General features: G+C 64.9%; 47 protein-coding genes (2 of these 47 only partly in view). 18 read left to right on the top strand and 29 right to left on the bottom strand.

Features of this window, described 5'->3' with window-relative positions:
* Positions 1 to 602 carry the 3' portion of a hypothetical protein gene (locus JQK15_RS19670; RefSeq protein WP_214867078.1) on the top strand. The gene continues 91 nt to the left of window position 1, outside the view, so the window shows 602 of its 693 coding nt (coding positions 92–693); its start codon lies off the left edge, out of view; it ends in the stop codon at positions 600 to 602.
* Positions 603 to 607: 5 nt separating this feature from the next.
* Positions 608 to 1,153, top strand: coding sequence for a hypothetical protein (locus JQK15_RS19675; protein WP_214867080.1), 546 nt, complete (start codon positions 608 to 610; stop codon positions 1,151 to 1,153).
* Positions 1,154 to 1,176: 23 nt separating this feature from the next.
* Here JQK15_RS19675 and JQK15_RS19680 read toward each other — a convergent pair whose 3' ends face one another.
* The 15 genes from JQK15_RS19680 to JQK15_RS19745 form a co-directional block, all read right to left on the bottom strand.
* Positions 1,177 to 1,845, bottom strand: a complete 669-nt coding sequence (locus JQK15_RS19680; protein ID WP_214867082.1) for a response regulator transcription factor — start codon at positions 1,843 to 1,845, stop codon at positions 1,177 to 1,179.
* Positions 1,846 to 2,734: 889 nt separating this feature from the next.
* Positions 2,735 to 3,976, bottom strand: coding sequence for a TolC family protein (locus tag JQK15_RS19685; protein WP_214867084.1), 1,242 nt, complete (start codon positions 3,974 to 3,976; stop codon positions 2,735 to 2,737).
* Positions 3,973 to 4,272, bottom strand: coding sequence for a DUF3240 family protein (locus JQK15_RS19690; protein WP_004208151.1), 300 nt, complete (start codon positions 4,270 to 4,272; stop codon positions 3,973 to 3,975). Before JQK15_RS19690 ends, JQK15_RS19685 begins: the two co-directional genes overlap by 4 nt.
* A complete protein-coding gene (locus tag JQK15_RS19695; RefSeq protein WP_214867086.1) occupies positions 4,269 to 7,340 on the bottom strand; it encodes an efflux RND transporter permease subunit in 3,072 nt (1,023 codons plus the stop codon). The genes JQK15_RS19690 and JQK15_RS19695 overlap by 4 nt, the downstream gene beginning before the upstream one ends.
* A 6-nt stretch (positions 7,341 to 7,346) precedes the next feature.
* Positions 7,347 to 8,447, bottom strand: a complete 1,101-nt coding sequence (locus JQK15_RS19700; RefSeq protein ID WP_214867088.1) for an efflux RND transporter periplasmic adaptor subunit — start codon at positions 8,445 to 8,447, stop codon at positions 7,347 to 7,349.
* 55 nt (positions 8,448 to 8,502) lie between these two features.
* Positions 8,503 to 9,522, bottom strand: a complete 1,020-nt coding sequence (locus JQK15_RS19705) for a sensor histidine kinase (protein ID WP_214867090.1) — start codon at positions 9,520 to 9,522, stop codon at positions 8,503 to 8,505.
* A complete protein-coding gene (locus JQK15_RS19710) occupies positions 9,519 to 10,196 on the bottom strand; it encodes a winged helix-turn-helix domain-containing protein (protein WP_214867161.1) in 678 nt (225 codons plus the stop codon). The genes JQK15_RS19705 and JQK15_RS19710 overlap by 4 nt, the downstream gene beginning before the upstream one ends.
* Before the next feature lie 18 nt (positions 10,197 to 10,214).
* Positions 10,215 to 10,382, bottom strand: coding sequence for an ArdC-like ssDNA-binding domain-containing protein (locus JQK15_RS27695; RefSeq protein WP_419248230.1), 168 nt, complete (start codon positions 10,380 to 10,382; stop codon positions 10,215 to 10,217).
* Positions 10,328 to 10,597: an ArdC-like ssDNA-binding domain-containing protein gene (locus tag JQK15_RS19715; RefSeq protein WP_412457941.1), complete on the bottom strand. Its 270-nt coding sequence runs from the start codon at positions 10,595 to 10,597 to the stop codon at positions 10,328 to 10,330. Before JQK15_RS19715 ends, JQK15_RS27695 begins: the two co-directional genes overlap by 55 nt.
* Positions 10,598 to 11,141: 544 nt before the next feature.
* On the bottom strand, positions 11,142 to 12,734 hold the full coding sequence (locus tag JQK15_RS19720) for an alpha-N-arabinofuranosidase (RefSeq protein WP_214867092.1): 1,593 nt from the start codon (positions 12,732 to 12,734) through the stop codon (positions 11,142 to 11,144).
* Between the two features lie 26 nt (positions 12,735 to 12,760).
* Positions 12,761 to 13,633, bottom strand: coding sequence for an NAD(P)-dependent oxidoreductase (locus JQK15_RS19725; protein ID WP_081331709.1), 873 nt, complete (start codon positions 13,631 to 13,633; stop codon positions 12,761 to 12,763).
* On the bottom strand, positions 13,630 to 14,808 hold the full coding sequence (locus tag JQK15_RS19730; RefSeq protein WP_214867094.1) for an L-rhamnonate dehydratase: 1,179 nt from the start codon (positions 14,806 to 14,808) through the stop codon (positions 13,630 to 13,632). The genes JQK15_RS19725 and JQK15_RS19730 overlap by 4 nt, the downstream gene beginning before the upstream one ends.
* Positions 14,805 to 16,064, bottom strand: a complete 1,260-nt coding sequence (locus JQK15_RS19735; RefSeq protein ID WP_353047229.1) for an MFS transporter — start codon at positions 16,062 to 16,064, stop codon at positions 14,805 to 14,807. Before JQK15_RS19735 ends, JQK15_RS19730 begins: the two co-directional genes overlap by 4 nt.
* 10 nt (positions 16,065 to 16,074) lie before the next feature.
* The gene (locus JQK15_RS19740) at positions 16,075 to 17,757 is read right to left on the bottom strand and encodes a GH39 family glycosyl hydrolase (protein ID WP_214867096.1); all 1,683 of its coding nucleotides are present in this window, start codon (positions 17,755 to 17,757) and stop codon (positions 16,075 to 16,077) included.
* 26 nt (positions 17,758 to 17,783) lie between these two features.
* Entirely contained in the window at positions 17,784 to 20,456 is a 2,673-nt protein-coding gene (locus tag JQK15_RS19745) for a TonB-dependent receptor (RefSeq protein WP_214867098.1), read from the bottom strand.
* A gap of 195 nt (positions 20,457 to 20,651) precedes the next feature.
* On the opposite strand from JQK15_RS19745, the gene JQK15_RS19750 reads away from it, so the two are divergent.
* Positions 20,652 to 21,380 carry a FadR/GntR family transcriptional regulator gene (locus tag JQK15_RS19750; RefSeq protein WP_017498927.1) on the top strand — a complete coding sequence of 243 codons (729 nt, stop codon included), beginning with the start codon at positions 20,652 to 20,654 and terminating at the stop codon, positions 21,378 to 21,380.
* Between the two features lie 72 nt (positions 21,381 to 21,452).
* Here JQK15_RS19750 and JQK15_RS19755 read toward each other — a convergent pair whose 3' ends face one another.
* The 8 genes from JQK15_RS19755 to ectA form a co-directional block, all read right to left on the bottom strand.
* Positions 21,453 to 22,757: a mechanosensitive ion channel family protein gene (locus JQK15_RS19755; protein ID WP_214867100.1), complete on the bottom strand. Its 1,305-nt coding sequence runs from the start codon at positions 22,755 to 22,757 to the stop codon at positions 21,453 to 21,455.
* Positions 22,754 to 24,088, bottom strand: coding sequence for an MFS transporter (locus JQK15_RS19760; protein ID WP_214867102.1), 1,335 nt, complete (start codon positions 24,086 to 24,088; stop codon positions 22,754 to 22,756). Before JQK15_RS19760 ends, JQK15_RS19755 begins: the two co-directional genes overlap by 4 nt.
* Positions 24,085 to 25,320 carry an MFS transporter gene (locus JQK15_RS19765; protein ID WP_214867105.1) on the bottom strand — a complete coding sequence of 412 codons (1,236 nt, stop codon included), beginning with the start codon at positions 25,318 to 25,320 and terminating at the stop codon, positions 24,085 to 24,087. The genes JQK15_RS19760 and JQK15_RS19765 overlap by 4 nt, the downstream gene beginning before the upstream one ends.
* Before the next feature lie 20 nt (positions 25,321 to 25,340).
* Positions 25,341 to 26,783: an aspartate kinase gene (locus JQK15_RS19770; RefSeq protein WP_214867107.1), complete on the bottom strand. Its 1,443-nt coding sequence runs from the start codon at positions 26,781 to 26,783 to the stop codon at positions 25,341 to 25,343.
* Positions 26,780 to 27,700, bottom strand: a complete 921-nt coding sequence (thpD, locus tag JQK15_RS19775; RefSeq protein WP_214867109.1) for an ectoine hydroxylase — start codon at positions 27,698 to 27,700, stop codon at positions 26,780 to 26,782. The genes JQK15_RS19770 and thpD overlap by 4 nt, the downstream gene beginning before the upstream one ends.
* 176 nt (positions 27,701 to 27,876) lie before the next feature.
* Positions 27,877 to 28,290, bottom strand: coding sequence for an ectoine synthase (locus tag JQK15_RS19780; protein WP_004208301.1), 414 nt, complete (start codon positions 28,288 to 28,290; stop codon positions 27,877 to 27,879).
* 15 nt (positions 28,291 to 28,305) lie between these two features.
* Positions 28,306 to 29,616: a diaminobutyrate--2-oxoglutarate transaminase gene (gene ectB, locus JQK15_RS19785; RefSeq protein WP_214867111.1), complete on the bottom strand. Its 1,311-nt coding sequence runs from the start codon at positions 29,614 to 29,616 to the stop codon at positions 28,306 to 28,308.
* A 14-nt stretch (positions 29,617 to 29,630) separates the two neighbouring features.
* Positions 29,631 to 30,122 carry a diaminobutyrate acetyltransferase gene (ectA, locus tag JQK15_RS19790; protein WP_214867164.1) on the bottom strand — a complete coding sequence of 164 codons (492 nt, stop codon included), beginning with the start codon at positions 30,120 to 30,122 and terminating at the stop codon, positions 29,631 to 29,633.
* Between the two features lie 264 nt (positions 30,123 to 30,386).
* On the opposite strand from ectA, the gene JQK15_RS19795 reads away from it, so the two are divergent.
* The 6 genes from JQK15_RS19795 to JQK15_RS19820 all read left to right on the top strand — a co-directional run bounded on the left by JQK15_RS19795 (position 30,387) and on the right by JQK15_RS19820 (position 35,499).
* The gene (locus JQK15_RS19795) at positions 30,387 to 30,875 is read left to right on the top strand and encodes a MarR family winged helix-turn-helix transcriptional regulator (protein WP_169861750.1); all 489 of its coding nucleotides are present in this window, start codon (positions 30,387 to 30,389) and stop codon (positions 30,873 to 30,875) included.
* A gap of 135 nt (positions 30,876 to 31,010) precedes the next feature.
* Complete coding sequence (locus JQK15_RS19800; protein ID WP_251007882.1) at positions 31,011 to 31,301, top strand: hypothetical protein; 291 nt, start codon at positions 31,011 to 31,013, stop codon at positions 31,299 to 31,301.
* 133 nt (positions 31,302 to 31,434) lie between these two features.
* The gene (locus JQK15_RS19805) at positions 31,435 to 31,932 is read left to right on the top strand and encodes a Csu type fimbrial protein (RefSeq protein WP_125989130.1); all 498 of its coding nucleotides are present in this window, start codon (positions 31,435 to 31,437) and stop codon (positions 31,930 to 31,932) included.
* 21 nt (positions 31,933 to 31,953) lie between these two features.
* The gene (locus JQK15_RS19810) at positions 31,954 to 32,697 is read left to right on the top strand and encodes a fimbrial biogenesis chaperone (RefSeq protein ID WP_214867112.1); all 744 of its coding nucleotides are present in this window, start codon (positions 31,954 to 31,956) and stop codon (positions 32,695 to 32,697) included.
* Positions 32,678 to 34,993, top strand: a complete 2,316-nt coding sequence (locus tag JQK15_RS19815) for a fimbria/pilus outer membrane usher protein (RefSeq protein ID WP_251007883.1) — start codon at positions 32,678 to 32,680, stop codon at positions 34,991 to 34,993. Before JQK15_RS19810 ends, JQK15_RS19815 begins: the two co-directional genes overlap by 20 nt.
* 11 nt (positions 34,994 to 35,004) lie before the next feature.
* Entirely contained in the window at positions 35,005 to 35,499 is a 495-nt protein-coding gene (locus JQK15_RS19820) for a Csu type fimbrial protein (RefSeq protein WP_214867114.1), read from the top strand.
* A gap of 40 nt (positions 35,500 to 35,539) precedes the next feature.
* On the opposite strand, the gene JQK15_RS19825 is transcribed toward JQK15_RS19820, so the two are convergent.
* The 3 genes from JQK15_RS19825 to JQK15_RS19835 are packed head-to-tail and all read right to left on the bottom strand — an operon-like array spanning position 35,540 to position 39,698.
* Positions 35,540 to 36,484, bottom strand: coding sequence for a diguanylate cyclase (locus JQK15_RS19825; protein WP_037507622.1), 945 nt, complete (start codon positions 36,482 to 36,484; stop codon positions 35,540 to 35,542).
* Positions 36,481 to 39,324: a response regulator gene (locus JQK15_RS19830; RefSeq protein WP_214867116.1), complete on the bottom strand. Its 2,844-nt coding sequence runs from the start codon at positions 39,322 to 39,324 to the stop codon at positions 36,481 to 36,483. Before JQK15_RS19830 ends, JQK15_RS19825 begins: the two co-directional genes overlap by 4 nt.
* Entirely contained in the window at positions 39,321 to 39,698 is a 378-nt protein-coding gene (locus JQK15_RS19835) for a hypothetical protein (protein WP_251007884.1), read from the bottom strand. The genes JQK15_RS19830 and JQK15_RS19835 overlap by 4 nt, the downstream gene beginning before the upstream one ends.
* 456 nt (positions 39,699 to 40,154) lie before the next feature.
* Here JQK15_RS19835 and JQK15_RS19840 point away from each other — a divergent pair, with 456 nt between their 5' ends.
* From JQK15_RS19840 to JQK15_RS26980, 4 genes are all read left to right on the top strand, one after another.
* Entirely contained in the window at positions 40,155 to 41,684 is a 1,530-nt protein-coding gene (locus JQK15_RS19840; protein WP_214867118.1) for a Wadjet anti-phage system protein JetA family protein, read from the top strand.
* Positions 41,674 to 42,342 carry a DUF4194 domain-containing protein gene (locus JQK15_RS19845; protein WP_214867120.1) on the top strand — a complete coding sequence of 223 codons (669 nt, stop codon included), beginning with the start codon at positions 41,674 to 41,676 and terminating at the stop codon, positions 42,340 to 42,342. The genes JQK15_RS19840 and JQK15_RS19845 overlap by 11 nt, the downstream gene beginning before the upstream one ends.
* Entirely contained in the window at positions 42,339 to 44,240 is a 1,902-nt protein-coding gene (locus JQK15_RS26975) for an ATP-binding protein (RefSeq protein WP_251007885.1), read from the top strand. Before JQK15_RS19845 ends, JQK15_RS26975 begins: the two co-directional genes overlap by 4 nt.
* 1,073 nt (positions 44,241 to 45,313) lie before the next feature.
* On the top strand, positions 45,314 to 45,781 hold the full coding sequence (locus JQK15_RS26980) for an SbcC/MukB-like Walker B domain-containing protein (RefSeq protein WP_251007889.1): 468 nt from the start codon (positions 45,314 to 45,316) through the stop codon (positions 45,779 to 45,781).
* A 51-nt stretch (positions 45,782 to 45,832) separates the two neighbouring features.
* Here JQK15_RS26980 and JQK15_RS19855 read toward each other — a convergent pair whose 3' ends face one another.
* From JQK15_RS19855 to JQK15_RS19865, 3 genes are all read right to left on the bottom strand, one after another.
* Positions 45,833 to 47,257 (bottom strand): CapA family protein, encoded by a 1,425-nt coding sequence (locus JQK15_RS19855; protein WP_214867122.1) that lies wholly within the window; start codon positions 47,255 to 47,257, stop codon positions 45,833 to 45,835.
* A gap of 92 nt (positions 47,258 to 47,349) precedes the next feature.
* Positions 47,350 to 48,840, bottom strand: coding sequence for a sensor histidine kinase (locus JQK15_RS19860; protein ID WP_214867125.1), 1,491 nt, complete (start codon positions 48,838 to 48,840; stop codon positions 47,350 to 47,352).
* A gap of 27 nt (positions 48,841 to 48,867) precedes the next feature.
* Complete coding sequence (locus JQK15_RS19865; RefSeq protein ID WP_214867127.1) at positions 48,868 to 49,533, bottom strand: response regulator; 666 nt, start codon at positions 49,531 to 49,533, stop codon at positions 48,868 to 48,870.
* Between the two features lie 279 nt (positions 49,534 to 49,812).
* Between JQK15_RS19865 and JQK15_RS19870 the strand changes: the two genes are divergently transcribed.
* From JQK15_RS19870 to JQK15_RS19890, 5 genes are all read left to right on the top strand, one after another.
* Positions 49,813 to 51,447, top strand: coding sequence for a serine hydrolase domain-containing protein (locus tag JQK15_RS19870; RefSeq protein WP_214867129.1), 1,635 nt, complete (start codon positions 49,813 to 49,815; stop codon positions 51,445 to 51,447).
* Between the two features lie 73 nt (positions 51,448 to 51,520).
* Positions 51,521 to 54,214 carry a TonB-dependent receptor domain-containing protein gene (locus JQK15_RS19875; protein WP_125997515.1) on the top strand — a complete coding sequence of 898 codons (2,694 nt, stop codon included), beginning with the start codon at positions 51,521 to 51,523 and terminating at the stop codon, positions 54,212 to 54,214.
* A gap of 158 nt (positions 54,215 to 54,372) precedes the next feature.
* A complete protein-coding gene (locus JQK15_RS19880) occupies positions 54,373 to 55,278 on the top strand; it encodes a LysR family transcriptional regulator (protein WP_214867132.1) in 906 nt (301 codons plus the stop codon).
* Positions 55,279 to 55,429: 151 nt separating this feature from the next.
* Complete coding sequence (locus JQK15_RS19885; RefSeq protein ID WP_097384421.1) at positions 55,430 to 56,785, top strand: MFS transporter; 1,356 nt, start codon at positions 55,430 to 55,432, stop codon at positions 56,783 to 56,785.
* A 26-nt stretch (positions 56,786 to 56,811) separates the two neighbouring features.
* On the top strand, positions 56,812 to 57,671 hold the 5' portion of the coding sequence (locus JQK15_RS19890) for a shikimate dehydrogenase (protein ID WP_214867134.1). Its footprint extends 37 nt past the window's final position; only the first 860 of its 897 coding nucleotides appear in the window; it begins with the start codon at positions 56,812 to 56,814; its stop codon lies off the right edge, out of view.

Here is a 57,671-nt window from a genome sequence, read left to right on the forward strand (position 1 = left end):
CGGCGGCTCTCGGCGACTGGAACGGCAAGCCCTTCGAAGCGGGCACCAGCCGTGCTACCGCCGTGCTGCGCGGCGAGGGATCAGGGGGACGCATCACCCTCGTCCACCCCGATTTCTCCAACACTGATGGTCGGCCGGTACTGTCACTGTCGCTTGCCGTTCGGTCCATCCGGTCAAGCGAAACCGACATCGCAATGCTGTTCGTCAACCGAACCGATACGGATGAGATCGTTCAGCAATGGGAGATGGGGCGCACCCTGTCGGCGCGGCTGGTTGAAGCGCTTAAACCGATGCGCGCCTTCATGTCTGCGAAGCCTATTGATGTGGAAGATACGGCGTTACCATCACAACGAGACGGCGATCGAGGCTTTCCAAGCGCGCTTATGGCATGGACCTATCTCGGCGCTGATGAGGTGACCGGTGCGCAACGCGACGCCTTATCGACCCTACCCGTATATCTTTCCGCACCTCTGGGGAATGGCTGGCTCCTAGAACTGACCGATAGCCCGCTACGCAAGCCAGAACCTGGATCGATCAAGGCCATCGAGGCGCTGGCTGGTCACCCTGTGCGTTATATCGCCCCAATACCGCCGAAGGAGTGAAGCCAATGAACCTTGCGGAGCAACTTTGGTGGACCGAGAACCGGCGACGCCAGTTCATTCTGCCTGACAACGAAACCCCAAAACCAGGCACGATCGCTATCGCAGCTCTGGATGGCAGAACGGCAACGGCAGACGCTGATTGGCTCGCCAGCTTCGAAGTCACCGAAGCCCAGGCCCATGAATGGGCGAAACAGGAATTCGGGGCCGCGCTCTCCGGCATCCGCCAGCGCATCGACCGCAAGATCGGCCGCACTCGCGCCGCGCTCAAGACGGCCCGCGATACGCCGATCGCCCCGGACAGTGCCGTCACGGCCGACGCCCTGCCTGCACTTCTGGCCCTCGCCAAAGCGCTGCCCGGCGCAATTCTCGGCTCGCTGTCCGGCGACCCGGAGAAGCTCCGGAACGCGCAAAGCAATCTGTCTCACGTTCAGAAGCGGCTGAACGCCGCTGGGGTCGACATGGAAGACAAGCTCGCCGCCTTCCCCGATCGCCTGGCGGCACTGCGCGAGGATTTTCGGCGGCGGGCGAGCAAGACCGGCGAGAAAAGCTAAGTCAGTGGATTGCGAAGTCGGCCTCAGTTCGACGCACGGCTCGGCTCGGTCACCATGTCGAACATCCGCGTCCGCCGCATCAACTGTCGGCGGGTGGGCAGCTCCAGCTTGCTAAGGATAGAATGAACGTGATGCTTGACGGTGGACTCGCTCAGGTCGAGCAGCAGCGCGATCTCCTTGTTAGACAGCGCATCGGCGACATGCCTTGCGACCTCCTCCTCACGGGTGGTCAGCGTCGCGTTCCTGCCATGGCCCGGGTCCGCGCTAGCCGATCCGGGAGCGCGAAACAGGGCGCGCATGATCGAGCCGGCAATTTCCGGCGAGCAGGTCATTCGTCCTGCAATCGCATCTCGCACCGTGGCGTACAGCCGCTCGATCCCGTCCTCCCGGCGCACGTAGCAGCCAAAGCCGGCACTGCCATGCGCCACTACGGCCTGCTCCTGCTCCTCCAGGCCGAGGGCGAGCAACGCCAGATCGGGATAGCGACGATGAAAGGCGCGCACGGCGTCGAGATCCACGCCCTGCGTCAGATCCAGAATGGCAACATCGAACCGCAGGCCGCGCGCCATGAGGTCGCTCAGATCCGCAATCGTACGCGTCAGCAAGACATCGAGCGCCGAATCGCGCGTCATCAAGGAATGAGCGACGCATTCGCCAAGCAGTCGGATTTCGCTGGCAATCACCACCCGCATATACACCCCACGCATAAGCAAACTCGAACTCACCCGTCAGTGGTCGTCGCATTTGCGCAGGGCTGTATGAATTTTGCGACCGATTGCCCTCGTCGCTTGCCATGAAGCTACACCTTCAGCGCCGGTTCCGCGATATCGACCGCTCTGTTCGGGCGCGAAATCAACTCAATCCGTCGCGAGAAGCGGAAATCGGGGAAAAATTCCGGGTCAATTCGCCGACGATCGGCAAAGTCCCCGAGCGTTTCTGAACACCGGCGATCAACAAGCCCGCTCGCCATGCAGATTGGGCCGTGAGCTCATAAATGGGTTGATTGGGCGTTAAGGGCTGTTGGCGCGAGTGGTTCCCATGGGAGCGATTGTCCGTCTGCTCCCGTTGGCAGCTATGGGAGTAGAGCCGTGGCGATGTGGTTCTTGCCGGTACCAGGCAGGTCGGTGAGACCCGTTCGGCATGCTCGACAAAGCCATCGAAGGCTCGTCCCAGCCGCATCAGGTTATCATGAACAGAAGGCAGCTAACAGGTGGCTCAATTCCGGCCCGCAATGTCTGGAATGTTGGCGGATGTGGCGAACGCAGACATGCGATCCGAATGTCCGGTTTTCTATTTTTGCACTCAGAACCAGACCGAGCAGAATGTCCCATCGTTCGCCATTATTCGCTGGTCCAAAATCTATCAGATGCAGATAAAAGTAACCCCACCGGAAAGATCTCCACGGCGGGACCAGAATTCAGGGAGGGCCGCTCCACAGGGGAGGAGCGGCGGGCCGGCTACGGTGCACCGCGATGACGTTATGATGACGATGCCCTCTGCCACTTGCCGAAATCCTAGACCGTCCAGAACATGGGATTGCGCAGCCAGTCGTCGATGGCAGATTTGCGCCCATTGTAGACTTTAATCCTCATGCCCTTCCTGCGACGTCCAGACCTCATGCGCGTCGATCTGGATGCGCAGGATGGCGCGCAGCAGGGTGGCGCGTGCATCGATTTCCTGGCGCCGGGTCTCGTTCGCCTGGCGGCGGGCGAGCAGCGTATCGGCGAGGTCGATCTGGCCCAGTTCATAGCCTCTCTTCGTCCGGGTCGCGGCGGCGGCGGCACTGGCGGCAGCGCTTTCCATGCTGCGCCAGACCGCTTCGCGGGCGCGGACATTGCTGAGATCGGCGGCGGCGGTCGCCTCTATCTCGCGCCGCACGCGGGCGAGTTCTAGTTCCGCCGCACTGGCGTCTGCGGTCGCCTGGTCATGCGCGGCGCGGCGATAGCCACCGCCCAGCGGAATGGAGCCGACCAGACCGATGCCCTTTTCCAGCCCGCCCCGTTCGCTGAAGACGCGCACGCCGAATGACGGGTCGGCGATGCGATCGGCCGAGGCGCGGCGGGCGACCATGGCCAGCCGCTGCGCCTCCCGCTCCGACGCGCGGATTTCATGGCTGCGCTCGATCACCAGATTGCGCAGATCCTCCAGCGCCGTGGCGGGCATGGCCGGATCGGCAAGCAAGGGCGCCTCTTCAGGCAGAGCGAGGCCGGGGAAACCGGCGGCGAGCTTCACCCGCGCCTCATCCCGCGCCGCGCGGGAGGTCGCGGCCTGCGCTTGCGCCTGAGCCAGCGCGGCTTCAGCCTGGTCGACGTCCAGTAGCGACGCGTCACGCAACTGGGCACGGCGGCGCACGGCCGCCATGTCCTGCGTCAGGCTGACAGCGGAATCGAGGTCGGTGCGATGCTGGGCACTGGCGACCAGCCAGTCATGCCAGAGATCGGAAAAGGCGAGCGCGGTCTGATGCCGCACATCCTCCATCAGGTTATGCGCCACCTCGACGCCGAGTTCGCCGGCCTTGCGGTCCAGCGACGCCTTGCCGGGCAGGCGGAACGGGCGGGTGAGGTTGACATCATATTCGCCATAATCGCCCTCCCCCTCGGCCGAGCGGCGGGAAACCGTGCCCTGAAAGGTAAATTCGTGACTGCCCCGGCGGAGCATGGCGGCGCCGGCCTCGGCCGAGCGCACGCGCGCTTGTGCCGCAGCCACGGCGGGATGGCTATCAAGCGCTTCGACCACCAAGGGTTCGGGCGGCAGGTCGGTGCGCTGGGCCCAGGCGGGCGTGGTAATGAGGGCGGTGGCCGACAGGAGAAGCGCACGGATCATGCGATGCGCCCCCGTGCCGCGACCGGGCAGGCGTGCCAGCGGACCGGATGCCCCCGCCGCGCATCGGTGACGGCGGCGACGAGCGCGTCGATATCGTCCGCCGGCACGATCAGGTCGATCGCCGCCCGGCGCAGCGTGCCGCGCACCTGCTCGCCCGCGCCGGCATCGCCGAAATCGCGGCCCAGCACCTGCTCGTCGCGCAGATGGAGCGGTGCCGGGGTGCGGCCGCGCAGGGCATCGGCCACGCCGTCGCGGTCGATCGCGGCGCAATAGAAGGTCAGCAACATGTCGGTCATGATCGGGCTTCCGTGGCGCCTTCACCGAAGCGCTCGAACAATATGGGCAGGAGGATGAGGGTGAGCAGGGTCGAACTGATCAGCCCGCCGATCACCACGATGGCGAGCGGCTTCTGGATTTCCGACCCCGGCCCGGCCGCGAACATCAGCGGGACCAGGCCGAAGGCGGTGATGCTGGCGGTCATCAGCACCGGGCGCAGCCGCCGTTCCGCGCCCAGTCGCACGGCCTGGGCCATGCTCTGCCCTTCCTCGCGCAGCTGGCGGAAATAGGCGACGAGGACGAGGCCGTTCAGCACGGCAATGCCGAGCAGGGCGATGAAGCCGACCGAGGCGGGCACGGAGAGATATTGGCCCGAGCCCCAGAGCGAGATGATGCCGCCGACCATGGCGAAGGGGATGTTGGCGAGGATCAGCAGCGACGCGCGCATCGAGCGCAGGGTCATGAGCAGCACCAGCAAGATCAGCAGCAGCGCGGCCGGGATGACCAGCATCAGCCGGGCGGAGGCGCGCTGCTGATTTTCGAACTGGCCGCCCCAGACCATGCGATAGCCAGCCGGCATCTTGATCTCGCGATCGACGGTGGCGCGCGCCTCATCGACATAGCCGACGAGATCGCGTCCGGAGACGAACGCCTGGACCAGCGCGTAGCGCGAGCCATTTTCATGGTCGAGCTTGACCGGCCCCTCGGTGCGCTCGACCCGCGCCATGTCGCTGACCCGCGCGACGGTGCCGTCGGGCGTGCGCAGCGGCAGGTCGGCAAAACGGGTCGCGTCGCTGCGGATCGTCTCGTCGCCCTTGACCAGGATCGGCACGCGCTTCTGCCCGTCGGCGACGACGCCGGCATGCACGCCCTCGATCTGGGCACGCAGCGTGTCCTGCATCTGGTCGATCGGCATGCCGAAACGGCCGGCGGCGGCGCGATCGATATCGAGTTGGAGATAGTCGACATGATCGTTGGCGAGCGTCATCACCTCCGAAGCGCCGCGCGTCTTCAACAATATCTTCTGCACCTGTCCGGCAAGGTTCGACAGGGTGGCGAGGTCCGGGCCGAAAATCTTGACGGCAAGGTCGCCGCGCGATCCGGTCAGCATTTCCGAGACGCGCATCTCGATCGGCTGGGTGAAGGTCGGCTCGATGCCCGGCAGCCGGTCGAGCGACTTGCGGATTTCATCGACGACGAATGCCTTGTCGCCGCGCCATTCGTTCTGCGGTTTGAGCACCACGAAACTGTCGGTCTCGTTCGGGCTCATCGGGTCGAGGCCGATCTCGTCGGTGCCGACGCGGGCGATGATCTGCGCGATTTCGGGCACATCCTTCATCAGCGACTGCTGCACCGCCGTGTCGCCCAGCACCGACTGGTCGAGATTGATGGTCGGCAGCTTGGCGGTCTGGACGATCACCGAGCCTTCATCCATCGACGGCATGAAGGTCTTGCCGACCGCGCCATAGGCCAGGCCCGCCAGCACCAGGCCGAGCGCGGCAAGGCCATAGACCAGCCGTTTGCGGCCAAAGGCACCGTCGAGCAGCGCCCGATAGCGCGGCGTCAGCTTGCGCATGATCCAGGGTTCGCCATGATGGCCAGCCTTGAGGCCGAGCGAGGCGAGCACCGGGACCAGCGTGAGCGCGATCAGCAGCGATCCCGCCAGCGCGAAGATAATGGTGAGCGCGACCGGGGCGAACAGCTTGCCCTCCAGCCCTTCGAGCGAGAGCAGGGGCAGGAAGACGAGCGCGATGATGACGATGCCGGCCGACACCGGCACCACGACTTCGCCGGTGGCGCGGTAGACATTGTGTAGCCGGGGCGGGCCGTCATCCTTCGCATGATTGAGCCGCTCGACGATGTTCTCGACCACCACGACCGCGCCGTCGACCAGCATGCCGATGGCGATGGCCAAGCCGCCCAGGCTCATGAGGTTGGCCGACAGGCCCATGCCGCGCATCATCAGGAAGGTGACGAGCGCCGACATCGGCAGGGTGGCGGCCACGATCGCCGCCGCGCGCCAGTCGCCCAGGAACAGGATCAGCAGGATGATGACCAGGATGGTCGCCTCGATCAGCGCCTTTTCCACCGTGCCGACGGCGCGGCCGATCAGGTCGGATCGGTCATAGAAGACGGCGATCTTCGTGCCCTGTGGCAGGGTCTTTTCCAGTTCCGCGACGCGCGCCTTGACGCCATCGACCACGGCGCGGGCATCGGCACCGCGTAGCGCAATCACCAGGCCCTGCACCGCCTCACCCTTGCCGTTGGCGGTGACCGCGCCATAGCGGGTCAGGCTGCCGGTGCCGACGGTCGCGACATCGCCCATGCGGACGATGCGGCCATTGCGGGTGGCGATGACCATCGACTGGAGGTCCGCTTCCGATTGGATCGCACCGACCGCCCGGACGATCAGCGCTTCCTCGCCCTGCGACAGGCGACCGGCGCCGTCATTGCGGTTGCCGCGCTCGATCGCTTCCTGAAGATCGGCGATGCCGAGGCCCGCGCTGGCGAGCGCGATCGGATCAGGGCGCACTTCGAAGGTGCGAACGAAACCGCCCAGCGCATTGACGTCGGCGACGCCGGGCACGGTGCGCAGTGCCGGCCGGATCGTCCAGTCGAGCAGGGTGCGCTTTTCCTCCAGGCTCAAAGGCCCTTCGATCGTGAACATGAAGATGTCGGACAATGGCGTCGAGATCGGCGCCATGCCGCCCGATACCGCCGGCGGCAGATCGCCCATCACGCCCGACAGGCGTTCGGCGACCTGTTGGCGCGCCCAGTAGATGTCGGTGCCGTCGACGAAATCGATGGTGATGTCGGCGATCGCATATTTGGCCGAGGAGCGCAGGATCGCCTGCCCCGGAATGCCCAGCATCTCCATCTCGATCGGGGTGATGACGCGGCTTTCCACCTCCTCCGGCGTCATGCCGGGGGCTTTGAGAATCACCTTCACCTGGGTCTGGGCGATGTTGGGATAGGCATCAACCGGCAGATTGACGAAGGCCCAGGCCCCCAGCACGGCGGTCAGCAGGGCGAGCGCGATGACGATCAGGCGATAGGAGAGCGCCCAGGCAGCCAGCGATTTGAGCATCCGGCCTTACTCGCCCATCGCCAGCGGCTTGAGCGCGCTGATGCCGGCGACGACGACCTGCTCGCCCGACTTAACGCCAGAGAGGATCAGGATGCGATCGCCGTCCTTGCCGCCGACCTTGACCGGACGTGCAACGACGCCGGCGCGGGTGCGCACGAACAGCGTGTCGCCGCCGGACAGCATCGTGACCGCCGCGGTGGGCACCATGGCGGCACCGGCGGGCGCGGGGCCGAAGATCGACAGGCTGGTGGCGCGGCCGGCCATGGCGCCGGGGCCGGCCGGCAGCCTGGCCTTCAATGTTACCGATCGGGTGGCGGGATCGATGGTCGACCCAACTGCCGTCACCGTGCCGCGCAGATCATCGCCCAGCGCCACGGTCATGCCGGGCTTCACCTGGCCCGCCAGCCGCTCGGGCAATTGCGCCTGCGCCTCATATTGGCCGGCCGCATCGATCACATAGGGCGCGATGGTGCCATCGACGACGCTGCCGGCATGGATGGCGGCGCTGGTCACGCGGCCGGCGATCGGCGCGGTCAGCGTGTAGGTGCCGCTGGCGCCCGATCCGTTCACCATCGTCAGGATGCGGCTCTTTTCCGACACGTCGGCGCGGGCCTCGCCCAGCACGGCGCGGGCCTCGTCCGCGCGGGCGCCGGCGATGATGCCTTCGCGTTCCAGTTGCGACAGGCGGCTGGCGCTCGACTGCGCCACGCCCAGCCGTGCGCTCGCGCGATTGAGGTCCGCGCCCATGGACAGGACATCGCGGCTCGACACGATCGCCAGCGGCTGGCCGTGCCGCACTTCCTCGCCCTCGACCACCAGGATGCGGGTGACGACGCCGGGGAAGGTGGCGGCGACCGCGACACGGGCGTTGGGCGGCGGCGCGATCAGCGCGGGCACGACCGCGATCGGCGCTTCGGTGGCAGCAACGGCCGCGCCGAATTTCAGACCCAGCCGGGCGATATTGTCCGCCGTCAGCGGGATCGATCCGTCCGCCAGCTGCGCCGCAGCGCTGTCATTGGCGGGCGCGGCCTGCTCCCCCGAACAGGCGGCAAGCGACAGGAGGGCGAGAGCACCGGGCAGGCGCACGAATCGGAATAGCGGGACCATGGCCCTGCCCTATGGGATCAAACTGACGAGACCCTGACGAGGGGTTTTCGGACGATCAACGCGGTGGCGTGAAATCCAGCACCAGTTCCTGTGCATCGGCCACGCTGGAGAGGGTGCCGCCATGCGCGGCCATGATGCGGGCGACAATCGCCAGCCCCAGCCCGGCGCCTTCGCTACTGGCATGATCCGCGCGGCGATGGCGCTGGACCAGTTCGGCCAGCCGCTCGGGCGTCAACCCAGCGCCGCCGTCCTTCACCCGCAGCCGGGGACCAGGACCGGCGATCACGGTGACGGCGCCACCCGCCGGCGTCACCCGCAGCGCATTTTCGACGAGGTTGCGCAGCGCCGCCGCGACCGTCTCACGCTGTCCCATGATCGGCGCGACATCGCCGACGCGGGTCAGCGACAGGCTCTTGTCGGCAGCGATCGCGCCGGGCGCCATCAGGCTGACGATGTCGGCGCCGACATCCTCCAGCCGGACGCTGTCGCGGATCGACTGGGCCACGCTCTGCGCCTCGACTCGCGCGAGCAGCATCAACTGGTCGATCAGGCGGCGCATCGCGATCACCTCGGCCCGCAGGCGCGGCGCGTCGGGATGGTCGAGCCCGTCCAGTTCCAGCGCCAGCACGGCGAGCGGCGTGCGCAGTTCATGCGCGACATCGGCGGCGAACGCCTCATGGTCACGCGCTGCCTGGTCGAGCTGGCCGAGCAGGCGATTGACCGCCTGGGCGAAGGGCACCGCCTCGGTCGGGAAGGCGGCATGATCGATCAGCACGCCGCGCTGGTGGCGCTCGGCCACCTGCAACTGGGCGACCGCCTCCCCCAATGGCGCCAGCGCTTTTCGGATCACGATCAGGCTGGCCATGCCCATCGGGATGATCAGCACCAGGATCGGCAGGATCACATGCTCGAACAATTCGCGGAAGGCATGGCGGGCGGCCGCCGGGTCGCCCAGCGCGGTGAAGCTTTGCCGATGTTCGTTGATGATGAAGACGAGCAGCAGCGTGGTGCCGATGAAGCCCACGATCGATAGGCCTATGAAGAGCCGACGGGCAATCGAGCGACGCTGGCTCATGCCGCCGGCTCCCGCAGCATATAGCCGACGCCGCGCACGGTATGGAGCATGCCGCGCGCACCAGCCTCCTCCAGCTTGCGGCGCAGGCGCGACACCGTGGCTTCGACCGCATTGGGGGTGACCGGCTCGGCAAAGGAATAGAGCGCGCTTTCGATGCTTTCCCGGCGGACCACGGCGCCGGCCTGACGCAGCAGCAGTTCCAGCAGGTCGGTCTCGCGGCGGGACAGGTCGATCGCCTTCCCCGCACACAGCGTCATGCGCCGCGCCGAATCGACCAGCAGCGGACCGAAGCGCAATTCGGTCTGGGCACGCGGCCCCGGCCGACGCATCAGCGCGCGGATGCGGGCGGCGATCTCGTCCACCTCGGCGGGCTTCACCACATAATCGTCGGCGCCGGCATCGAGGCCGGTGATCCGATCCTCCAGCGCGTCGCGCGCCGTCAGGATCAGGGCCGGCTGCATATGCCCCTGCCGCCTGATGTCGCGCAGCCAGGCAATGCCGTCGCCATCAGGCAGGCCGCGATCGACGATCAGTACATCATGAACTTCCGCTGCGACGGCCTCTGTCGCAATGATCAGCGTTTCGGCATGGTCGCAATGGAACCCCCGCCGCTCGAGGCCGGCAATCAGCAATCCGGCCAGTCGACTATTGTCCTCAATCAGCAAGAGACGCATGATGAGTCTCATCCCGTTTCATCCATGGTGGATCAACAGATTTCTCTGGAAGTCGCCAAGTTTCTTGGCCCTCGCCGCCTTCTCCTGCTCATCCTTCGGCGTGAAACGGTCGGCATAGCAGACGCTGGTCCCTACCTCGCCCTTGCGGACATTGCCGCCCAGCGCCTGCGCCTGCCGATAGGCGATCCAGCGCTGCGCGCCATAGCCCCGCTCGACAGACGGTCCAACAGGATCAGGATATTGATGCCTGAATAGCAGCGGCCCGTTGCCGCATTGCGGAGAAGCCCTGTGACAGTGAGGCTCGTGTCCCAGGGCTGCACCCATGGCAGCCGTCCCTCTTCCAGCTGTGCGATGATATGCTGCGTCACATCGTCATAGAGCGATCCATTACCCGTACCCATGTCCTTTCTCCTGCCTCTCCAGCACCGGCCGCCGGAATGGCGGGGATGGGCGGCAAGGAGCCGCACGGCAGGCCCGTGCCCATAAGGCGGGCTGCACCCGCAGGGCCGCAACGCAAGAGAAGGAGCCGGTGCAGCCGCGCTGGCAGCAGCCAGCAGCCCAAAAGGCTGCAATGCGTCAGCGACCGACCTATATGGGACGAGTTAGGCAAAGCCGTCTCGAAGGCGCCAGGGCGCCATAGGACGTGGTCCGCCAGAGGCGGAGACGCCAAAAATAAAGATCCCATCGACAGAAAAATATGACAGGCTTCAAATATTTTCACGCACCTCATGAACATTACAGAAAGATAAATTCAGAGTTTTAAAACATTTTAATTTTATGATTGTCAGAGATGTACGTGTAAATTGTCGTGACTGCAGTTGAATATATCTGAAATATTATATTTGATTTTAACCGATTTTTTCTCGTCTATTAATTCCACCACTCCACCAATACAATCAGTGAATTTTTGATAAATAAGCAATAACCGCAAAGGACACGGCGACATCAATTGCGCGTGACCTGCCCCAGCGTGAGCATCACCACACTGTGCTCGGGCAATGTCACGGTCAGAGCGCCTTGCGAGAGGGTCGCGCCACTGAACGGGACAGGCCTCACCACATCGGGCGATCCGAAATCATTGTGCGACTGGACACTCGGCGCGGTCAGGATACGCCCCTCGACCATAGAGGCGGTTACCCCCTCCAGTTTCGCGGTCACTGTCATCGGTCGATTGGGGTCGGTGTTGGTAAGGGCGATATGCACAATGCCTGCGCTGTCGCGCACCGCCGCTGCGCTGAGCGCAGGCATCGCCCATTGATCCCTGCTGTACCAGGGGGATGCCAATTCCAAGGGCAGGAAGGTCGCATCCTGGAAGGGCTTGTACATGTCGAACACATGATAGGTGGGCGTCAGCACCATCTTGTCGTCGCGGGTCAGGATCATGGCCTGGAGCACATTCACCATCTGGGCGATGTTGGTCATGCGCACCCGGTCGGCATGGCGGGCGAACAGGTTGATGTTGAGCGCGGCGATGATCGCATCGCGCATACTATTCTGCTGATAGAGGAATCCGGGATTGGTGCCGGGTTCAACATCGGTCCAGATGCCCCATTCGTCCACCGCCAGGTTGACGCGCTTTTCGGGATCATATTTGTCCATGATCGCGCCATGCTTTTCCAGCAGTTCCTCCATGACCAGGGTGCTAGCAAGCGTGCGGGCATAGTCCGTTTCGGTGAACTGGGTCGCCGATCCCTTCACCTTGCCGCGCGTGGGGTGCGTGTAATAATGCAGGCCGATACCGTCGATCGACTTGCCGGCGACGCGCATCATCACGTCGGTCCAATCATAATCGCGGCTGTTCGCCCCGCTCGCGATCTTGAGGATCTTCGTGCCACGCGGTGCTTTCACGAAGGTCGCGTAACGGCGTGTGACGTCAGCCGCATATTCGGCGCGCATGTTACCGCCGCATCCCCACAGTTCGTTGCCGATACCGAACATTGGAAGTTTCCAGGGCTCCTTGCGGCCGTTCTTCGCGCGTTCCTGCGCCAGCGTACCGGCCGGCGCGGTCATATATTCGACCCACTCCGCCATTTCCGCCGGTGATCCATTGCCGACATTGCCCGACACATAGGCTTCCGCGCCGATCAGTTCGGCGAAATCCATGAACTCATGCGTGCCAAAACTATTGGGTTCCGCGACGCCGCCCCAATGGGTGTTGATCTTGACCGGACGCTTGCCACGCGGGCCGATCCCCTCGCGCCAATGATATTCATCGGCAAAGCAGCCGCCCGGCCAACGCACCAGCGGCACGTTCAAATGCTTCAGGGCGGCGACCACATCATTGCGATAGCCCCGCGTGTTCGGGATTTTCGCTTCCGGACCGACCCAGATGCCACCATAAATGCCATAACCCAGATGTTCGGCAAATTGACTGAATATCCTACGATCTATTGTCGCACCGGGCTGGTCGGCATGAAGCGTCGCCGACACGTTCAGGATCGTGGCGGCTGCCGGACTTTCCTGCGCCATTACTGATGCATGCGGCGTCATGATCGCCGTCGCCAGCAACCCGATGGACAATATGGAGCGCTTGATCATTCCGTCCTCTCCCAATCCGGCACGTTTCACGCGTTTCTGAGCGGCTCCACGATCGCGGCGATGTCGCGATGTCCTTCCCCGGCAGAGTCGGCCTCGACGAAGCGCTGCCGTGCGGCCTGGGCGATAGCAGAGGTGATGCCGACATCGGCCAACGCCTGCGCAGCATATCCCAGATCCTTTGCCATCAGCGGCACCAGGAAATGCGGGGCATAATCGCGATCGAGCATCCGTCGGCCCACGCCCTTCACCATCGGACTGGCGGGGGCACCGTCGAAGAGAATGGACATCGCCTGCTCGACGTCCAGTCCATGCTTCTCGAACAAGGCGATGGCTTCTGCCAAGCTGGCCGCCTGCACGCCGCACAGGTAATTATTGGCAAGCTTGACCGTAGCGGCGCTGCCGACGGGGCCGAGATGGACAAGCGCCCCGCCCATGGCATCAAAGGCTGGGCGAGCGGCTTCGATCGCATCCGCGTCGCCGCCGACGAGGAAGCGGAGCGTACCCTGCGCCGCCTGATCGCGACTGCCGGTAACGGGCGCTTCCAGGAAACCTATGCCCCGGGCGACGGCTTCGCGCGCCAGACCGAATACCCAATCGCCGGTCAGCGTGCTGGATTCGATCGCGATCGCGCCCGCCTTCATCGCGGCGAGCGCGCCATCCGCTCCGGTCCAGACCATCTTAGACACGTCGTCATTCGCCAGCATGGCGATGACGATGTCGGCATCTGTCGCCGCCTCCGCCGGCGAGGCGGCGATATGGGCGCCAGCCTCCCCCAATATTGCCGCCTTATCGGCACTACGGTTCCACACCGTCACGTCGAAACCGGCCGACAGCAACTGGCGCGCCATGCCCGATCCCATGATGCCCAGACCAAGTACCGCCACTTTCATCTTCATCATCCGATCACCTTGAAACGCGCGAGCGCGGCCTCGTCAATTTCGAGCCCCAGGCCCGGAAGATTATCGTCAAGATCGATATGGCCATCGACTGCCTGGGGCTCGCCCTTGAAGATGTACCAGAAGAGCTCGTTGCCCACCTCCACATCGACCATTGGGAAATATTCGGCGATGGGGCTGTTGAGGCTCGCCATCACCACATGATAATTGTGCATCTGGCCGGCATGAGGGACGACGGGGATGGAATAGGCTTCGGCGAGCGCCTGTATCTTTCGCGCGGCGGTGATGCCGCCGACGCGGTTGGTGTCGAACTGGAAATAGTCGAGCGACTTCGCCTCGATCATCTGGCGGAAGCCATAGCTGGTAAATTCATGCTCGCCTGCCGCAATCGGCGTCGTGCCGAACCGGCGCAGTTCATGATAGCCGTTAATATCATCGGGGATGATCGCCTCCTCCAGCCAGCGCAGGTTGAAAGGTTCGATCAGGCGCATCATGCGCTTCGCATAATCGAGGCTCCAGCCCATATAGGCGTCGGCCATGATGTCGATTTCATCACCCACCGTTTCGCGCACGGTGCGGATCAGCTCGACATTGCGGGCCATCCCCTCCGCCCCGTCGATCGGGCCCCAGCCAAAGCGCAGCTTCATCGCCTTGTAGCCCTGCGCCTTGTAGGCGGCGGCTTCCTGCGCCAGTTCGTCCAGCGGGATCGAATAGAGGCGGCTGGCATAGACCGGGATCTTCGCCTTGGTCCGGCCGCCCAGCAGGCGGAAGACGGGCTGTTTCGCCGCCTTGCCCATCAGATCCCAGATCGCGATGTCGAGCGCGGAAATGGCCACCAGCGCCACGCCCTTGCGCCCGAAGGCCATCGTCTTGCGATACATATGCTGCCACAGAAACTCGCTGTCCCACGGATCCTGGCCGATCAGCAAGGGCGCCAAATATTGGTCGATCAGATGCTTGGTGACGAGCGGCGCAAGCGCGGCATTGCCGATGCCGACCAGCCCCTGATCGGTGAAGATTTCGACGATCAGCCAGCCATGGAAGGTGAAGGTGCCCATGGTTTCGGGCGACAGCATCGGCGACACCATATCCATGGGATTGGTGCAGAAGTGCGGCGGCAGCGGCACGGTTTCGCCTTCCCACTGGACGACGCGGGTGCGGATTTCGGTGATTTTCAAGGGACGACCTTTCGAGTGAAGCTGAGAGGCGAAATGCGGGGGATAGCGAGGCAGATCAGCGCGAAGGCGATCAGGTGCAGGGTGGCAGCAACCGTCAGCACCGGCGTGTAGCCAAAGCCGGCGTCGAGCGCCCAGCCGGCCGCCTGCCCCATGACGATGCCACCAAAGGCGCCACCAAGGCCGACCAATCCGGCAAGACGCCCCAGGGCGCTGCGCGGTGCGAGGTCCGTCGGCAGGGTCATGACGAGGGTCGACCAGCTTTGCTGCCCGAAGAAGGCGAGGCTGAAGATGGCAATGACCGCTGCGACCGAGGCTGTCGCGGGCGCCAGCATGACCCAGGGCATGCAGGCGGCGCTCAGGCCCAGGGCGATCTTGCGGGCGGCATCGACCGAACGGCCGGCGGAAAAGAGGCGGCTGGAGAGCCAGCCGCCGCACAGGCTGCCGACACCCGATGCCGCATAGGGAATCCAGCCGATGGTCGCCGCCTGCTTCAGGTCGAATCCATGCGCTTCGAACAGATATTTGGGCAGCCAGAAGAGGTAGAAATACCAGGCGCCATCGCTCAGGAACTTGGCGCCGACAAGGCCACGCACTTCACGGCGGGCAAGGAGCATGGCAACGGTCGGCGCCGGCCCGGCGTCCTGGCCTACGGAGACGACGTCCCCGGCGGGCGTGCGATAGGTCAGGAACCACCAGAGCGCCCAAGCGAGGCCGAACCCGCCCGTGATGAAGAAGACCCACCGCCAACTCGCCAGATCGAACCAGTGGCCATAAGCAAGGATGCTCGCGATCAAGGGCGGCGCGACCACGGCGCCCACTGCCGTCCCGGCATTGACGAGGCCCATGGCGGCCGCGCGGCGTTCAGGCGGGAACCATTCGGCAATGGCGCGGGTGGCGGCGGGAAAGCCCCCGCCCTCCCCTATGCCGAGCAGCAGCCGGCTGACCACCAGCGCGGCGATGCCGCCGGCCACGCCATGGCTGGCGCAGGCAAGCGACCAGAATATCATGATCGCCAGAAAGCCGCGCCGCGTTCCCACCCGGTCCAGCAGCCAGCCGCCACCCAGATACATGAGGCCGTAGGTGGCGAGGAAGGCGGAATCGAGAACGGCCTTGGTCTGGTTGCCGATGGGGATGTCGGCTTCGATATATTTGATCGCCCAGGGAAGCGTCTGGCGATCAAGGTAGGAGATGGCGATGGCGACGGTGATCATCGCCGCAATCGCCCAGCGTTCCCGGTACGGCTCCGATGCGGCCACAACGGCCATCCTATTGCGCGTCCAGGATCAGCAGGGCGACACCCTGGCGCGGAAGCGCAAGATCGATGCTGGCCGCGCCACGTGGGCCGGCGACAGCGACCGTCTCCGCCTTCATGACCGACGCGGCCTCCAACTGCGCATATTGATCCTGATCGGGCGACTGGGGCGAGCCCATCTTCTTCCAGGCGGCAAAGGCATTTGCATGATCGCCATCCACTCGCCACAGCGTCGCCGAGGACGGCGCAGCCTTCAGTCCCTTCAAGCCGATCTTCAGCTGCGCATCCGGCCCAGCGACATCATCGTCATGATAATGCCAGAGTAGCAAGGCGACCTTGCCGTCCGCTGTGCGGGTGGCGATCGACCCAATATCGGCATCACCCTGGATGCCCTTCGTCATCGCCTGATCGAGCGGGATCTGCGCGCTGTTGACGGTTGAGAGCTTCGTTTCGCCAAGCTGCGCAAACATGCGGAAGACATTGAGAACCGGCAAGTCGACGCCATTGGTCGAGAGCTGGCGATAACCTGCGAACCAAGGCTGATCCTCGAACTCGAACGACCAGGACAGGACACCTTCCAGATTGACCTTTCTCCGTTCCGCCAATTCCCAGATGCGCGCGAAGCTGGCGGCGGTGTAGCTCGAATACATGGTACCGTTGCGATAGTCGTTCTGCGGCCCCGGACAGGCCGCGCAGCCTTCGGGATCGCTTTCGCCGATCACCACCGGCTTCCCGGCCAGCGACGGGATTGACAGCACTTTGGTAAAGCCGCGATCCGTTTCCCGCAAATGGGTCGCGATCCCCATGCGGACATGCCCGTCGACAAATTCCGGTCGGCCCTTGGCATGGAAGGACAGGAAATCGGTGGGCGTCCCGGTCTGGCCGGTCACATAATTCTTGCCGGACGACACATGCCTCAGGAAGCCGTCCATGAAAGCGCCGCCAGCGCCCGCGACGTCCGGACCGCCGACCCGCGCGGTCGGCAGCGCCCGACGCACCGCGCCGATCGCATAGTCATGAAGCTTGTAGAATTCCTCCGGCGAAGCGGTCCAGTAGAAGGGCGAGTTCGGCTCGTTCCAGACCTCGAAATACCATTTCTCGACCTCGGCCTTGCCGTATTTCTCGATATTGTGGAGCGTCCACTGATAGACCAGTTCCGCCCATTTCTCGTAATCCTTGGGGGGATAGGTCCAGCCGGTCGCGATCAGCTTGTAATCGAACCCGGGCCGCCAGCTATGCTGATAGGGCGTGCCGGCCGGCGCAGATGACATGGCTTCGGGCATGAAGCCGATCTGGAGATAAGGTCGGACGCCGCGAGCCAGATAGGTATCGATGATGCCGTCGACAACTTTCCAATCATAGACGGGTTTGCCGTCCCTGGTTTCGGTATAGGCGTTGCTGCTGCCCCATTTGAAGGCGGCGGTGCCATCGCCGCTGCTCAACAGGTTATGGGCACGGAAATAGACCTCGCCCTTCTTCAGTTCGCCCAGTTCGACCAGCAATTTCCGGCCGTCCTTCATGGTCGCATAATTGGGCTCGTCCGCGCCGAAGAAGCGCCAGACGGGCGGCAGCTTGCCTGCTGGCTTGGCCGCGTCCACGCTGATCGCGACCTGCCGCGCCGGCACTGTCTGGCCATGGGCCAGTTGCGGCAGCGCCAGCAGCACCGACAGCGAGGCGATCACTCGGGAAATGGTCATGGAACATCCTCTCGATATGGGTTTGTTCAAAGCTTTGCCCGGAAACCAAGGGCAAAGGTGCGCGTGTAAAGAACCGTGTCGCGCGGATAGAGACTGGGGTCGTTGAAAGAGGTTTGATAGAGATTTTTCAGAATGTTGGTCGCGTCGAACACGACCGTGAACTGGGGATTGATCTCGTAGGACAAAGACAGGTCCAGATTGCTGATCGCACCGTTGGTAATGAAATTGGGATTGACCCCAGTAAAATGCAGGCCAGCATTATATTTGTCGCGCCAAACATAGGAGGCGCGACCGGAAAAGCCGCCCTTCTCATAGATGAGCGTGGCGGTACCGGAATATTTGGACACATTCTGGAAGGGGATGTCCATATAGCCGGTAACGCCAGGCAGCGGCGAGAGCGCCTTGTTGTTGCCATCGATATAGGTGCCGTTGGCACTGATACCGATGCCGTCCAGCCATTGCGGCAGTCCCTTGGGGAAGAAGGTGAAGCCGCCCTCGATTCCCTGCAGGCGTCCCGAACCGGAATTTTCCGGGCGGGTAATCTGATAGACGCCATTGTCGTCGCCCAGATAATCGATGTCGAAATTGCTGGTAACCGACTGGATGAAGCCCTTGACGTCGCGACGGAAGATCGTGGCGGTGATCGAGCTGGAACGGTCGATATACCATTCGAGCGACAGGTCGTAATTGTCGGAGCGGATCGGTTTCAGATCGGCGTTGCCGCTCGTTCCCCGGCCGAACGGTTGCTGACCGGGTACCGGTGGCGTCAAAGTGAGCGCCGGATTGAGCTGTGCGAAGCTCGGGCGCGTGATCGTCTTGCTGGCAGCGAAGCGCAGGAAGAGATTGTCCTTCAGCCTGTAGCGCAGCGCCAGGCTGGGCAACACATCCGTGCTCTTGTTCCGGATCGTGACGGGTGAGGTGGCGCCGCGCAGAACCAAGAAGGCATTGGATGTGATGTCGGTGCGGATCACGCGCACGCCGACCTGCCCGTCCAGTTGTCCGACCTCGATATTGGCCTGGCCATAGCCGGCCTGGTTTTTCTCCTTGATGTCAAAGTGCTGGGTATCCTGGAAAGCCGGATCACCGGGCGCGAGACCGAATAATTGCCGTAGCGATCCGATATTGTTCAGCAGATATTCGGTGCCCGGCGTTGCCCATTGCTCCACGAACTTGCCGGTTCCCGTATCGAATCCGCCAGGTGTCACCGTCATCAGCCCCGGCAGGCTGGCCGCCTTGACAGCATAGCATTTGACCGCAACCGCCGGACCGCAATTCACGGTCTGGGTGAAACTGTCCGACTGCGCATCGCGCTGGCTGAGCCGAAGGCCCGTATCCAGCCTGGAAAAGATCAGGAAAGGCGCGCGGTAGGAGAGATCGCCCCGCCAGGCCCATTCCCTGCCGTCGCCGATCGTGCGCGTGGTGGACAGGCGAGACAGATAATAGCGGTCCGGATCGGCAATGTCGTCATTGGGTAGGGAGAAATAGGGGGTGCCCGATCCATCATTGAAGACGGCATCGGTGCGGGACGCGATGAAGTCGACGTCCAGATTATTGCCGACGTCGCTGGCCTTAGACCTTGTGTAGGACAGTTCCGTCGCGGCCTTCCAGTCGTTGACCTCCCAATCCGCACCGATCGCCCCTTGCCAGCGATCCGCCTTGTTTCGGTAGGCCGTGCCGAAATTGGAGACACGCCCGCCGCTGATGCTGAGCGATTCTACCAGCTTGGTATCGCCCACGAATGCGAGCGGCGAGCGCAATGTGCCATTCATCGACGTGAAATTCTGATTGCCGTTGCCGCGTTCGCGATAGCCGTAGAAAAGGCCGTCGGCATGAATGGTCAGGCGATCATCCGGCGCCCATTGCAGCGTGACATTGACGGCCGGGCGGGTCCGGGTGCCGATCCGGTCGAAGGCACCGATAACGTCGGTCCGAAACACGGCAGGGTCATTTGCGCCGTTACCGCGCGGGTCGAGCGGGACGCCCGGGGTGTAGGGCGCGCGGCTATTGTCGAGATTATAGCCGAAATATCCGCCGCTATAGACCGTGAAGTCGCGATAGCGGGTCTTGTGGTAGGAGACGCTCACCAATGCGCCAATCTCGCCGATGCCGGTCGACCAGCGATTGCTGATGAGCGCGCTGGCATAGGGATCGATCGTATCGGGCTGCTCGCTATAGACTTCGCGCCCGGCCAGCGCGACTTCCAGCCCCTTGAAGTCGAAGGGCCGGCGGGTGCGCACGTTGATGAGCCCGGCAATGCCGCCTTCCAGTTGATCGGCGGAACGCGATTTGTAGACGTCGACGCCGGCAACCAGGTCTGCCGGCACATCGGCCAGCGACAGGGAACGGCCGGTGGTACTGAAGATGTTGCGGCCGTTGACCAATGTCACGACGTCGGGAAGGCCACGGATCAGCACGGTCGCGGATTCGCCGCGCGCGCGGGGCGAAACCTGGATGCCGGGCACGCGCTGAAGCGCCTCGACCACATTGTTGTCGGGTAGCTTGCCGATATCCTCGGCAACGACAGAATCCACCAACTGCTGCGCATTGCGCTTGATGTTTTGCGCCGACGAAAGGCTGGCTCGCATGCCGGTGACGATGATGTCGACATCGCTCACGCCCGTCCCGCTCGCCTCCGCACCAACCTGTGCCATGGCCCCTTGCGCCGCCAGCAACGCGACCAATGAGATGGACAGCTTCATAGCGCCTTTCATCATAGCAATCCCTCCGAGTCATTTTTATTTCTCATACTAGATTATGCGAATTAAAGGTGGTTTCAAGCGATATTTTGACGGAGTAATAGGGACATGTCGAAAACTCTTCATTTTTCCTCATACCAGTTCTGGCAAATGCCGGATCAGGCTTGACGATCGCAGCCGCAAATCGGACGAGAACCTATGACGCAAGCAGATGAGCACCCACTGTCCCGCCCCGCCAGCCAGCCCCAGCGCGCCGTGCACGACAGGATCGCGCATGACCTGGGCATCGCCATCGTGGGCGGCCGCTATCAGCCGGGAGACATATTGCCAGGCGAGGAGCGCTATAGCGCCGAACAGGGCATCTCGCGGACCGCCTATCGTGAGGCGGTCCGCGTCCTGTCAGCCAAGGGGCTGGTCCACAGCCGGACGAAGAGCGGCACGCGCATCAACGACCGGCTTCGCTGGAACATGCTGGACCTGGACGTTCTTGCATGGATGTTCGAAGCCGGACCCACGCCCGAGTTTCTCCGCGACATCTTCGAATTGCGTATCGTGGTGGAGCCGGCCGCGGCCCAGTTTGCAGCGCTGCGCCGTGATACGCAGGACATTTCACGCATGGGTCATGCGCTCGAGGAAATGCGGCGCTGCGGACTCCAGACGATGGAGGGACGCGCAGCCGACCAGAATTTTCACCGCCAGATCCTGCTCGCAACCCGCAATGAGTCCCTCATCACGCTCGCGACATCGGTCACGGCGGTAGTTGCCTGGACCACGCGCTTTGCGCGCGATGAGCGCCAGGAGTCGCGCGATCCGATGCCCGACCATGACGCCGTTTTCGACGCGATCATGCGAGGAGACGGTGAGGATGCACGTTCGAAAATGCTGCTGCTGATCGGCAATGCATCGAGCGATGCCGGCATGCTGTGAACGAGAAAAACTATTTCTCATACCAGATATTGCAGTATCCGGCAGCAGACCGAACGGAACAACCCGCGCCGTTCACCCCACCTGACACAGCGCTCGCGCTTCGAGCGCGCCCTGCCCGTTCCATATCCGGGTGCCCGACATGAGCTGCCCCAGATCGCTTCCCGCAGGCCGCTGGAACAGGCGCAGCCCGAATTCGGGCAGGATCGCGATCAGATGGTCGAAAATATCGGCCTGTATGCATTCATATTCGGCCCAGACGATGCTGTTAGCGAAGGCGTAGATTTCCAGCGGCAGTCCATGTTCGCTGGGCGCCAGTTGGCGCACCAGCAGGGTCTGGTCGGGCCGGATATTGGGATGCGCGCGCAGATAGGCCAGCACATAAGCGCGAAAGGTGCCGATATTGGTCAAGCGCCGGCCATCCAGCCTGTTGCCCGCTGCATGATCCCCATTCCAGCGCGAGAGATCATCCTGCTTGTCGTGCAGATAGGTCCGGAGCAGGCCGAAGCGCGCGACCGCCGCCAACCCTGTCTCATCAAGAAAGCCGACGCTGTTCTGGTCGATCACCAGCGCCCGCATGATCCGGCGGCCGCCCGATTCCTGCATCCCGCGCCAGTTGCGAAAACTCTCGCTGATCAGCCTGTGCGTCGGGATGGTGGTGATGGTGCGATCGAAATTCTGGACCTTCACCGTGTGCAGCGCGATGTCGATCACGTCGCCATTGGCGTCGAGCTGCGGCATCTCGATCCAGTCGCCCACCCGGATCATGTCGTTGGAGCCGATCTGGACGGATGCGACCAGCGACAGGATCGTGTCCTTGAACACCAGCATCAGCACGGCCGCCATCGCCCCCAGCCCCGACAATAGCAGCAAGGGCGACTGGTCCATCAGCGCCGCGATCATCAGGATGCTCGCCGCGCCATAGACCAGCAGCTTGGCTACCTGCACATAGCCCTTGATCGGCCGGTTCGCGGCATCGGGGCGGCGCTGATACAGGTCGTTGCCGAGCGTCAGCAGGCCGCTCAAGGCGATGGCCAAGGTCAGGATGATGAAGGCGGTGCTCAGGCTGGCGATGAAGCCGGCGAGCCTGACCGGCAGATGCGGGACGGCGGCGACGCCCGACTGGATGATGAGCGCCGGCACGATGTTGGACAGGCGCGCGACGACGGCACCAATATGCGCGGCCTCGACCCGGAACGGCAGATGATCGATCAGTCGCAGCAACAGGGTCAGGACGATACGCTTGGCCACCCAGTTGGCCGCCCAGGCGAATGCGCCAAGCAGCAGCAATCCCGTCATGGCCTGCAACCAGACATTCTCGACATAGCCGCGGGTCAGGATCTGGAGGCTGTCCGACGCGATATAGAGATGGCTGATCATGCGGCACGCTCCCGTCCGAACGGATCGTCGTGGAGCGACCGGCCTGTCGTTTCCGGCATGAAACGGAGCGCAATCAGGCCGATGATGCAGGCTGCCATCATGTAGAAGGCGGGCATGAGTTCATTGCCGGTCGCGCCGATCAGCGCGCTGCCGATCGCCGGCGCGGTGCCGCCGAACAGCGATGTCGACAAATTATAGGCGATCGCGAAGCCGGCGAAGCGGGCGGCGGTGGGAAACAGTGCCGGGAAGGTCGCCGAGATCGTCGCCAGTTGCGGCACATAGAGCAGGCCGAGCAGGACAAAGCCGATGATGGCGCCGGCCAGCCCCGTCGCCATCAGCATGTAGAGCGGGACCACCGCGACCAGCAGGCCAATGAGCGACAGCCGCCACATCGGCCGCCGGCCCACCCGATCGGACATATGCCCGGCGATCGGCAGGAAGACCATCATGAAGAGCATGCCGATGATCGGCACCACCAGAGCCTCGTCCGGGGACAGGCCGATGCGGCGCTGCAAATAGGTCGGCATGTAGCTGAGCAGCGTATAATTGACGACGTTGAGCGCCACGACCAGCCCGCCCACGACCAGCATCGGCCGCTTATGATCACGCAGCAGCCGGGAAAGGGACGGCGATCCGCGGCCTTCGGCCGCCTGCTCGCGGAAGACCGGCGTGTCCTCCATCCTCGACCGCAGATACATGCCGATGAGGCCCATGGGCGCGGCCACCAGGAAGGGAATGCGCCAGCCCCAGGCGTGCATGACCGCATCCCCCAGCAGCAGCGAAAAGCCCAGCATCAGTGCCGCACCGAAGGAGAAGCCGGCGAGCGTGCCGAACTCCAGAAAGCTGCCATAGAAGCCGCGTCGGGCGTCGGGCGCATATTCGGCCATGAAGGTCGCGGCCCCGCCATATTCGCCGCCCGTCGAAAAGCCCTGCACCATGCGCAGAATGATGAGCAGCGCGGGCGCCGCCCAGCCGATCTGCGCATAGGAGGGGATGAGGCCGACGGCCAGCGTCGCGCCCGACATCAGCAATATGGTCAGCGCCAGCACCGACTTGCGCCCCAACCGATCGCCCAGTGGTCCCCAGAACAGGCCACCAAGCGGCCGGACGAGGAAGGAAATGGCAAAGGTCGCCAGCGCGAACAGAATGGCATCGTCCACCGCGCCGGGAAAGAGCGCGGCGGAGATATAGGTCACGCCATAGGCATAGATGCCATAGTCGAACCATTCGGTGGCATTGCCCAGCGCCGACGCGGCAATGGCCCGGCGCAAGGTGGCCTTGTCGGCCTGCACCGGGGCAGCAGGGCTGGCAGGAACGGCGGAAGCGGTCATTCAGTCTGTCCGTCTACGGTATTGGGATCGAGCAGCGAGGCCACGGGCGTGGTGCGCGGCACGATCTGGAAGTCCTGCTGGTCGGGCACCGGCACGGGCGGGGTCGCCGTCTGGCGCCAGAGGCCGAAGGCCAGCGTCGCGCCGGCACACAGGGCAATGAAGAGAAAGAGGCCGCTCGTCGGCGCCAGGCTCATCAGCAGCGCAGCACCGAGCGGGCCGATCGCCGCGCCGACCGAATAGAGCAGCACCAGCCGCCCGCTCGCCGCGACCCGCTCGGTCGCGAGCAGCCGGTCGTTGCAGTGCGCGACGCAGAGCGGATAGAGGGCGAAGCTGAGGCCGCCGAACAGGGCGCCGAGCGCCAGCAGCCACGGGCCGCCCGACACCAGCATCGCCAGCGCCGTGCAGACAGCCAGCGTCGCGGCAAAGCAGCCGACGATCACCCGCCGCCGGTCGAGCCGGTCAGACAGACGCCCCAACGGCCATTGCAGCGCGACGCCGCCCAGGATGACAATCATCATGAAGCTGGCGGTCGCGCCAAGATCCAGCCCCAGCCGGCGCACATGCACCGCCGCCATGCCATAGAAGGCGCCCAGCATCAGCCCGGTCGCGACCGACCCGACCGTGCCAAGCGGTGACGCGGCATAAAGGGCGCGGATGGTGAAGGCCTGCGCATCGACCGGCGCGGGCGCGCTGCTGCGCGTCAGGCAGAGCGGGATGATGGCCAGGGAAATGAGGATGGAGGCGATCTGGAATGGCACCGCCGGCAACGCACCGCTGGCGCCCAGCAGCAATTGCCCGACCGCCTGCCCGGAATAAAGGGCGACCATATAGGCGGCGAGCACGCTGCCGCGCGTTTCCGCCTCCGCCCGGTCGTTGAGCCAGCTTTCGAGGCAGATGAACACGCCCGCGACGCAGATGCCGTCGATCAGGCGCAAGCAGGCCCAGAAGAGCGGATATTGGACCAGCGCATAGGCCAATGTGCTGGCCGACAGCAGCGAGACGAAGGCGGCGAAGGCGCGGATATGCCCCACCTGTCGCACGATCGCCCCGGCCCGCAACGCACCCACCACAAGTCCACCGAAATAGGCGGTGGCGACCGCACCGATCGCCATCGTGCCCGCCCCTGCCCGCTCCAGCCGCAGGCCGATCAGCGTGGACAGGAAGCCGCTGCCCGCCATCAACATGAAGATGGCGAGCAGCAGGCTACGGACGGGGTGGATCGCGGCGAACATGGGGGATGACCGGGGGCGGATCAGGCCGCGCGCCGATCCTCCGCCGGTTCCGCCCCCTCCTCCACCAGGGCACGGTGCAGCGCGCCCACGGCGGTCTCATAATGATCGACATCGACGATGAACTGCACGTCGACATTGCGGATCTGGTGCTGCATCGCGACGATCGGCACATGGGCATCGGCCAGCGCCCGAAGGGCATCGGGCACCAGTCCCGGCCGCGCGATGTCGCTGCCGATGACCGACACGATCGCCACCGGCTGGGCCGATATGGCAGCGTCGGGATAGCGCGCCTGCAAATCCGCGATCACCCGCTTCACCGTCGCCGCATCGGCGGACAGATAATGGGTGATGGTGTTGGCGTTGGACGCCTTGCTGACGATCCAGGCGCCATGGCGGGCCAGCGCGTCCAATATGGCCGCGTCATAGCCTTTCACGCCGACCATATCCTGCTCGAAGAACTGGAGCGCCTGCGCTTGGCGCACGCCAGTGACGATCTCGACGCGCGGCGTGTCGGAAACATAGCTGCCGCAGATCAGCGTGCCGCCATCTTCCCGATCGAACGTGTTGCGCACCCGCAGCGGAATGTCGGTCTGGCGCAGCCCCCTGCCGGCGCCGGGATGGATCGCCTCCATGCCCAGATTGGCAAGCTGGTCCGCCACGTCATAGTTGGTGCGGCCGATCTTGCGCGCCTTGTCCGTGCCCACCAGGCGCGGGTCCGCACTCGACAGGTGGAACTCCTTGTGGATGATCGCCTCGCGCGCCTTGGTCAGTACGGCAATGCGCGAAAAGGTCATTTCCGAATAGCCACGGGCATAGAGGCGCACCATGCCCTCGCTGCATCCGGCATAGCCGGTGACGATCGGCAGGGTGGTTGCCAGATCGATCGGCGCGAACGCCTGGCCGATCCGGTCGTCCAGCTCGCGCATGTCCTGCTGGTCCCACAGGGTCAGGTCGACAAACTGCGCATTGACGCCCCGGTCGCGCAGCAGCAGCGCGGTCGAATGCGCACTATGCGCTTCGCCGAGACCCGCCAGCAGTTCGCGCACCGTCACCAGTTGTTCCTTGACGCAGAAGCGACCATGGCTGCGCAGCCGCGCCAGATCATCAAGGCAGGCGGCGACCGCATCGATCCGCATGTCGACAAAGGCATTGGCCTCCGCCAACCGGTCGGCGCGGACGAACATCGTCGCATTGCGCTCCTGCATGGCGCGGCGCACCGCCTCCATCGCCTGGCGCCAGCCGTCCGCATCCTCGTCCGCCACGAAGCGGGCATAGACACCCGGTTCGCCGCTTTTCTTGTGCTCCAGCAGCAGGTCGGTCATGCCGGCATAGGCCGACACGACGAAGATGCGGTTGTAAAGGTCCGCGCCCTTGCGGCCGGCGATCAGCACATTGTCGAACAATGTCGCGGTCGCGGCCATGGACGTGCCGCCGATCTTCTCGACGCTATGCAGGCTGCTCATGCCAGCGCCTCCTGCATCAGGGGACCGGTGACAGGAGCGATGACCGGCGGCTCGCCGCGCGCGGCGATGAAGGCAGGGCGCGGCCGGTCGACACCAAAGGGCGCCTCCAGCCGGTTGGACACCGCATTATAGACCAGAAAGGCATTGGCGCGCGGGAAAGGTGTGATGTTACCGTTCGACCCGTGCATGATGTTGCAGTCGAAGATCACCACCGATCCGGGCTTGCCGGTCGGCGCGACAATGCCATGATGGTGCGCCAGTTCGGCCAGGCTATCCTCATCGGGAACGCCATATTCCTGGCGCTTGAGCGACTGGCGATAATGGTCCTCGGGCGTCTCGCCGACGCAGGTCAGATACTGGCGATGCGATCCGGGGATCAGCATCAGCGGACCGTTATGCGGCGTGTTTTCGGCCAGCAGCACCGACATGGACAGCGCGCGCATGCGCGGCATGCCATCCTCCACATGCCAGGTCTCGAAATCACTGTGCCAGTAGAATTCCTTGCCCTGGAAACCGGGCTTATAGTTAAGCCGCGACTGGTGGATATAGACATCGTCACCCAGCAGGAAGCGGGCCACGCCGGCCAGGCGGCTGTCCGCCGCCAGCCGCTCGATTACCCGGCTCTGGGCATGGATGCGGAAGATGGAACGAACTTCCCTGCCGCCCGGTTCGGTGATCACCGTTTCGGCTTCCAGCGCATCGGGATCGGCCAGCAGCTTGCGGGCCTCGTGCTGGAGGAAGGCGACTTCCGCGTCGGAGAAAATGTCTTCCAGCACCAGATAGCCGTCGCGCTCGAAGCCTTCGGCCTGGTCGCGGCTGATCGGCGCGCCAACGCTCCAGTCGGCATGGACGACCGGATCGTGGCGCGGCAGGAATTCCGCCATGTCGGCATGGCGGGACGGGTAGAGGTCTTTCATGGGACTCCCCCTTTTTCAATCTAAGGTAATAAAGGCGTGGCTGGCTCGGGCAGGCCCCAAGCCAGAGCTTGATCCGTTCATACTGAATCGGATCAAGCTCCAATTTTCGTTGTTGTCCGCATTTTCCGAGTCAGCAGATGTGGCCATCTGCTTTGAAAATGCTGGAGCGTCACGCATCAGTCGGCCAGCGCAGGTTCGCGCGCGGCGCTGATATCAGCGGGATAGGCGCCATTCTCGTCATGCACTTCCTTGCCGGTAACCGGCGGATTGAAGGTGCAGGCGCACAGGATATCGGTTTCCGGCCGCACGATATGCTGGTCATGGGCATTGAGCGCATACATGACGCCGGGCGCCAGCTGATGGGTGATGCCGGTGCCCAGATCCTCGATCGTGCCGGTGCCCTTGAGCACCAGCACGGCCTCCAGATGGTTCTGGTAGTGCATGTGCAGTTCCTCGCCCGCGTACATGGTGGTGACGTGGAAGGAAAAGCCCATATTGTCGTCCTTCAGCAGAAGGCGGGCACTTTCCCAGCCCTTGGACTTCACATTGCGGTCGGACTTGCGGATGTCCTGAAGCTTGCGAACGATCATGTCTGAAATCTCCTCTTATTCTGCGGCGACGCCATAAGTGACGGTCAGCGCGGACCGGATGCTCTCCTCGAGAATGTCGAGGCCGGCCGACAGCACGGCGTCCTCGATCACGAGGGGCGCCAGTATCTTGACGATCTCGTCATGCGCGCCGCTGGTTTCGATGATGAGCCCCTGCGCAAAGCAGGCGGCGGTGATGGTCTGAGCGATTTCGCCCGATCCGACGTCGATGCCGCGCATCATGCCGCGGCCGCGCGTCGACAGGCCATGTTCGGCCGCCATCGCGTCCAGCCGCCGTTCCAGCAGCGCGCCGCGACGGGCGATATCCTGTTCGAACTGCGCATCGCCCCAGAAATGGCGCAGCGCGGCGGTGGCGGTGACGAAGGCATGGTTATTGCCCCGGAAGGTGCCATTATGTTCGCCCGGCGCCCATTGATCCAGTTCCGGACGGAACAGCGTGAGCGCGAAGGGCAGGCCCATGCCCGACAGCGACTTCGCCATGGTGACGATGTCGGGGGTGAAGCCCATGCCTTCGAAGCTGAAGAAATGGCCGGTACGGCCACAGCCGGCCTGGATGTCGTCGACGATCATCAGCGCGCCATGGCGCCTGGCGATCTCGGCGATCCGGCGCAGCCATTGCGGCGAGGCGGCATTGAGGCCGCCTTCCCCCTGCACCGTTTCCACCAGGATGGCGGCCGGCGCGTCGAGGCCGCTCGACGGATCGGACAGGCGCCGTTCCAGCAGGTCGGCGGTATCGACATTGGGACCATGATAGCCGTCATAGGGTTCATGGGCGACATGGCTCAGCGGCACGCCCGCGCCGCCGCGCTTGGCGGCATTGCCGGTGCAGGCGAGCGCGCCCAGCGTCATGCCGTGAAAGCCGTTGGTGAAGGCAATCACCAGTTCGCGACCGGTGATCTTGCGCGCCAGCTTGATCGCGGCCTCGACCGCATTGGTGCCGGTCGGCCCGGTGAACATGGCGCGATAATCAAGCCCGCGGGGACGCAGGATCACATCCTCCAGCGTGGCAAGGAAGTCGGCCTTGGCATCGGTGTGCAGGTCGAGGCCATGGGTGATACCGTCGCCGGCGATATAGTCGACCAGCGCGGCCTTCAGGACCGGGTGGTTATGGCCATAATTGAGCGTGGAGCAACCCGACAGGAAATCGAGATAGCGGCCGCCCTGATTGTCGTGCATCCACACGCCTTCCGCACGGTTGAACTGGCGCGGCATGGCGCGGGCATAGCTGCGCACGGCGGACTCGCGCCGCTCATAAATGGCCGTGTCGGGCATGGTGCTGGTGGGTTTGGGCTGGGTCGTGACGGTCATGGTTTCAATCTCTCTCAACTCTGTGCCGGGGTCGGCAGCGGGCCGATGCGCGCCTGCCATTCGGTGGCGTGGGCGCCGGCAAAATGGGCCTGTTCTTCAAAGCGGGCGGTCTTTTCGATCCGAACGCCCCACCGCCGCGCCAGCCCCTGGAACAGGGCCCAGGAGGCGCGATTATCGTCGGTGATGGTCGTCGTCAGATGGGCGACGCCGGCCTGTTCGGGCCGAGCCAGCAGCGCCTCGATCATGCGCCCGGCAAGGCGCTGGCCACGCGCGGCAGACGACACCGCGACCTGCCAGACGAAGAAATTCTCGGGCGCTGCCGGCGGGCGATAGCCCGATACCCAGCCGACCACCGCACCGCCGCGCTCTGCGACGATGCAACTGTCGGCAAAGTCCGTGCATTGCAGCAGGTTGCAATAGGCCGAATTGGGATCAAGCGGCGGACAGGCCGCAATCAATCCGCTGATGGCTGGCCCGTCCGTGGCGACGGGCTTGCGTAAGACGATGTCCTGCCCCTCGCCCGATCGAGAGCGCGCAGAAGCCCGTGGCGGCGAAGCAGCCGCTGTAGCTTGGGAATCGAAGATTATTCATCTCCCGAATTATATTTTACTCGGAGAAGCAGATTCTCCGGCGAGACGGGCGGTTATATGCCGATCATCAGCGCCATCTTCAACCCCAAAGCCGAAATTATATTTCATATGATGAAGCATATGATGAGGAACTTTTGGCCCCGTTGGCGCTTTGCGGAACTTCGCGCTATGCGCCGTCCCATGGATTCCGAAATTGCTTCCCTGACCCTGCGCGCGCTGCGCCGCGTCCTGCGCGCGACCGAAATCGGCAGCCGTCAGCTGGCGACGACGACCGGGCTCACCCCCTCACAATTGCTGGTGCTGCGGGAAATCGACACGCGCCTGTCCGTCACCCCCTCCGCCGTGGCGCAGGCGTTGCAATTCAGCCAGGCGACGATCACCGCGATCGTCGACCGGCTGGTCGCGCTCGGCTTCGTCCAGCGCCAGCGCGGCGAGCGCGACAAGCGCCAGATCCACCTGACCCTGCTGCCCGCCGGCCGCGACGCCCTGGCCGACGCCCCCGACCCGCTGCAGAAGCGCTTCACCGATCGCTTCGACGCCCTCCCCACCTGGGAACAGGCCATGATTCTCGCCGCGACGGAAAGGCTGGCGATGCTGATGGACGCAGATTCGATCGACGCCGCACCGCTGCTCGACAGCGGCCGGATCGACCGATCCGAGCCGCTTTGACGCCCCACTGCGCCCTGCCCCCGCACCGTCCCTTCATAGACTATGCATAGATTCCCTATTCGACGCATCGTCTGTCCTTCGGCCGCCGGTCAGGAATCGCTGTCAGTTGCCGCTTCGATCCGTTAGGAGGGCACCATGAACGGGGTTATTTGCATGTTGCGCCATTCCGGCCGCACCCTCCTGATTGCAGGATCGATGCTCATCGGCACTGCTGCGCCTGCGCAGCAGGCCGCGCATGGCTCGCTGCTGGTCGGCGCGGTGGTCGTGCAGCCCTGCCGCATTTCCAGCGACCAGGCTGCTGGAAATTGCGGACAATATCATTATCGCATGGTGAAATCGTCCAGCGACAACGGAACAGTCGCCTCCCTTCGCAGCGGCAATATGGATCACAGCCGGCAGGACGACATCCTGTCCTATGAATTCTGACGGACCGCTCCGTTATCTTGCGACGAACGCGATTTACGCAAAATATTGGTAAAGCCGTCTTTTGCCCAAAAGCGCGTTATTAACCGACATTGACGATACTCCCTCCATCAAAGCTTGAGGTGTTGGAGGACACATGTTTCGTTTCAAACTGGCCGCATCCCTCGCAGCTACGGCCCTGCTCACGGGTCTTGCAGGCACGGCCCAGGCAGCCACCACCACCACGACCTTCCCGGTTACCGCGACCGTGATCAAGGCCTGCGTCGTGTCGGCCACGGCGCTGGCGTTCGGCAACTATGACCCGACCGCAACCGGGCCGACCGACGCCACCTCCACCCTGTCGGTTCTCTGCACGGTCGGCACCACCTACACGGTCGGCCTGACCGCGGGCACGGCATCGGGGGCGACCGTGACCACGCGCAAGATGTCGAGCGGAAGCAATCTGCTGAGCTATGCGCTGTATCAGGATTCGGCGCACACGACGAACTGGGGCAACACGCCTGCGACCGACACCGCCGCCGCGACGGCGCCGGTCGGCACCAATGCCCTGACCGTCTATGGCCGGATCACGGCCGGCCAGAATGTCCCGATCGGTTCCTATAGCGACACCATCACCGTCAACGTCGTCTATTGATCGATCCGGAGCGAGGCAGCCATGCCCAAGATGTTCGCACGATGCGCGGCGGCGACCCTGCTCGCCCTGGCGCAGCCCGCCACTGCCTGGGCCGCGACGCTGAAAATCTATCCGGTCCTGGTCGCGCTTGACGACAAGACCCCGGTCGAGACGATGACGATCGAAAATAGCGGCGATGCCCCCGCCCGCATGCAGGTGCGGGTCGTGTCATGGCGGCAGGATAATGGGCAGGATCTGTTCGAGGAAACACGCGACATCCTGGCCAATCCGCCGCTGTTCGAAATAGCCGCAGGCGGGCAGCAGATTGCGCGCTTCGGCCTGCGCACGGCCGCCACACCGACCGAGAAAAGCTATCGCGTCTTCCTGGAGGAGATCCCGACCGATCGCCCGACCGCCGCTGGCGAGATCCGCACATTGCTGCGCGTCAGCATCCCGATCTTCGTGACCGCGCCCGGTGCGCAGGCATCCCTGGCGTGGCAGCTGACCGCCACCAGTGACAGGCAGCTCACGCTGACCGCACGCAATGAAGGCAGCGCGCACGTTCACCTCAATCGCCTTGACCTGAAGCGGGCCGACGGCACCGCATTGGCGACGAGGCAGGAATCGATCTACATCCTTCCCGGCGCGACACGCAGCTTCCTGTTCGACATGCAACGACCGGTGGGCGGCGGAGAGAAGCTGACGCTGGAGGCGGCCACCGGCCAGCGCAGCCTGACCGCACAGCTCGTCCTCCAGTCGGCATCCCATGCCGGTGGGACGCGCTAGCACCCTTCTTGTCCTGCCCTGCGTCGTGGCCAGTTGCGGCATTGCCAGCGCGCAGGACAGCGCGCCGACGACCGGCGCGATTGCGACGACGGCAGACGCGACGGCGCCCACAATGATGCTGGCCTCGGTCACGCTCAACGGCCGGCTGTTGCCAGGCGACTATCTGCTTGCGCGGCGCGCCGGCGCATTCCTGGTGCGCGTGAAGGATCTGACCGCTTGGCGGATGCGCCCGCCGACCAGCACGGCAATGATGATCGATGGCGACGCCTTTGTCGCGCTATCCGCGCTCGGCGGCGTCGCGGCCGCCTTCGACGAGCCCAACCAGGCCTTGTTGCTGACGGTGTCGCCCGAAGCCTTCGAAGCGACCAGCGTTGCGCCCGCCAGCACCGTCGCCGCGCCCAGCGACAATATGCTCGCCGCCTTCCTCAATTATGACATTTCGGCCGAACATGCCGGCAAGGCGCGCCTGGGCGCCTTTGTAGAGGCGGGGCTGTCCGATGACGGGGGCGTGGTGTCGAACAGCATGTTGCTGGGCAACGGCACGGTCTATGGCCGGGCGACCCGGCTGGACAGCTATTATCTGCGTGACGATCCGATCAACCTGACGCGCCTCGTCATTGGCGATGGCGTGACGGACGCGCGCGACTGGACGCGGCAGATCCGCTTTGGCGGCGTGCGCTTCGGCACCGAGTTCGCCCTGCAGCCAAGCCTCCTGACCTTTCCGACCCCGTCCCTTGCCGGCAGCGCCGCCGTGCCGTCGAACGTGGAGCTGCTGGTGAACGGCACCCAACGCTTCCAGACCGACGTCGGCCAGGGGCCCTTCTCCATCAATCAGGTGCCGCTGGTCACGGGCGCCGGCCAGGTGACGCTGGTGATCCGCGATCCGCTGGGCGTGGAGCGGCGCGTCACGTCCAGCTATTATGTGAGTTCCCGCCTGCTCCGCGCGGGCCTGGCGTCCTGGTCTATGGAGGCAGGAGCCGAACGGCGCGGCTATGGGCTGCGCAGCTTCGGCTATGACAATCCCTTCCTGGCCGGCACCTATCGCCGCGGCCTGACCGACCGGCTGACGATCGAGGGACGGGCCGAAGCCAGCGCCGACGTCACCATGGCCGGCGGCGGCGTCAACATGATCATCGTTCCGATCGGCGAGATCAGCTTGGCGGCAGCGGGATCGACGAGCCAGGCCGGTGAGGGCCTGTTGTATCGGGCGGCCTTCGCCCGCAACGCGCCGACCTGGAACGTCGCTCTCAGTTACCAGCGGGCGTCGAACCGCTATCGCGAAATCGGCGTGGAGCGCGACAGCGAGCGGATCGTGGAACAGGTGCAAGGCTCTGCCGGATGGAGCCTGGGCACGATGGGCACGATCGGCGCATCCTATACCAGCCTGACCTATGCCGACAGCCAGTCTGCCCGCGTCCTGTCGGGCAATTACAGCCTGTCCCTGCGCGACAAGGCCTTTGTCAGCGCCTACGCGATCCGCAGTCGCTTTTCGGAAAGCGGTCATGAAAACAGCATCGGCTTCAACCTGACCATCCCCTTCGGTCCGCGCAGCAGCGCCTATCTCCAGGCCGATCGGGGTGGCGTGCGGGCGGAAATGCGCAGCACCCCGCCGCAAAGCGGAGGCTGGGGCTATCGGGCAGCGATTTCGACCGGCAGCAATGCGCAGCAGCAGGGCGAGATTCTGTGGCGCGGCAATGCGGCGGAGATGACCGCGCAGGTGGACCGTGCCGGCGGACAAACCGGCTGGCGTGTCACCGGCCAGGGCGGGCTGTTGCTGGCCGATGGCGCGCTGTTCCCGACCCGTCGGGTGGAAAGCGGCTTTGCCGTGGTGCGCGTGCCCGGCCAGGCCGATGTCCGCATCTATCAGGAAAACCGGCTGGTCGCGCGGACCGACGCCCATGGCATGGCGATCATTCCCGACCTGCGCCCCTATGAAGTCAATCGCCTCAGTATCGCGGCGGCGGACGTGCCGATCGACATCCGGATGCCCAATGACCAGATCAGGGTGGTGCCGCGCTACCGGGGCGCCGTCAGCGCACGTTTCGTCGCGGTCCGGGAGCATCCGGCGACATTGCGCATCGTCATGCCGGACGGCGCGCCGGCCGAAATCGGCGCCAGCGTCACCGCGGAAGATGAAAAATCCTTTGTCGGCAATGATGGTGCCGTCTTCATCCGTAGCCTTCACCCCGGCATGATGCTGACCGTCGATACGGGGCACGGCCCCTGCCATGTTCGGGTCGACGCCGTGCCGGACGAAATGCTACCAGTGATCGGGCCGCTGACATGCGTGCCATAAGGAGGATGAGGATGCGCACTGGCCATGCCCTCTACGCCGTTGCGGTCGCGCTGGCGGCCCTGTTCATGGCGGCCCCCGCGCAGGCGGCGTGCGATCCCCTGGCCCTGTGCACCTGCACCGTATCGGCAAGCGGCCTGAGCTTCGGCAATTACAACCCGATCGCCAGCGGGGATAATGATTCATCGGGAACGGTGCGCGTGCGCTGCTCGCTGGTGGTCGCGCTGGGCGGCAGCTACACGATCCAGCTGAGCAAGGGGACATCGTCCACCTATGCGCCGCGCGTCCTGACCAGCGGCGGCTCGACGCTCGCCTATAATCTCTACACCAGCAATGCGCGCAACCAGGTCTGGGGCGATGGGACCGGCGGATCGCAGACGGTGACCAGCAATTTCATCGCGCTGCTGAACCTGGACCAGACCACGACCGTCTATGGCCGTATCCCGGCCGGGCAGAATGTCCCGCCCGGCAGCTATTCGGACACGGTGCTGGTCACGGTCATCTTCTGATCAGGCGACTCTGACCCCGGTCATGCGCGCCTGACAGCGCCTATTCATTGGCTGCCAGGGAATAGCCATGACAGGTCTGCGCGTCGAACTGGGTGGTCGTGATGCAATCGCGGCCGCGCTGCTTGCTGGCGTAAAGCTGGCGATCCGCCTCCGCCATCCACAGCTCGGCGGGCAGGTCGGCATGGCAACGGGCACTGGCGACGCCGATGCTGACGGTGATGAAGGGGCTGACCTGCGACTGGGCATGGGGAATGTTCAGCGACTGGATCTGCAACCGGATTTCCTGCGCGACCAGTTCGGCCCCCTGAGGGTCCGCGCCGGGCAGGATGCAGGCGAACTCCTCGCCGCCATAGCGCGCCGGCAGGTCGGTCGCGCGCTTGACCGCGCGGGTCAGTGCGGCACCGACCATCGCGATGCAGCGATCCCCGGCGGGATGGCCATAGGTGTCGTTGAACTGCTTGAAGAAATCGATGTCGAGCATGATGACCGACATCCATTCCCCGGTCCGGGTCAAGCGCGCGCTTTCCGCCTGCAGCGACCGTTCCATGTGGCGACGATTGCTCAGGCCCGTTAGCGCATCGGTGACGGCCAGCGTCGCGAGCTGATCGCGCAGGCGCTTGAGTTCGACATGGTTGCCGACCCGCGCGCGCAATATCGCCGGCTGGATCGGCTTGGTCACATAGTCGATCGCGCCCAGCGACAGGCCGCGCATCTCATCCTCCGTATCGCCGAGCCCGGTGGTGAAGATGATCGGTATGTCGACCAGCATGATGTCCGCCTTGATCTGGCGACAGACTTCGAACCCGTCGATGCCCGGCATCAGCACATCCAGCAGGATCAGGTCGGGCTGCACCGTGCGCGCAATGTCCAGCGCCTGCTGGCCCGACGTGGCGAAGCAGATCTCATAATCATCCTCCAGCACGGCGTTCATGATTTCGATGTTCGAAATCTCGTCATCGACGATCAGGATGGTGGCCTTGCTCATGATGTCGCTCCTGCCGGATCGATCGACCGGCCTGCTGTGCCCGCGCCCGGCGCATCGGCATCGATCAGCGCGAGGGCGGTTTCATAATCCAGTTGCTCCAGCGCCCGCTGAACCGGATGGCCGGCGCGCTGATCGGGCGTCAGCTCCATCGCCTGGGCCAGCCGCTCGAACCCGGCGCGGGCGCTGAGGCTCCGGCGCGCGAGCAGCCCGCGCAACTCGGCGCGCGCCTGTTCGACCGCGTCATCATCCTGGACGGTGACGATCGCAACGTCCGATGCCTCTGCGCCCCCCGTCAGGCTGCGCGCGGCGGCGATCGCTGGTGCTATCGCCACCTCCAGATCGACGACCGCGGCCAGCGCCGGCCCGGTTTCGCCCGCCGCCAGCATCCGTTCGATGTCCGACGCGATCTGCTGGACGCCGGGCAGTTCCAGCGATCCGGCCACGCCCTTCAGGCTATGGGCCAGGCGCCGCGCATCGGGCAGCAACCCTGCCGCCAAATGCGCCCGCAAATCCCGGCCGACATGGTCATAGCTGTCACCGAAGGTGACGATCAGCTTGCGCAGCAGCCCGGTCTTGCCATTGACCCGTGCCAGTGCGGCGGGCAGGTCAAAGGGCGGCAGCCGATCGGGCAGCGACGAACTGGCGACCGGCAGTGCCACTGCCGGCGCCACTTGCGTGGTCACTCGCCCCGCCTTCAGCCAGCGATCCAGCACCCGGACCAGCACCGGCGGCTCGACCGGCTTGGCGATATGATCGTTCATGCCCGCGGCCTTGCAGCGCTGCTTTTCCTCCTCATAGGCATGGGCCGTCATGGCGATGATTGGCAGATCCTCGGCGCTCCACTGCTCGCGGATGATGCGGGTGGCGCTGATGCCGTCCATTTCGGGCATCTGCACGTCCATCAGCACGGCGGCATAACCCGCCCCCTTATCGCGCACCATGTCGCAGGCGATGCGGCCATTTTCCGCGAAATCCACCTTCAACCCGGCATCGTCCAGCAGTTCGGCCGCAATCTCGCGATTGATCTCATTATCCTCGACCAGCAGCACGCGCAGCCCGCGCAGCGCTTCGGCCACCATCGGCAGGGCGGGCGTGCCCGGCGCGGCAACATGGACGACGGGCGCATGTTCCTCGGCGAAAATCTCGGTGATCGTATCCAGCAATATCTTGGGCACGACCGGCTTGGTCAGGAAGGCGGCAACCTTGTCGGTATCGACACCCTGCAACAGATCGTCGGCGCCATAGGCGGTGATGATGAGCGCCTTGGGCTGGGGATGGCGCAGCGCCGTGGCGCGCAGCGCATCGACCGTCTCCATCCCGTCCAGGCCGGGCATCTTCCAGTCGAGCAGGGCAAGGTCATAGGGCTCGCCCCGTTCGTCGGCATGTTCGATCGCGGCGATCGCCTCGCCGCCCGACGCCACCAGGTCCACCGCCATGCCCCAGCCGGCAAAGACGTCATGGATGATCTGGCGCGACGCCGGATTGTCGTCGGCGGCCAGCACGCGCAGCCGGCGGACATGCGCCGACATCGGCATTTCCAGCCCCATCGCCCGGTCGTCCGCATCCATCAGCATGTGGCAGATGAAGGTGCTACCTTCGCCGGGTGCGCTCTCGACCGCGATGTCGCCGCCCATCTGCTCCACGATCTGGCGACAGATGGCGAGGCCAAGGCCGGTGCCACCGAACCGCCGCGTGGTCGAACTGTCCGCCTGGGTGAAGGAATGGAACAGCGATTTCTGCTGCTCGGGCGTCATGCCGATACCGGTGTCGCGCACCGTCAGCTTCAGCCGCACCCGGCCATTCTGCTCGGTCGCCGACAGGCCGATGGTGACGGTGCCTTCCTCGGAAAATTTGACGGCATTGCTCATCAGGTTGAGCACGACCTGACAGAAGCGCATTTCGTCGCCGATCAGCCGCTCGGGCACATCGGCGTCGACCCGCGAGACGACCCTGACCTGCTTCGCCTCGGCATTGGCCGCGACCAGCTGGATCTGGTTCTCGATCGCGCTGCGCAGGGTGAAGGGATGCGCCTCCAGCGTCAGCTTGCCCGCTTCATTCTTCGAGAAATCGAGGATGTCGTTGATCAGCCGCAGCAACGATACGCCGGCCTGGTTGATCTTGCCGATATAATCCTGCTGCTTGGGGTCGAGGTCGGTCCGGGCGACCAGATGGCAGAAGCCCAATATGGCATTCATCGGCGTGCGGATTTCATGGCTCATATTGGCCAGGAACAGACTCTTCGCGCGATTGGCCTCCTCCGCCTCGCGGGTCCGCGCCTCCAGCGCCTGGTTCTTGGCCAATATCTCCTCGCCCATCTTCTGGTTGCGCTGGAAACTCTCGACCAGCTTGTCGCTCAGCCAGACCAGCACCGCCGTCTGGAAGGCGACGATGCCGGCATGCAGCAGCACCCGTTCCAGATTGCCCTGCCCCGGAAACACCGCATAGGGCAGCAGATAAAGCAGCAGCAGATGATGCAGCGCCGTCGCCGTCGCCGCCGCCAGGATGGCGCGCTTGTCGCACCAGGCGATGGTCAGCGCCAGCATGGCGAAGAAATACATGTGCATGTCCATCTGCCAGGCATGGCCGCGCAGCAGGAACAGCAGGATCGCCGGCTCGCCCATCAGGGCGACGGCGGACAGATAGCGGGTCGCAGGGGCGATCCCCTGGCGCCACCAGGTCAGATGATAGGCCCCCGCCAGCAATGTGCCGCCCAGCGCCGCCGCGATCGGCGAATGGCCCGTGAGCAGGGCCACCGTCGCCAGCAACGGCACATGCGCCCAGAAGAGCGGCACGAGGAAGCGGCCGAAATGGAAACGCAGCTTGTCCAGCTCGATAATCATGATGTCTGCCCCCCCGGCAATGGTTCGCCGCATTCGATCCGCGACGGCGTCGCGATCACGCCCCAGGCCCCCGCCCTGCGCAACGCCGCCGCGAAATCCGGCCGGTTCGACCCGGCAATGATGATGTTGGACAGGCGTCCCATGCCGACCAGCCCCCCGTCGGCCGCCCGCACCAGGTTGATCGCCTCGGCCCGCGACGCGCCCCAGGGCGCGATCACCAGATAGCGTCCCGAGCCGCTGCCGCTCATGATCCAGGCGGCGGCCAGCCCGACCAGCCCCGCCAGCAATAGCAAAGCCGCAGGCAAATAGGCGGACATGGCGCAGGACGCGTCCATGCTGCCCGCGCGCGCGGGACGGTTCAAACCCTTGAGCAACCCTGCCTCATCCATCGCATTATTAGGCCATGGAAGCATTTTACAATGGTTAAGAGGCCTTTGCCCGTTCTGTTCGCAAAATGATCGCCTGCCTTTCTCGACATGGCCAATATTTACATATGAAATTACAGAAAACGGGCTTGGATTGGCGGCATAATTTACAAGTTATACGTCAACCGCACGCTCTTTTCTGCAATTCCGGCATCGGCTTGCCCGGCTCGCCCGAACATGGCATCTGCGCCGCCCGAACCCATATTTTTGCCGGACGAGCCCCTGTCTATGGTCGTGTGCAACGCTGCGCCCGGCCCTTGGAGGCGCTTCTCCGGCAGCGCCGAGGACAATGCGCCAGCCTGCCCATCATCCGTCCCTGTCCGACCATCAGCGCACCGGCGATGACTCCATCGCCGCGACCGCGCCAGATCGCGCGTCCCGCCCGGCCGTTCATGGTGCCACCTGATGCTGTTCGGCCAACTCCATTCCGATATCTTCGCGCTGTTCGCCGGGTCGAACCGCTTTCTCTACGAGCGCGTGCTGATCGGCCTCTATGAGGGCTTCTACCGGTCCGACCTGCATTTCCCGACCCAGGGTGAGGTCGTCCAGCTGATCTACACGCTGCTGGGCGACAATGCGGAGCTGTGGCGCGAGGATGAAAGCCCGGTGGTGCTGGACAAGCTGGCCGCGCGACCGGGCCGCCGCGTGCGCCGGCGCAAGCTGGAAGCCGCCGACGCGCAGGCCACCAGCGCGGCGATGATGCGCGCCCGGCATATCTACAACCGACTGCAGGCAACCGGCTGGATCGAGGAAAGCCGCTATGGCCTGAAGGTCACGGTCGACATGCCCGCCGGCGCCATGCGCCTGGCCGAATTTCTCTGCAGCCTGCGCGAAGGCCTGTCCGACCAGCTTGGCGGCCTCGTCATCCAGGTGAAGAACGAGCTGGAAGCGCTGCAGCGCAATGCACGGGAAAATGCCCCTGGCCTGCACAAGGCGGCGCGCGACGCCGCCAGCTTCGGCCGCTATCTGCGCAGCGTGCTGAGCGCGCTGCGCGACATCGACAAGCGGGTGGTGGAAAGCGACAGCGTCGGCCGCAGGCTGCGCCATTATTTCGAGGATTTCGTCGAGAAGCTGTTGCTGCAGGATTATGCGGCCATCTCGACCACCTCCCACCCCTATCGCTTCCGCCATCGCATCTTCACCGCGCTCGACGCGATCGAGGATTCGATCGCCGACGTCGCCGCCATCGCCGAATCCTATCATGAGGCCCGGCTGGCGCCCGATCCGTCCGCCGCCCGTGATCTGGTCTATGACGACCTGCACAAGGTGCGGCGCGTGTTCGACCAGATCGAGGAGGCTTTCGAGCGCATCCAGCAGCATCGCAGCCGGCTGGAGACGCGGCTGCGCAACACCGTCCGCTATGCCGGACGGCGCGGCAACAGCTTCCTCCAGCGCAGCGAACCGATGCTGCTGCAACTCGATCGGCTGCTCGCCCGCACGGATGGGCAGGATATGGCGCCGTCCATGTCCGGCCTGCTGGAACCGCGCCGGTCCTACTGGTCCCCCGCCCTGCTCGCGCGGCCGCGCACCTATCGTTCGACGGTTTCGGGCGGGCTGCTGGTCCTGCCGCCGCCCGATCCCCTGCGCGAATGGCGCAAGCGGCTGGACCGGGACTATCTGGCCCGCCTGGCCGTCACGCCCGAACAGGTCAGCCGCTTCCTCGAACGGCGCGTGGCGCCCTTCGGATCGGGCGAGGCCAGCCGCTTCGCGATCGAGACGGTCGATGATTTCCTGACGCTCGAAGCCCTGCGCCTGTCGGTGCTGGCCGCCGATGCCGATGGCCGGGGCAATACCATCGCCAACCATCTGGCGCCCCATTTCCGCTTCTCGGTCGATACCGGATCGACCATCGACAATGACTGGCTGCACTGCGCGGGCTTCACCGTCTCGCGCATCGGCGATGCCGTGACCCCAGAGATACAAGATGCTCAGTGAATTTCAGACCCTGGAGGCGCTCGATCCGCGCCGGATGCACCGCGTGACCCAGGCGATCAGCCAACTGCTGCGCCATCAGTTCCTGCATGTGCAGGATCGCGGCTCATCGGCCCTGCTCGAAGTCCTGCTCCGCCCCGATGTCGAGCGACTGGTGGCGGATTATTTCGAAGTCGCGGGCTATCGGCTCGTGGTGCGCGAAAGCGAGGGCTGGGCCGGCATCCTGCCCGACACCGAACAGATCGGCCATCCGCGCATGCGGATCGACGAGACGCTGGTGCTGCTGCTGTTCCGCCGATTGTGGGAAGAAGGCATCCAGGAAGGCGATGTCGAACGCTATGGCAGCGTGATGGTGACGCTCAACGCCGCCTATGACGCCTATCAGGACATGGTCGCCCGTGCCCGCCGCGCGACGCTGGGCATCAACGAGTTCAAAGCGCTGGTCACCGCACTCGACCGCCGGGCGATCGTCCATATGTGCGACATCGACGAAGAGCTGGAGGACATGCCGATCACCATCCGCGCGCTGATCGCCACCGTCGCGGGCGAGGAGTTCATGGCCCATCTCGAACAATTGCTGGCCGGCGGCGACTATCAGGAAAGCGAGACGGAGGAGCCCGTCATCGACCTGGATGATGCCGACGAGGAGGAGGTCGCATGATGCAGCTTGCCCATATCGCACTGGTGCAATGGCATCTGTTCGGTCGCGAGGATCTGGCCGTCGGCGGCGACACCGCCGTGCTGGGCCAGAACCGCTCCGGCAAATCGACGCTGATCGACCTCATCCAGGCGGTGATGACCGGCGGTTCGCGGCGCTGGTATCAGTTCAATCGTTCCGCCGGCGAAACCGGCAGCCGCAAGTCGGAACGCACGCTGCGCGGCTATTGCCTCGGCCAGCTCAACGAACATGAATTTCTGCGCCAGGAATCCGTCACCCACATCGTGCTGACGTTCGACGACCCCGACGGCATGCGCCCACCGGTGAGCGTGGGCCTGTGCGTCGAGGCATCCGCGATCGAGGATGCACAGGTGGTCGGCCGCTATATCGCGCCCGGCGTGCGGGTGGATACCGACCTGCTGATCGAAAATCTGGACGGCGGCCAGCAGCGCTCGGCGCCCTGGAATTTGGTGCGCGAACGGCTGGAACAGGCGTGCGAGGCAGCCGGCACCCAGCTCATTCGTCCCGACGGCCCGCGCAACCATATCCGCGAATATATGCGCCAGTTGTTCACCGGCCGGCGCCACAGCGACCCGGATCGCTTCATCCGCGCCTTCGTCATGGCCCTGTCGTTCGAGGATATGCGCTCGGTCGAGGGCTTCGTGCATAATTTCCTGCTCGCCCGGAACGACATCGACATCGGCGAACTGCGCGAGGGCATCCAGCGCTATCGCGACATCCAGAAGGACGTGCATGAGCTGGAACGGCGGCTCGACGCGCTGCGGGCGCTGGCCGAACTCGTGTCCCGCTTCGTCACCTCGCTGGAACGGGAGGATGTCGCCCGCGGCACCGCCCGCCTCGCCGCCATGATCGAGGCGGGCGCCGCGCTGATCGCCAATCTGCGCGAACGGCGCGACACGCTGGCGGAACTGGATGACATCCAGCAGGATATCGGCCGCTGTGATGCGGAGATCGCGGCACTGGGCGATCGGCAGGACAGCCTGCTCGCCCAGTCCGTGGCGGAGGGCGCCGCCGGCAAGCGGGCCGTGGTCGCCAGCGAACTCAAGGCCGTGGACCTGGCCCGCACCGGCGTCGTGCAACGGCTCGAAGCCCGTTTTCGTGCGGCCGCGCTCGGCGCCAGCCTGCTCGACCATCGCGAGCGGCTCGCGCCCCTGAAGCTCGGCGCCCTGTTCCAGGCGCTGGAGGCGCTGCGGCAGCACAGCGACGGGCTGGAGCCGCCGACATGGCCACGCGATCCGCTGGCGATGGAGGATCTGATCGCTACCGCCCGCCGCAGCGCCATCGATAGCATCGCCAAGATCCAGGAACGGCGTGACCAGGCGATCGCCCAGCGGCGCGGCCTGCAGGACGAACTGGCCGATCTGGTCGCGCGCCGCGACAAGGCGCGCGCCGGCCAGGTGAGCCTGGACGATCGCACCATCCGCCTGACGCCGCGCTGGAGCGCGAGAATATGCGTCCGCGCACGCTCTGCCAGGTGGCCGAAATCGTCGATCCGCAATGGCGCGAAGCGGCCGAGGCCCTGCTTGGGCGCGACCGCGAGGCGATCCTGGTCGATCCCGAACATGCGTCCCGCGCGGTCGAGATCGTGCGCGCCAACCGTGACGGCTTCCGCGGATGCCGGGTCATCAACAGCCGCCGCCTCGCCGAACAGCCGCCCGGCTTCGACACCGATTCCCTCGCCACCGTCTTTGCCAGCGACGACCCATTGGCGATCGCCTTCCTGCGCTTCCGCACCGGCCAGGTGCGCCTCGCCGGCACCCAGGCGGAATTGCTGGCGGGCGGCCGCGCGATCATGCGCGATGGCGCCTATAATAGTGGCATCGTGGTCGAGGTGCTGCGCACCCGCGACCTCAAGATCGGCCGGGCCGCAGCCCCGCTGATGGAGGCCGAACTGCTTGCCCGGATCGAGGATCGTCAGGCGCTGATCGCCGTCCATGCCGAAACCGAGCGGTTCCACGACGATATTCATCGCAAGCTGCTGCCGCTGATGGCCGATGTCGATCCGGCCGACCGGCTCGACCTGCTGGTCGCCGCGATCGACCAGCATGAGGAAAGCCGCACCGAACTGCAGCACCGGATCGACAAGATCGCGATGACGGTCGACCCGGCGATCCAGCACAATCTGGACAAGGTGAAGCTGCAACTGCGCAGCGCTACCGAGGAAAAGGAAGAACTGATCGACCGGCGCGGCCAGCTTGGCCAGGCCAAGATCGAAATCCAGCGGCGGCTGGATGCGGGCGATGCCCAGCCCGGCTCCTGGCTCTGCCTGCGCTCGCGGCGCGCCCTATTCAAGGATCGGGTGCGTTCATCGGCCAGCCTTTCGATCCTGCGCGAGGCCTATCGCCAGCAGCGCGGACGCCCCCTGCCCCGACTGGTGCAGGAGATGATGAAGCGCGCGGACGAGGCCCGCGACGCCTATCAGGCGTTGCAAGGCGAAATTCGCGAGACGCTGGGCCATTATCGCGCCGATTTCGACAATAGCGCACCTATTGCCTTGCCCGGCGCGATCGCGACCGAGGTGAAGCCCTGGCTTGTCGCCAATATCGCGGCGCTGGAGGACAATGAGTTGATCCAGTATCGGCGCCAGGCCGACGAAGCCGCCGAGCAGATCGGCCAGCTGTTCCGCACCGCCTTCATCCATGAGCTGAACGCCCGCTTCAACGATCTGCGTTCGGAGCTGGACAATCTCACCCGCGCGCTGCGGATGCGGCCGCTCCATGGCGAGATCTACACGCTCCATGCCCGTCCCAAGGAGGAGTTTGCCGCGCTCCACCGGCTGGCGCGCGAGAGCGAGCATGACGAACTGACCTTCGACGCCCTCTTTGGCCGGGCCGCCCCGCGCGACGCCGAACATGCCCAGGCGCTGGCGGAGGTCGAACGGCTGCTGAGCGACGAGTCCCTCGATTTCTCGGCCTATCAGGATTACCGCAACTATTTCACCTTCGACCTGCGCATGGAGGATGTGAACAAGGGGCGCACCACCAGTTATGACAAGCGCAAGGGCACGGCGAGCGGTGCGGAGCGGCAGGTGCCCTATTATGTGGTGATCGGCGCGGCGCTGGCCAGCATCTATCATGGCGCGCGCCGGCAATATGAGCGGTCGGAACTGGGCCTGGGCCTTGCCGTGTTCGACGAGGCGTTCAGCAAGATGGACGGCCCCAACCAGCGCACCCTGCTCGAATTTTACGACGATATCGGGCTGCAGGTGGTGATCGCTGCGCCATCGGAAAAGCGCGCGGTCGTCTATGAAAATCTCGACAGCGTGATCGACGTGTTCCGCCATGGCGACAATGCCAGCGCCGAAGCCGTCCGCATCAAGCCCCATGCCCGCACCCAGATGCGCGCCGCCAACCCGCAACATTTGGACGATGCCGCGCTGGCCGAACGGCTCGACCTCTTCGCGCTGGACAGCGCGGACTAGGACAGGCCGGCTTCAGGGGCGCCGTCCCGCGCCCCTGAAGCCGCCATTAGATCAGGGGCGCGAAGCTGCCACGCGGATCACGCCCACGCCCTTGACCGTCTCGATCTTCGTGCCGAACGGCGCGGACAGGCGCTGCAGCCGTTCCAGAATGCGCGCGCCCACGGTGGCATCGGCCAGGTGCGGCACGCCCTTGCCCGCACCCGTCGCATTGACGCCCAGGTCAACGGGATAGAGGCGGATTTCACTCAGCTGGCCATCCTTGTAATGGCTCACCGCGATCACCGTTTCATAGAGGTTGGGATCGCCAAATTCCTTCGCGCCACGTGCCTGCAGCAGTTCGGGCGCGGTCACGCTGCCCGGCGTGATGCCGAACTGGTCGTACATGTCGGCAGGCAGGTCATCCAGGCTGTTGTTCATCATCGCGAAGTTGCCGAGCGAATAGAAGATCGGCTTGCCCTTGTAGATCTCGATCCCGCGCAGCTGGTGCGGGCCATGGCCGACATAGGCGTCGGCGCCGGCATCGATCGCCTGATGGGCCAGCCCCTGGGCGAAATTGGCGGGCGTCTGGCTGGCATTGCCGGGTTCATGATTGTGCAGCGAGAAGACGGCGAAATTGCCATTCTGCTTGGCCTGGCGCACGGCCAGCATGTTGGCGGCGACATCCTTGGCATTGAGATCATATTCGATCGTCATCGGTGCGGTCGGGATTGTCGTCGCCCGATATTCGCGGCCCTTCATCTTGACCGGCGCACCGGCCTTGGTGCCCGCCAGCCGGGCGATCGTCGCCAGGTCGGTATCGGACACCAGGCCGACCTCGACGCTGCGGATGGTGTTGGCGCCGCCACGGCCGGGTACCTGGCCCAGTGGATCGGAGGCCGGCGTCATCGGTGTGAAGCTGGTGGTGGCCGACACCAGCCCGACGCGGCCATGCGGCCCGTCATAATAGGCCGGGGCACGGGCCGCCGTCATCGAACGGCCGGTGCCGGCATGGACGATATGCGCGCCGTCGAGCAGCGCCAGCGTGTCATACAGCCCCTCCACACCCCAGTCGGTGGCGTGGTTGTTGGCGTGGCCGACAATGTCGATGCCCATCTTCGCCACATCGGCCGGGACGGCGGGGTCGGCCAGCATCCAGGTGCCGCCCGACTCCGCCTGGGGGGAGCCCTTGAAGGTCTTGAGGTCGAGCGCGGTCGTCTCGAAATTGCCGAAGGTCACATCCGCGCCACGCAGGATGCGCAGCATGTCGGGCGACTGCTGCTCGATCGTCGCCAGCATTGGACGCAGATAGATGAGGTCGCCCACCGCCGCGAAGCTGAAATCACCGGTGATCGGGCTGGTCGGCACGCGGCTGGTCGACAGCTGGCCACCGCTTTCCTCTTCCTCGGCATGGGCCGCGATCGGCGCGGTCAGCATCAGCGCGGCGCCGGCCAGCGACAGGCTGCGCACTGCGCGGCGGCGAAGAATCTTGGACAGCATCAACGGACTTCCCCTTTGTAACTTTGTGTCGGGGATAGCCGGTCGGGCTGACATGAACCTGTCGCCGGGACAGGCTTTTCTGTTCGCTGGACCTATTCCGCGCGAAACGCGATGGTGACGCACAGCCCCCGGCCGGTCCGTCCGTCGGCGAGGCTGATCTGCGCCCCCATCCGGTCGGCGAGCGCGCGGGCGATCGGCAGGCCAAGGCCGGTGCCCGGCGTCGCGCTGTTGCCCGGCAAGCGATAGAAACGGTCCCACACCTTCTCGCGCTGCGCCTCGGGAATGCCCGGACCATCATCGTCGATGTCGACCATCGCCTGCCCCTCGCGGCGATAGAGATGGACGGTCACGGTGCCGCCCGGCCGGTTGTATCGGATCGCATTGTCTAGCAGGTTGCCGATCAGCTCCGCCGCCAGCCCCGGCTGGCCGATTGCCATGGCCGGACCGACCATCGCCTTGTCATAGCCGATCTCGATATCGGCCGGCGCCTGGGCGGCGCGATCGGCAATCACGTCCGCGGCGACTTCGGAGAGGTCGAACGGCCCCATGCGCATGTCGCCATCCTCCTCGCTGCGGGCGAGCGCGATCAGCTGGCGCAGCAATTGCTCCAGGCTGTCAATGGCGTGGGGAATGTCCTGCAACGCTGCCTTGCCCTGCGGCGATGCCGCGCCATAGCGATCGAGCACGTCGAGATGGACCCGCGCCACGGCGAGCGGCGTGCGCATCTGGTGCGAGGCGTTGGAGGTGAACTGCCGCAGCGAATTGGTCGCCCGCTCCAGGCGCGCCATCAGCCCGTTGAAGGCCGCGACGAACGGCTTGATCTCAACCGGCGTAGCTTCCGCCATTTCCATGCGGAAGGCCGGCGACGCCTCGCGCCGGGCGGCCTCCACCTGCCCCGTCAGGTCCGACAGCGGTCGCAGTCCCCAGCGGATCGCCCACCAGAAGAGCAGCCCGGTGACCAGCAGCACCGCGACGCCGACCAGCAGCACCTGGCGCAGGAACAGCCGTTCATAGGCGGACCGATCATCCAGATAGTCGGCAATCTGGATCGCGATCAGCCTGTCATCGCCATAGGCGCGGCGCATCTCGGTCGCGATCCGCACCGGCTTGCCGTGCAGCGTGCCGCTGCGCAGATAGGCCGCCTGGGTGACATAATGGGCGTCCGCCGGATCGAGATAGCCGCGCACCAGCGGCGTCTTGCGATAGGCATTCTTGAAGGTCGCGGGCGGATGGCGATCGGTCACGCCGTCCCAGTCCGCGCGATAGTCGGCGGGCGGCTTCAGGCTTGGATCGCCGGCGACCAGCGTATCGCCACGATAGACGCTGTAATGGACCACCGGCCGGGCGCGGCGCCGGAGCAGGTGGATGACCAGCGGCACCAGCCGCTTCTGGTCGGCCGGCGGGCTGTTATAGGCAAGGCTGAGCGTCCGGACCGACCCCACCAGCACCCGATCGACCGTGTCCGCCTCGGTATTGTGATTGACCAGTGCGGTGATGACGGAAAAGACCAGCACCAGCGCCGTCAGCGGCATCATCACCGCGCCGGTCAGGCGCAGCCGCAGCGAGGAAGACAATCTGCGCATATGTGTGGCGGTCGATCAGTCCGGCGCTCAGGCCGCTTCGATCATATAGCCCAGGCCGCGGATCGTGCGGATCGACGGGCCTGACGGCTGCAACTTGCGGCGCAGGCGGCCGACATAGACCTCCAGCGCATTGGGCGTGACGGCATCGTCGAAGTTGAACACTTCAGCCGACAGCCTTTCCTTGGCCACCACCTTGCCCGGCCGGCCCATCAGCGTTTCGAGCACCGCCAGTTCGCGTCGGCGCAGGTCGATCATGCTGCCCTCCAGATAGACGGTGCGGCTGGACCGGTCGAAGGTCAGCGTGCCGATGCGCAGCACCGGATCGAGCGTGCCCTGGCTGCGCCGCACCAGCGCGCGGACCCGCGATTCCAGTTCGCGCGGGTCGAAGGGCTTGGCCATATAATCGTCCGCCCCGCGATCCAGGCCATTGATCCGGTCGTCCATCATGTCGCGCGCGGTCAGGATGATGATCGGCGTCCGTGCGCCCCGCGCGCGCAGCCGGCTCAGCACTTCCAGGCCGTCCAGGTCGGGCAGGCCCAGGTCCAGGATGATCGCGCTATAGGGTTCCTGATCGGCCAGCCGCAACGCATCCTCGCCGCTGGTCAATATGTCGACGGCAAAGCCCGCGCCTTCCAGCGAGGCCATGATCCCCCGCGCCAGACGCTCATCATCTTCCACCAGCAACAAACGCATTACAGCACTCCTACCGATCCCGGCAGGCACCCTCGATCGACATTAAATTGCGATACGCATCCGCAGCAGGAATGCAAATACCAAATAAAAAGCCCTTATCTTGCCGTTGATTGCAAGATCGGCCGCCTCACCCCTCTCTGTGTCAGGTTCGTGACAGCGACTCCGGTTAGGACTCGCCAGGAAAGACGGACGACGACGGATTTTCCGCCGTACGCGCCGCCAGAAAAAACAGATCGCAGCGCGGCAAGAGCGCTTCGGGCGCACAAGGGGAACATTGATATGACGACCGTTCGGTCCTCGCTCGCGGGGGCGCTCATCTGCATGGCTGCGGCACTGCCCGCTGCCGCCATGGCGCAATCGGCCAGCCCGGCCCCGGCTGATGCCGCATCGCTCGCCCGTCTCGACGCGCTGTTTGCGCGCTGGAACAGCAAGACCGCCCCCGGCTGCGCCGTCGCCGTCTCGCGCAATGGCCAGGCGATCGCTACCCGCGCCTATGGCATGGCCAGCCTGGAACTGGGCGTCCCCCTCACCCCGGACAGCATCTTCGAGGCCGGATCGGACTCCAAGCAGTTCACCGCCGCCGCGACCCTGATGCTGGCCCATGCCGGCAAGCTGTCGCTGGACGATGACATCCGCAAGGTCGTGCCGGAAATGCCCGATTACGGCACACCCGTCACCATCCGCCACCTGCTGCACCACACCAGCGGCCTGCGCGACTGGGGCTCGGTCGCCGCGATCGAGGGCTGGCCGCGCAACAGCCGCACCGCCGACAATCAGGACATGCTGAACATCGTCGCGCGCCAGAAGGAACTGAACTTCGCGCCCGGCAGCCATTATCTCTACAGCAACAGCAATTATAACCTGCTCGCCATCATCGTCGCGCGGGTCAGCGGCCTGTCGCTCGCCGACTTCACCCAGGATCATATCTTCAAGCCACTGGGCATGACCCACACACGCTGGCGCGACGACCATGGCGATGTCGTGCCCGGCCGCACCGGCGCCTATGAATTCGACGATGGCGTCTATCGCAACGACCAGGTGATCGAGGACGCCTATGGCAATGGCGGCCTGCTGACGACGGTCGGCGATCTGGTGAAGTGGCAGGCGGCGCTCGACGCCGACACGTTCGGCACCGGCTTCACCGCCGAAATGCAGACGCCGACCAAGCTCAATGACGGCACGCCGATCGCTTATGCACTGGCGCTGGTGAATCTCGACCATCATGGCCAGCAGGAAGTCAGCCACAGCGGTTCGACCGGCGGCTACCGCGCCTGGATGGCCCGCTATCCGCAGCAGAAGCTCGCCGTGTCGCTGCTCTGCAATACCGGCAATGCCGATACGCCGGTGCTGGGCCGCGATGTCGCCGACATCTTCCTGCCCGCCTACAAGGCCAAGGTCTATACGCCCAAGGGGCCGCTGCCCTCGGGCACCTATGCCGACGGCATGACCGGCTTCCCGGTCCGCTTCGACAGCGACGAAAAGGGCAATCTGCGCGCCGACGGCCGGGTGCTGACCCCGGTGGGTCCGGGCCGCTGGGCACAGCGCGAGGATATTTTCGCCTTCGGCAAGACCGGCCTGACGCTGGAACATCGCGAGGGCGAGAAGATCGCCTATCGCAAGGTCGACGCCGTCACCGCTTTCGATGCCAAGCCCTATGTCGGCCGCTTCTGCGGCGTCGACACCTTCGCCTGCCTCAGCTTCAAGCAGCAGGGCGACACGCTGACCTATAGCGGCCCGCGCTGGTACAACACACCGCTCAGCCCCGCCTATGCCGACGTCTTCACCGGCGAGGCCGCGCCGGGTGCCGGCCGCATCACCGTCAAGTTCGAACGCGACGCATCGGGCGCGGTCACCGCGCTGCGCTTTGGCGAAGGGCGTGCCTACGACGTCGCCTTCCGCCGCGTCGCCGACTGATTTTCAGCCATCACACAAGAGCCGCTCGGGTCGCGGCCACAACATAAGCAAGAGCAAAAGGGGACTATTGGAAATGCGTATTGAAGACACTGGATTTCGCCGCCTGCTGATGGCGGGCAGCGCCGGGGCCGCCCTGGTCCTGTCGCTCGCCACGGCGCAGGTCGCCATGGCACAGGACAGCACGCCCGCCGCTGACGATGACGCCGGTTCGATCGTCGTCACCGGTTCGCGCATCGACCGCAAGGGCTTCGACGCGCCGACCCCGACCACCGTCGTGGGCGAAAGCGAACTGCGCCAGGGCGCCCGTCCCAGCATCGCCCAGGTGCTGAACGACCTGCCGCAGTTCCGCGCGACCCAGTCGCCGGCCAGCACTGTCGCCAACACCAACTCCTCCTCGTCAGCAATGGACCTTCGCGGCCTCGGCGTCACCCGCACCCTGACCCTGCTCAACAACCGCCGCTTCACCGGCTCGTCGGACCTCAACACCGTGCCGCAGGGCCTGGTGAAGCGGGTCGAGATCGTCACCGGCGGCGCCAGCGCAGCCTGGGGCTCGGGCGCGATCGGCGGCGTCGTCAACATCATGCTCGACGATGATCTGGAAGGCCTGACCATCGGCGCGCAGAACGGCGTGTCGTCGCGTGGCGACGGCTATCGCTACAGCTTCGACGGCACCTTCGGCACCCATTTCGCCGACGGTCGCGGCCACTTCATGATCGGCGCCGAATATCAGAATGACGAGGGCATTCTCGACCGCAATTCTCGCAAGAATGTCGGCAGCGCCAACCTCTTCTCGCCCACCACGGGCGACCATGACTATATCCTGGTGCGCGACGTCAACAGCTCGACCACCAGCCTCGGCGGCCTGATCACCTCGGGCACGCTCAAGGGCCAAACCTTCAATTCGGACGGCACGCTGCGCGCCTTCCAATATGGCAGCCAGATCAGCGGTTCGACCATGGTCGGCGGCGAAGGCGTGGCCACCAACGACGAATATGCGCTGACCAACCCCTATCAGCGCGTCAACAGCTATGCCCGCGCCAGCTTCGAGGTTGGCGACGCCACCTTCTGGGCGGATGGCAGCTACAGCCGCATCTGGGCCAAATATCCCTTCTATGCGGAAAATGGCACCTACACCCTGTCGGCCAGCAATCCCTATCTGTCGCAGTCGATCCGCGATCAACTCGCCGCCGCCGGCGAGACCAGCATCAAGGTTGGCCGCTTCTTCGAGGATTATGGCTATCGCACCTTCGGCTATTATCGCCAGAATGTGGAAGGCGCGATCGGCGTCGACGGCAGCTTCGCGGACGGCAAATGGCGCTATTCGGCCTATTACAGCCATGGCGAAAACCGCAACATGCAGAGCTATGACAACCAGATCACCGGCGCGAACCTGACCGCCGCGCTGGATGCCGTGACCGACAGCAGCGGCAATATCGTCTGCCGCACGGCGCTCACCGATCCGACGACCGCCTGCCGCCCGCTCAACATCCTGGGCACCGGCGCCGCCAGCCAGGACGCGATCGACTATGTGTTCGGCAATGTCGCCCGCGTCGTCTACACCACCAAGCTCGACAGCGCCGGCGCCAGCCTGCGCGGCGACCCCTTCTCCACCTGGGCCGGTCCGGTTTCGGTCGCCTTCGGTGCGGAAGCCCGCTGGGAAGAGCAGGTCACCAACAGCCTCGACGCCACCTCGGCCGCCAAGGGCTTCAGCCGCTTCAACTTCTCGCCGCTCGACGGCGGGTTCAACGTCCAGGAAGCGTTCGGCGAAGTCGCCATCCCGCTGCTCGACCAGCCGTTCAGCAAGCTCGATGTCAACGGTGCGGCCCGCTACAGCCGCTACAGCACCAGCGGTGGCATCTGGTCGTGGAAGCTGGGTGTGACCGATCGCATCTTCGACAATCTGCTGCTGCGCGTGTCGCGGTCGCGTGACATCCGCTCCGGCAGCCTGGCGGAACTCTACACCACCACCACGACCAGCTTCACCACGGTCGCGGAAAATGGCAGCACCTACTCGATCACCCGCTATGGCGGCGGCAATGCGAACCTGAAGCCCGAAATCGGCAGCACGCTGACCGCCGGCGCGGTGTTCACGCCGACCTTCCTGCCGGGCTTCAACCTGTCGGTCGACTATTACAACATCAAGCTCAAGGACGCGATCACCTCGCTGGGCGCGCAGGACGTCATCAGCGGTTGTGCCAACGGCAATACCGACCTGTGCAGCCAGATCGTGCGTGACACTGCCGGTGCCCCGACCACCATCTACACCACCTATATCAACCTGGCCGAATACAAGACCGCCGGCGTGGATATCGAGGCCAGCTACACCCTGCCGCTGAGCAAGGTGAGCGGCGGCCTGGGCGGCACGATGCGCTTCCGCGGCCTTGCCACCTATGTCGACAAGGTGCTGATCAACGACGGCATGACCAGCGTCGACCGTGCCGGTGACGTGGGCGACAATGTCAGCTTCGGCACGCCGCACTGGCGCGCCACCGGGTCGATCAACTACAGCAGCCAGGACGTCTCGGTCGACGCCCGCGTCCGCTATGTCGGCGGCGGCAAGTTCAACCATGCGCTGGACATCGCCAACAACGACATCGCCGCCCGCGTCTATGTCGACCTCGGCGCCCAGGTGAATGTCGACAAGTTCACCCTGTTCGCCAACGTCAACAACCTGTTCGACCGCGATCCGCCGCTGACCACCTATGGCGCGATCCACTATGACACGATTGGCCGTTACATGACGGTCGGTGCCAAGGTTCGCTTCTGATCCCTGGCTGATCGATGTGCGCGGGCAACCCCTTGCCCCCTGCCCGCGCACATTGAAAACCCGCCTTCGAACGACCGGCACCCACGCGGCGGGCTTTCATGCGCCGCCCCGCTGGGCTAGCACGCGCTATCCATCCGGTGCAGGATCATGGACGTTCGATGCTCACGGTTCGACAGATAGAAATTTTCCGCGCCGTCATGATCACCAAGACGGTCAGCGGCGCCGCGCGGATGCTCGGCACGTCCCAGCCCGGCCTCAGCCGGATGCTCGGCCATATGGAAGACCGGCTGCAGTTCCGCCTGTTCGACCGCACCCGCGGCCGGCTGGTGCCGACCCAGGAAGCCGGCGTGCTGTTCGAGGAGATCGAACGCATCTACAAGGGCTTCGACGACCTCGCCCATGTCATACGCCGGCTGGCCAAGGGGGAGGACAAAACCTTTCGCGTCGGCGCATCGCCCTCACTCGGCCATTCTATCCTGCCCCAGATGCTGGCCCGCCTCAGCGCCAATTATCCCGGCCTCACCATCCAGTTCGACATTCTCTCGGTCGAGCAGGCGATCGATTATCTCGCGCTCCAGCGCGGCGAATATGCGCTGACCGTCTTTCCGATCGACCATCCCAACATCCTGTCCAGCCGGATCGGTGCCGGGCGCATGGTCTGCGCCGTGCCCAGCCATCATCCGCTGGCGGATCGTGACCGGATCGGCGTGGCGGACCTTGCCGGCGCGCAACTGCAATCCTTCCGCCCCGACACGCCCCATGGCCGGATCATCGCCGACATGTTTGCCCGCGCCGGGCAGGAACCGGACGTTTCCACCTATATCCGCTTCGCCGAAACCGCGGTCGCCTTCGTCGCGAACGGCATGGGCGTGGCGCTGGTCGACAGCTTCACCGCGATGCAGCCCCATGCCGACACCGTCCGCTTCCTGGAATTTGAAGACCCCGGCGTGCTTCCGGTCTATATCAACCGCAATATGGAATCGCCGCGCGCCATCATCGGCGAAACCTTCGAGGAGATTGCCCGCAGTGCGATGCTCGCCCTGCCGCGCCCGCCAAATCCATAACATAGCGATATAGCGAAGCGCATCTGGAGCGGTGGAAATTACCTATTGAATGGATGAGGCATAGCCATCCGCAGAATAGAAGCCGACAGGCCACCGGACAAACAAGGCAAGGGCGCAGGGCGCCGCGAGAGGATGAAAGGCATTATTCGAGATGGCCAGCTATTCCGCCACCGGCAGCGTGTCCGTGCGGCCCTATGTGACCGTTGACGGCCAGGCTGCGCCCGTCGCATCGGACAGCCTATGGACCGCGCGCCAGATACTGGTCGTCGCCATCTGCTTCATCCTCAACATGCTCGACGGCATGGACGTGCTGATCCTGTCCTATATCGCCCCCGCCCTGTCGACCGACTGGCAGGTGACGCCCGAACGGCTGGGCGTGGTGTTCAGCGCCGGGCTGGCCGGCATGGCCGCCGGCGGCCTGCTGATCGCGCCGATGGCCGACAGGTTCGGCCGCCGCAAGCTGATCCTCGCGTCGCTGGTGATGATGGCCGGCGCCATGTTCGGTTCCGCCATGGCCGCCAATATCGGCGAACTGATCGTCAGCCGCTTCATCGTCGGCATCGGCATCGGCACGGTGCTGGCCAGCATGGCGGCGCTGACCGCCGAATATGCCCCGCCCCGGCACCGCACCTTCGCGGTTGGCTTCCTCCAGGCCGGCTATCCGGTCGGCGCCACCATCACCGGCTTCGTCGTCGCCAACCTGCTGCCCATCTATGGTTGGCAGGCGATGCTGCTGGGCGCGGCAATCCTCTGCACCCTGTCCCTGCCCTTCGTCTGGCTGCTGCTGCCCGAAAGCATCGACTTCCTGCTCAGCCGCCAGCCCAAAGGCGCGCTGGAAAAGGCCAACCGCCTGCTCCGCTCGATGGGCCAGCCGGCGGTCGACACGCTGCCCGCCAAGAAGGTGCATGAAGCCAACAAGGCCGGTGTGCGCGGCCTGCTGACCGATGGCCGCGCGACCGGCACCATCCTGCTGTGGATGGCCACCATCTCGGGCTTCATGACGCTCTATTTCGTCATCAGCTGGATTCCCAAGCTGGCGGTCGAGGCCGGCCTGCCGGCCAAGGACGCCATCTATGCCGGCGCCATCTACAATATCGGCGCCTTTGTCGGCGTGACCCTGATCGGCATCGCCGGCACCCATTTCGACCTGCGCCGACTCATCCTGGGCTATATGTCGGCCGCTGCCGTCACGCTGGTCCTGTTCGGATCGGTCGCCATGCCGCTGGTCGCGACGCTCGCCACCGCCTTCCTGATCGGCGTCTTCGTCCAGGGCGGCTTCAACGGCTGCTACCCGCTCGCCGCCAGCCTCTATCCGCCCGAAGCACGCGGCACCGGCATCGGCTGGGCCATGGGCGTCGGCCGTATCGGCGCGGTGATCGGGCCGATGCTGGGCGGCTTCCTGCTCGCGGCGAAAGTCTCACTGCCTGTCATCTTCGGTGTCTTCGCGGTGCCGGCCGTCATCGCGGGCATCTGCGCCGCGATGATCCGCCTGCCCAAGGCCGACTGACCGCCCCCTCTTCCAAGGATAATGCCATGTTGCAGTCCCCCGCGCCCGTCGCGGATCGCCCCCGCGCGTCCATTCTCTGCGGCCTGATCGGCCAGGGCATCGGCGGATCGCGCAGCCCGCACATGCACGAAACAGAGGCAAGGGCGCTCGGCCTAACCCTCGTCTACCGCATCCTCGATGCCGATCGGATGGGCTATGGCGCGGACGACCTGCCCCGCCTGCTGCCGATGCTGGGGGCGATGGGCTTTGACGGGATCAACGTCACCCATCCCTTCAAGCAGGCGGTCATGCCCTTGCTCGACAGCCTGTCCGACGCAGCGCGGGCATTGGGCGCGGTCAACACCCTATTGTTCCGCAACGGCCGGGCCCATGGCGACAATACGGACTGGTCGGGCTATCGCGCCCATTTCCTCGCCGGCCTTGCCGATCGCCCGCGCGGCCGGATCGCGATGATCGGGGCTGGCGGCGCGGCGGCAGCGGTCGGCTACGCCCATCTCGACCTTGGCGCGACGCATCTTGCCATCGTCGATCCGGCACAGGACCGCGCGGCGGCGTTGGCCGATCGGCTTGGCGCGCTCTTCCCGGCGGCGCGGGTGCAGGCCATGGCCCATGCGGCCGATGCCATCGCGAACGCCGATGGCGTGGTCCAGACCTCCCCGATCGGCATGCTCAGCCATCCCGGCCTGCCGTTCGATCCCGATCTGCTGACGCCCGATCAATGGGTGTCGGACATCATCTATTTCCCGCTGCACACCCCGTTGCTGATGGCCGCGCAGGCGAAGGGTTGCGGCATATTGACCGGCGGCGGCATGGCGGTGATGCAGGCGGCCCATGCCTTCGCCCTGTTCACAGGGGTCGCGCCGGACAGCGATCGCATGCTGGCGGA

Origin of the sequence: Sphingobium sp. BHU LFT2 (assembly GCF_018604485.1) — a bacterium.
Classification (GTDB): Bacteria; Pseudomonadota; Alphaproteobacteria; order Sphingomonadales; family Sphingomonadaceae; genus Sphingobium; species Sphingobium yanoikuyae_A.

Coding starts and splice junctions, on each gene's coding strand:
- JQK15_RS19865 (WP_214867127.1), bottom strand. CDS start 49,533: ATGCGTTTGTTGCTGGTGGAAGATGATGAGCGTCTGGCGCGGGGGATC.
- JQK15_RS26975 (WP_251007885.1), top strand. CDS start 42,339: ATGATGCAGCTTGCCCATATCGCACTGGTGCAATGGCATCTGTTCGGT.
- JQK15_RS19770 (WP_214867107.1), bottom strand. CDS start 26,783: ATGAGCAGCCTGCATAGCGTCGAGAAGATCGGCGGCACGTCCATGGCC.
- JQK15_RS19830 (WP_214867116.1), bottom strand. CDS start 39,324: ATGATTATCGAGCTGGACAAGCTGCGTTTCCATTTCGGCCGCTTCCTC.
- JQK15_RS19820 (WP_214867114.1), top strand. CDS start 35,005: ATGCGCACTGGCCATGCCCTCTACGCCGTTGCGGTCGCGCTGGCGGCC.
- thpD (WP_214867109.1), bottom strand. CDS start 27,700: ATGAAAGACCTCTACCCGTCCCGCCATGCCGACATGGCGGAATTCCTG.
- JQK15_RS19780 (WP_004208301.1), bottom strand. CDS start 28,290: ATGATCGTTCGCAAGCTTCAGGACATCCGCAAGTCCGACCGCAATGTG.
- JQK15_RS19695 (WP_214867086.1), bottom strand. CDS start 7,340: ATGCTCAAATCGCTGGCTGCCTGGGCGCTCTCCTATCGCCTGATCGTC.
- JQK15_RS19740 (WP_214867096.1), bottom strand. CDS start 17,757: ATGACCATTTCCCGAGTGATCGCCTCGCTGTCGGTGCTGCTGGCGCTG.
- JQK15_RS19810 (WP_214867112.1), top strand. CDS start 31,954: ATGCCCAAGATGTTCGCACGATGCGCGGCGGCGACCCTGCTCGCCCTG.
- JQK15_RS19755 (WP_214867100.1), bottom strand. CDS start 22,757: ATGATCAGCCATCTCTATATCGCGTCGGACAGCCTCCAGATCCTGACC.
- JQK15_RS19855 (WP_214867122.1), bottom strand. CDS start 47,257: ATGCTGTCCAAGATTCTTCGCCGCCGCGCAGTGCGCAGCCTGTCGCTG.
- JQK15_RS19875 (WP_125997515.1), top strand. CDS start 51,521: ATGCGTATTGAAGACACTGGATTTCGCCGCCTGCTGATGGCGGGCAGC.
- JQK15_RS19800 (WP_251007882.1), top strand. CDS start 31,011: ATGAACGGGGTTATTTGCATGTTGCGCCATTCCGGCCGCACCCTCCTG.
- JQK15_RS19690 (WP_004208151.1), bottom strand. CDS start 4,272: ATGACCGACATGTTGCTGACCTTCTATTGCGCCGCGATCGACCGCGAC.
- JQK15_RS19725 (WP_081331709.1), bottom strand. CDS start 13,633: ATGATGAAGATGAAAGTGGCGGTACTTGGTCTGGGCATCATGGGATCG.
- JQK15_RS19760 (WP_214867102.1), bottom strand. CDS start 24,088: ATGACCGCTTCCGCCGTTCCTGCCAGCCCTGCTGCCCCGGTGCAGGCC.
- JQK15_RS19825 (WP_037507622.1), bottom strand. CDS start 36,484: ATGAGCAAGGCCACCATCCTGATCGTCGATGACGAGATTTCGAACATC.
- JQK15_RS19880 (WP_214867132.1), top strand. CDS start 54,373: ATGCTCACGGTTCGACAGATAGAAATTTTCCGCGCCGTCATGATCACC.
- JQK15_RS19750 (WP_017498927.1), top strand. CDS start 20,652: ATGACGCAAGCAGATGAGCACCCACTGTCCCGCCCCGCCAGCCAGCCC.
- JQK15_RS19870 (WP_214867129.1), top strand. CDS start 49,813: ATGACGACCGTTCGGTCCTCGCTCGCGGGGGCGCTCATCTGCATGGCT.
- JQK15_RS19795 (WP_169861750.1), top strand. CDS start 30,387: ATGGATTCCGAAATTGCTTCCCTGACCCTGCGCGCGCTGCGCCGCGTC.
- JQK15_RS26980 (WP_251007889.1), top strand. CDS start 45,314: ATGGAGGATGTGAACAAGGGGCGCACCACCAGTTATGACAAGCGCAAG.
- JQK15_RS19840 (WP_214867118.1), top strand. CDS start 40,155: ATGCTGTTCGGCCAACTCCATTCCGATATCTTCGCGCTGTTCGCCGGG.
- JQK15_RS19885 (WP_097384421.1), top strand. CDS start 55,430: ATGGCCAGCTATTCCGCCACCGGCAGCGTGTCCGTGCGGCCCTATGTG.
- JQK15_RS19805 (WP_125989130.1), top strand. CDS start 31,435: ATGTTTCGTTTCAAACTGGCCGCATCCCTCGCAGCTACGGCCCTGCTC.
- JQK15_RS19815 (WP_251007883.1), top strand. CDS start 32,678: ATGCCGGTGGGACGCGCTAGCACCCTTCTTGTCCTGCCCTGCGTCGTG.
- JQK15_RS19715 (WP_412457941.1), bottom strand. CDS start 10,597: ATGGGTACGGGTAATGGATCGCTCTATGACGATGTGACGCAGCATATC.
- JQK15_RS19845 (WP_214867120.1), top strand. CDS start 41,674: ATGCTCAGTGAATTTCAGACCCTGGAGGCGCTCGATCCGCGCCGGATG.
- JQK15_RS19685 (WP_214867084.1), bottom strand. CDS start 3,976: ATGATCCGTGCGCTTCTCCTGTCGGCCACCGCCCTCATTACCACGCCC.
- JQK15_RS19705 (WP_214867090.1), bottom strand. CDS start 9,522: ATGAGCCAGCGTCGCTCGATTGCCCGTCGGCTCTTCATAGGCCTATCG.
- JQK15_RS19680 (WP_214867082.1), bottom strand. CDS start 1,845: ATGCGGGTGGTGATTGCCAGCGAAATCCGACTGCTTGGCGAATGCGTC.
- ectB (WP_214867111.1), bottom strand. CDS start 29,616: ATGACCGTCACGACCCAGCCCAAACCCACCAGCACCATGCCCGACACG.
- JQK15_RS19720 (WP_214867092.1), bottom strand. CDS start 12,734: ATGATCAAGCGCTCCATATTGTCCATCGGGTTGCTGGCGACGGCGATC.
- JQK15_RS19765 (WP_214867105.1), bottom strand. CDS start 25,320: ATGTTCGCCGCGATCCACCCCGTCCGTAGCCTGCTGCTCGCCATCTTC.
- JQK15_RS19700 (WP_214867088.1), bottom strand. CDS start 8,447: ATGGTCCCGCTATTCCGATTCGTGCGCCTGCCCGGTGCTCTCGCCCTC.
- JQK15_RS19675 (WP_214867080.1), top strand. CDS start 608: ATGAACCTTGCGGAGCAACTTTGGTGGACCGAGAACCGGCGACGCCAG.
- JQK15_RS19710 (WP_214867161.1), bottom strand. CDS start 10,196: ATGCGTCTCTTGCTGATTGAGGACAATAGTCGACTGGCCGGATTGCTG.
- JQK15_RS19745 (WP_214867098.1), bottom strand. CDS start 20,456: ATGAAGCTGTCCATCTCATTGGTCGCGTTGCTGGCGGCGCAAGGGGCC.
- JQK15_RS19860 (WP_214867125.1), bottom strand. CDS start 48,840: ATGCGCAGATTGTCTTCCTCGCTGCGGCTGCGCCTGACCGGCGCGGTG.